A 56646-nucleotide genomic window follows, 5' to 3' on the forward strand; every position below is an offset into this window, starting at 1 on the left:
GGTGCCGCTACGCGGCACTTCCCCGAATTGCTTCGCAATTCGGTTGCTGGGCCACTCCGTGGCCCAGGGTCAGGGTCGGCGCTCCGCGCTGACCCTGACGATCCGCCAAGGCGGATCACTACCAGCCGCTCCGCGCCTGGTAGTTGGGCCCGCTACGCGGGCAGCGGGCTACGGGAGGTTGGCCGAGGGTTGGGTGAGGTGACGAGCCATCAAGCTGCGGGGGCGGATTCTGTCGAGGTTCGCACCTGATCGTATCGAGTGCGAACACTTCCGGTCATCCTCCCACGAACTGCATGCGTCATAGTTCTGAGTCAGCTACCTTGTTCCTAGAGGACAGACACCCACCAGCACTGGAGAGTCCGAGGAAATGACACTCTGGCTGCGTCCATAAATCCTGTTGAGGATGCGTCAAATTCACGGCCTGGATGGTTTGTCCGCCCGGGGGCGGATGCCTCCGCGGCACTGGAAGCTGAGAAATAGTGTCGCTCTTTCTTTCGTGTCCGTTTCTGATTGAGGAGAAGAGAATGTCTCGGGTGAGTTTCTACGGAAGCGGATACTGCGAAGAGTGTGACTCGACGTGGGAATTCGGTCCGGTAGAGGACGGAACGCTCCTGGAGTCTGACCACGAGTGCGAATCCGAGCGGGACGGCGAGTAACGGGGAATGGTGACAGACCAGGGCCTGAGGGCGCACCAGATCGAGGCGGTCGACGCCGTGCTCCGTCATCTCCAGTTCCCGGCCGGCGTCGCGGTGCCGGAGGAGGGGCTGCGGTGCCAGGTGATCGCGGCGACCGCGTCAGGGAAGACGAGGATCGCGGCGGTGGCCGCTCAACGACTGCGTGCCCGGCGGGTGTTGGTGCTGGTACCGACGGTGGATCTGCTGGCGCAGATGGCCGCGGAGTGGCGTCGGGCAGGGCGTGCGGGGGCGATGGTCGGTGCGTGCGAGTCACGGGTTTCGGCGTCCAGCGGGATGCCCTGCACCACGGACGCGGCGGAGCTCCTGTCCTGGGTGGGGGACGAGGATGTGGTGACGGTGTTCTCGACGTACGCCACTGCCTCCACGGCGGTGCAGGGGGCGCACCGGCTCGGGCTGGACGCCTTCGACCTGATGGTCGTGGATGAGGCGCACCGCACCTCGGGGGATGCGGCGAAGGCGTGGGCGGCCGTGCACGACCAGGTGAAGATGCCGGCCGTCCGGCGGCTGTACATGACGGCGACGGCGAGGATCTGGGAGTCCGCCGAGGATGCCCGCCGGGGCGGCCGGGAGGCTCCGCGGCTGATCGCGAGCATGGACCCCGAGTCGCCCGTGTTCGGGCCTGTGGCCTGGAAGCTGACGCTCTCCCAGGCTATTTCCCGGGGGCTGGTTGCCCCCTATCAGGTTATTTGCGTTGATATTTCCGATCCGGACTTGTATGCCGCGCAGGCGGGTGGCGACCGGGGCTCGGACCTGGTGCGCGGGGCGCGGCTCGCGGCGCTCCAGGCGGGGCTGCTGACGGCGGCTGCGGACGAGAACCTGCGGAAGTGCCTCACCTTCCACTCCCGGATCGCGGAGGCCGAAGCGATGGCCGAAGGCCTGCCCGCCGTCGCGAAGCGGCTGTATGCCGAGGATCCGAAGCACTACCACCCGGCGGAGCGGGTGGGGGCGTCCTGGCTTCATGGAGACCACAGGGCCGGCTACCGAAAGGCAATGCTGGAGGAGTTCGCGTCGAACGTGGTCAAGGTGCCCGACGGGAAGGGTGGCACGGTCTCCTGTCCGGCCATGTTCAAAATGATCGCGTCGGTTCGCGTCCTGGGGGAAGGAGTCGACACGAAGAACTGTGACTCTGTTGCCTTTTGTGACGCGCGCGGGTCAATGGTCGATATTGTGCAAATGGTCGGGCGGGCTCTCCGAATGCAGCCTGGCGAGGGAAAAATCGCCAGCCTGGTCGTCCCTGTTTTCCTTGCTCCTGGTGAAAGTCCGGACGAAATGATGACCTCCAGGGGGTACGAAACCCTCGCGAAGGTCCTCGGGGCGCTGCGTGCTCACGACACGGACGTGATCGAGGCGCTCGCCGACTCCCGTCCCCGTACAGGGCGTTGGAAGCCCGACGGGGCCGAGGGCGTCGACGGGGCGGAGGGCCGGGAGCGGACGGGCGAGGCGAAGGGTCCGAGCGCGCCCGCGCAGGGGCTGCTGAGGTTCTCCACTCCGCGGGATCCGGCGGAGGTGGCGCGGTTCGTCGCGCTGCGCGTGCTGCACCCCGAGACGGACTACTGGCGCAGCGGGATCGCGGCTGCGGCGCGGTACGTGCGCGAGGTGGCGAAGGACGGGGTGCTGAAGGTTGCGTACGACTACGTGACGCCGGTGGATGAGGGTGGGAGTCTGCGGGGTTCCCGCTGGGGACATGGCTGCGGAACCAGCGCATGGACTACCGGGCCGGAACACTTGCCCCGGAGCGCGTGAAGGCGTTGGAGGAGCTCGGGGTGGTCTGGTCCCACCGCGATCACGCCTTCGAGGAGGGGCTTGCCGCTGCCCGGCGCTGGGCCTCCGAGCACGGCCATTTCCTGCCGCCGGCCCATGCTGTGTGGGACGGGTATCCGGTCGGGACCTGGGCGAAGAATCTCCGCACGGCCGCGAGGCTCGCGGATGCGCGCGCGGAGCAGTTGGAGGCCGGACTGCCCGACGATGCTTTCGCGGGTGGCCTGTCGCAGGAGCGGCGGGAAGCACTGGACGAGATTGACCCGGGGTGGTCACCGGTCTGGGACGCGGGGTGGCAGCGCTGCCTGCGGCTCGTGCAGAACCATCTCGCCCAGGGCGGCAGCGTGCCTTGGGAGGCTGGGGAGGTCGTGGTCCAGGGCGAGGACTTGGGGCGGTGGGTTAAGGGATGCCGGTTGGGATGGGACGCCCTGCAACCGGCACAGCAATGGCTTCTGGAGAACGCCCTCGGGCTCGGACCCGCCGGTGAGGACGAGCGCCCGGTGCAACGCACCCAGGACGACAAGTGGATGCTCAACCTGGCGGCCGCGCGGCAGTTCCACGCCCGCGAGGGGCACCTGCGCGTACCCCGCAAGCACGAGGAGCAGCTGGTTTCCGATGGCGGCGGGTTCGGTGCGCAGGTGGGCGCTGGCGGGGTCGTGGTGGTCAAGCTCGGCACGTGGATTGACAACGTCCGCAAACGCGCTGGGAAGCTTCCCGAGCAGCGGCGGGCGGAACTCGACCAGCTCGGCATGCAGTGGGCGGCGGGCACGGCGGGGCGGTCGCGGTGAACGCCGGGGTGTTACGGCTGCCTCCTCTCGCCGGGGAGACGACGTTCTCCTTTCTGTGCCGTATCGCTGCTTGCTACGGAATGGAGGAGCAGACGTTCATGGCGCGCTGGCAGGCGGTGAACCACCGGCCCCGTCATGAGGGTGGGGCCGTGCGTGCGGATGGGGAAGTGCTGCTGGACGCGGCAGCCCGAAGGACGCTGGGCGCTGTGTGCGGGGTCGGGGAGCTGTCGCTGGGGCGGGCGTTGCCGTCGTGGGGGCGGGAGGATCCCAAGCTCGACGGACCGGAGGGCGGCCGGGGGCGGGTGGTGTGGAGGGTCGGGGGCGTGGTGGCGGGGCCGGTGGCGTTCGGGTGCCGGCTGTGCACGGCACGGCGTACGGGCGAACCGGCCCGGGTGATGCGGTACGCGCCACGGTGGGAGCGGGTGTGCGTGCGCCATGGTCGGTGGGCTCTGGACGCGGACGCCGACCAGCCCCGCGAGTACCTCGATCTGCGGGGTCTTCCGGAGGTGGTCGCGGCGCAGCGGCGGTGGGCTGGTGTGGTGCGTCGTGCGGTGCGGGCCGGTGTGGACCCGGGTGAGGTGTTCGGGCTGGCTTATGCGGTGGTGGCGCGGTGGTGGGAGGGGGCGTACGGGTGGGAGCGGGAGGAGATCTGGCCGCGGCGTCTGCACCTGGTCGCCGGGGGTGATGCGGGGGTTGATCTGGAGTGGTGGCGGGTGGTGGGGCGCGATGCGGTGATCTTCCCGGAGGTGGTGGCGGTCGCGGATGCGCTGCTGGATCCGGTCATGGCGCAGCTTGTGTGGGTGGACAGCGGGGGTGAACGGCCGCGGCCGTTGGGGGCGGACGGGAAGTTCTGCCGCCGTCTCGGTGAGCGGGTGGGGCGGTCTTGGTTGGGGCCGTTGATCGCGGTCGACTACGGGGGTCCGCTGATCGCGTGGATGGGGACGGTTGTCCGCCTGCGTCGTCATCCCGAAGGGCGGCCGGGTCTGTATGCGCGGTTCGGGGAGAACGTGTGGTGGGTGCGGCAGGAGCATCAGCCGTCGACGGTGGCTGCAGGGCTGCGGGTCTTGGCCGGGGAGAAGAAGTTGCCCGGCTCGGGGACGAACTGGCGGGCCGTGGTGCCTGCCGAGCAGCGCTTTTTGATCACCAATCTCCTCGGTGAGGTAGAAGAGCAGCTGCAGCAGTTGCGTGGTGCGCAGGTCGGTACTACCGCCGAGGTGGCCCGGTCCATGCTGGAGGGTTTGAGCCGGGGCACGGATCTGCTCGACCAGGTGCTGGGGCGGGTCATGGTGGCCGCGGTGAACGCTGGGATGAGGGTGGACGAGGTGGCCCGGTGGGCGCGGCTGTCCGAGGAGGAGGCGGTAGAAGTCCTCGGGACGTACCGGGGTGCGGACGGCGAGTAGAGCCGGGGCTGGCCGGGGTGGTCCGGTCGCTGCTTTTAGCGCATGAGGCGGCGGCTTGTGATCAGAACCCGTGAAACGTGTCCGGTGCGGTGGGGGCACCGGTGGGGTGGGGGGGATGAGCGGCAGGAGCGTGGTGGGCGGCCCTGAAAGGGCGGCCGGGCAGCGGGACGTGGTGGTCGGGGCGGGGTTCGAAGCCGTCTTCCTCGATCCGGTGGGGCGGATGGTGCAGCAGCGGTGGGCGGACGCGGCGGTGGCGGTGGCTTTCGAGGAGCTGGATCCGGTGTCGGCGTTCCCTGTCGTGCCGGGCCGCCGGTGGGGGCCGGGCCTGTGGTGGTCGGCCACCACCGGACGGCACGTGGCGTCGGGATCGAACGCGATGCGGGCGCAGCTGATGGTGCTCGACCGCGACCCCATGGTGGTGGGCCTGGCCGGGCGGCCGGTACGGGCGCTGTGGCGTGATGGCCGGGGGCGGGTGCGCTCGTGGGTGCCGCAGCTCTTCGCCCGCTACAAGGACGGCACCGGGATGCTGGCCGACTGCCCCAGCCACACCGAGGCCGGCGGCGAGCGGGCGTTGGAGGCCGCGGAGACGGTCGCGGAGGCGTGTGCGCAGGTAGGGCTCGTCTACCGGCGCCTTGAGCCGCTGGAGAAGACTCTGGTGGCGAACCTGAAGTGGCTGGCCGGCTACCGGCACCCACGCAACCAGGGCCGCCCGGGACTTGCGGCCGACGTGCTGGAGGCGTTCGCGCGGCCGCGGCCGCTGATCGACGGCGTGGAGGCGGTCGGCGACCCGATCGAAGTCCTGCCCGTCGCCTTCCACGCCTTGTGGCACGGGCAGCTGACCGTGGCGCTGGACGTGCCGCTGCACGAACGGGTCCTGGTCCACTCCCCCATGGTCCCTGCGGGTACGGGCGGCCCGGTTGATCAACGGGCCGCCGCCGTGCAAGGTTGCGACGTCGTCCGTGGTCGCGGCGGACATGAGGTGGGTGGCGGAGCAGGGGGCAGGCCGTCAGCGGCGGCACGAACCAATGCGAAGGCGGCGCGGCTGGCGGCAGTGGCCGGGGCGGGGAGGCGGTGTGAGCGGGGTACGGCGTGGTGGGCGGCCGGTCGTGGCCGTCGGTGCCCACGTGCGGTTCCGGGGGGTGCGGTGGCAGGTCGTCGCCCTGGCCGGGCAGGGCTTCCATCTGGTCGGCCAGGACGGGATGGATGAGGTGGTGCTGTCCGGGCATCTGTTCGCCGACCCAGGCTTCGCGGTCCTGGGCGCGGAGGCGGATCAGGCGCAGGCGGTGCCGCGGTGGGGGCTGTTCGAAACGGCGCCGGCCGCGGCGCGGGAGAAGGCGCTGGCCTGGGAGCGGCACATCCGGGAAGTCGAGTGCGGCCTTCCCGGCGGGGTCGGCAGTGGCGGGACGGTACGGGAGCAGTACGACCCGGATCGGTTCACACTGGCCCAGCGGGAGCAGGCCAAAGCGCAGGAGCTGACCGCGCTGAGGTTCGGGCGGGTGTCGCGGGCGACGGTGCAGCGCATGCGGCTCGCCTACCGTAAACAGGGGCTATGGGGGTTGGTCGACCACCGCGCCACCCGCGGCCCGAAGGGCCGTGGCGGTCGGCAGGACGAGCGGGTCGTCACCGCGATCAAGGACGTGCTGCGCGGGCAGCGGGGGCGTTCCAAAGGCACCGTCAAGGCGCTGATGCCGCTGGTCGCACGACTCCTCAAGGACCGGCATGGAGACGCGGTGCCCATGCCCGCGCAGGCCACTTTTTACCGGCTCGTCCATCAGCTCGCCCACCCGGCCGACCACCCCGCGCGGCCGGTCCGAAATCCGCCGATCACGGAAGACGGGCGCGCCATGACCCCGACCGTGGCTCTGCGGCCCGGGGAGCAGGTCCAGATCGACACCACCCGTCTGGATGTCCTCGCGCTGTTCAACGACGGGACGCTGGGGCGGCCCGAGCTCACGATCGCCGTCGATGTGGCCACGCGGGCGATCCTGGCGGCGGTGCTGTGTCCGGGCGGGACGCAGGCCGTGGACGCGGCGCTGCTGCTCGCGGAGATGGCTGTACCGCGCCCGGCGAGGCCCGCGTGGCCCGACGCCCTGCGCTTCACCCACGCCAGGCTGCTTGCGGGCGATCGGCTGCTGTCGCTGGACGAGCGGCTTCAAGGGGCGGCCGCCCGGCCGGTCGTGATGCCGGAGACGATCGTTGTGGACCGCGGGAAAGTGTTCCTGTCGCAGGTGTTCACCGCCGCCTGTGAGACGCTCGGGATCAGCGTGCAGGTGGCGCCGCCGTTCGCGCCGACCGCCAAGAGCATCGTGGAGCGCACCTTCGGGTCGATCAACTCCCTGTTCTGCCAGCATCTGCCCGGCTACACCGGTTCCGACGTCACCCGCCGCGGCAGAGACATCGAACGCGAGGCGTGCTACACCGTCGCCCAGTTGCAGGACCTCCTCGACGAATGGCTCGTGCACTGGCACCACCGCCCGCACGAAGGACTGCGCCACCCCGTACTGCCCCGGGCGGCGCTGACGCCGAACCAGATGTGGGCGGCGCTCGTCGCGGTCGCCGGGTACGTGCCGGTCCCTTTGAGCGGCAGTGATTATCTGGAGTTGCTGCCGGTGCGGTGGCAGGCCATCACCGAGCGCGGCATCCGTATCCATCACCGCACCTACGACTGTGATCTGCTGGGCCCCTACCGGGGCCAGGAGTCCGAAGTAGCGGCCCGCGGCGGGAAATGGGAAGTCCGCATCAACCCGCACGATGTCCGCCAGATCTGGGTACGGCTCCCCGACGGGCAACTCGCCGAGATCCCGTGGATTCACCGCGACCACGCCCACCACCCGTTCAACGACCGCACCTGGCGGTACGTCCGCACCACCGTCACCCGCCACCTGGACCCTGACCGGTACGAGGCCGGCCTCGCCGACGCCCTCGACCAGCTCCTGCGCCGTGCCCGTACCGGGCATGCCACCCCCGCCGAACAGCACCTGATCACCCGCACCGCCCCTGTGCGGATGCCTATGCCCGCACAGCGGGCCTCAGACGGCCCGCAGCACCCGGACCAGGCTGCCGATGAGACGGTTTCCGGAACAGACGACGACAGCCTCGACGCTCTCGACGACACGCCGGATGAGCCGTCGCCCCCGGACCAGGACACCGGTGAGGACGACGGCTCACCGGACGTGCCGTATACCGGGTACGGGCTGTACGACGCCCGCGCGGAGGCCCTGAAATGGTGAACACCAAGGCATCCACGGCCAGGGGCAGTCGCCCTGTCGGCACCCGCGACGAACACGTGGGCAGCGGGCCCGGGCAGGGGGCTGCGGGTGCTGTCCCCGAAACGGGTAGCGCCGGCAGGCCGGTGACCACGTGGCAGGGCTGGCAGCACTTCGCCACCACACCACCGCCCGTGCCTCCCGGGCCCGGTGCCCCGCCACGCAGCACGGAAGAACGCCTGGCCTACCACTCCGCGTTCGTCACCCTCCGCACCCCGGTCATCGACACCCTCGCCACCAGCGTCCGCACCCTGATGATCCTCGGCCGCCACCAGACCGTGACTGCTCGTCCTTCTCTGATCGTCACCGGGCCCGCGGCGGCCGGGAAAACCACCGCGCTCCTCCACGTCGGACGCACCTGCCACCTCGCCCACACCCACCGCAACCCGCCATCACCCGGCCTCCAGCATCCGCACGTACCGGTCGCGTACGTCCTCGTCCCGCCCGGTGCCACCGCGAAAACCCTCGCCACCGAATTCGCCCGCTACCTCGGCATCCCCGTCACCACCCGCATGACCCAGGCCCAGATCACCGACGCGGTCTGCCACACCTACCAGCAGGCCGGTGTCCGTCTCGTCCTGATCGACGAGATCCACCGCCTCAACCCCCGCACCACCACCGGCGCCCAGAGTGCCGACCTCCTCAAAGACCTCACCGAACGCATCGGTGCGACGTTCGTGTACGCGGGCATCGACGTCACCACGACCGCGTTGTTCAGCGGTGTGCGTGGCGCGCAGCTCGCCGGGAGGGCCTCACTCATCGAGTGCGGGCCGCTGCCCGCCCGGCACGGGACACACGAGCCGTTCAAAGAACTCATCACCGGCCTCGAGAAGGCTCTGAACCTCCAGCAGCATCGGCCCGGAACCCTCCCCCGTCATGCCGCATATCTCCACCAGCGGACCGCGGGCCGGATCGGGAGCCTGACCCGGCTGATCCGCCAAGCCGCGATCACCGCGATCTGTGACGGCACCGAAAAAATCACCAAAACCTTGCTCGACGGGATCCAGCTCGACCACCTCGCCGAAACCCACCACCGCCCCACCCCGACACCAACCCGGCCCCGTACACGACGGTCCTGACCCCCCGCCACCCCACTGACCAGCAAGAACACAGTCAATGCCTTTAGACCCAGGAACATATCCGCGACATCCCGCGCTCTGTCTCAACGAAACTGCAACAGCCCCAGGTCAGACCCCCATCCCACACCCTCAAAACCACCCCGAAACCGTTCTCAATCAATCATCAACACCCCAGCTCACAAACCACACACCACCGCAACTAACCACCCCCAGCGTTAGCACGCCAGCGACAACGCCGAGGACGTCCTCCAGGACGGGGACGGGGACGGGGCGGGGGTGCGGGTGAGTGGGGCGGCGGCCGGGGTGCTGCGGTTCAGCGAGGACCGCGACCCGGCCGTGCTGGCCCAGTTCGTGCGGCTGCGGGTCATCGACCCGGAGGGCGCGTACTGGCGGCGCGGGATCGAGGCGGCCGGCCGGTGGCTGCGCGAGACCGGAAACGGGGTGCTGCGGGTGCCGTACACGGTCGTCACGCCGGAGGACTGGGGCGGGGTGGGTGGGTATCCGCTCGGGCAGTGGATCGCCGACCAGCGCCGCTCCTACACGGCCGGGACACTGGAGGCCGGGCGGGTAGCCGAGCTGGAGAAGCTCGGGATGGTGTGGTCCGAGCAGGACGCGGCCTGGGCGGACGGGATCGCCGTCGCCAAGGAATACGCCGCGGTGCACGGCCACTTCCTCCCGCCGACCACCGCCGTCTGGGACGGGCACCCCATCGGGGTGTGGGCGAAAAACGCGAGGGCCGCGGCGCGCAGGGCGCGGGAGAACGAGGAGCTGCGCGCGGCCGGCCTTCCCGTTCCGTCGGCGGCCGGGGCGATGGCCGAAACGCGGCGGGACGAGCTGGACGCGATCGATCCGGGATGGTGCCCGGTCTGGGACACCGCGTGGCAGCGCTGCTACCGCCTCACCCAGAACCACATCCAGGCTGGCGGAACCCTCCCGGAGACCGTGGGCGACGTCGTCGTCCAGGGCGAGGACCTCGGACGCTGGGTCACCGCGCAGCGGTTCGGATGGGAACAGCTCCTGCCCGCACAGCAATGGATCCTGGAGAACACCCTCAAAATCGCACCGGCCGGGGAAGACGAGCGGCCGGTGAAGCAGACGCAGGACACCAAGTGGGCCGCGAACCTCGCGGCGGCACGGCAGTTCCACGCCCGGGAAGGACACCTACGGGTGCCCCGGAAGCATGCTGAGCACCTGGAGTCGGCAGAGGCGGTGTCGGGCCGTCAGAACGGCGCTGACGGGCCCGTGGTGGTCAAGCTCGGCACCTGGCTCGACAACGTCCGCAAACGCGCCGCCAAACTCCCCGAGCAGCGCCGCACCGACCTCGATCAGCTCGGGATGCGCTGGTAGACGGACACAGAGCGCGGGAAGGGCCCGGATCCCAGTCGTCGGCCCTTCGCTGCCAGTCACCCGGAACTGATTCCTGCCCTCGGTGTGGCGCTCGCCGCTTTCATGGCGCTCGCCGCCCTCCTGTTCCTTGTGACCTTCCAATGGGAAACGGGGGCGGAAACGACCCTTTCCGCCTCCCCGGTTGATCGGATCTCGGGAGAGTGGGCAATTTCCGCCCCCGTCCCCACCGGAGACAGTCGGCTGCAATGCTCGGCACACGATCCCGCCTTCCCCTTGGAGAGCAGCATGGAGCTGAGTGCCACCGGCGAACCCGTCGTGACGCAGGAGGACACCCAAGTGGAAGTCGGCCTCGACCTCCAGGTGGGCACGCTCGTCCTCACCCAGAGCGGCGCAGGCTTCGCCGCCTACCACGCCCTGGTCGAGTTCGCCTCGCCCCGAGAGCAGCCCTGGACGGCGCAGCAGGTCAAGTTCTCGGCTCACGGGCCGGACGGCGCATCCGTGGCGCTGGTCGTAGACCTCCTCAACGACGCCTGCGACGGGCCCCGGGACGGCATCCCCGAAGCGATCTGGCAGGTGGTGGCTCTCGCCGCGACGTCCGCCGGCGACGTCGGCATCACCTACGCGCCTCCCGCACTCTGACATCCAGGTAGCCGGGGCTTTCGCAGGCCGGACCCCGTCCCGGCCGCAGCCGCCCTGTACGTCTGAGGCCCCGCCGGTACATCACTGTGTTGACGTACCGGCGACGAGCACCAGGCGGCACAGAATCCGGGACGGAGCGGCCGGGCGTCCGGCGCGCGATCCCGACCCGACCTCGCATGTCCTGCCCCCACGGGCCCGTCGGGTTCGGGATCCTTGATGGATGAGCTGCCGCACGGTGACGCGTTTTTCCTCACGAGCCCGATGTCGGTCCTCGGCAGCCGCGATACATACGTGATGTTCAGTCAGGAAGGGCTAACCGTGTCTGGTGGGACAGTTCAAATACGCAGAGTCCGTACGGGAAGCCTCGCGGACCTAGGAGAGAAGTCCCACACCTTCAGGGTGCGGATCGACGGCGTTCAGGTGGCTCTCCTGCGTATCGACGAAGAAGTCGTCATCCCTGTGTCTTCGGGCCGCCATCGTGTGCAACTGCGCAATGACCTGCTGTCGTTCATCCTCAACCTGAATCACAGCGAGACGTTCGACATCGAGGTACAGCCGGGCGAGGCCATCCGCTTCGAGTGCAGGTGCACTAAGGATCACTCGAAGATCCTGCTGCGCCGCCTGGAAGACTCTTCAACGTCCGCGCCTTCTGATTCCGGGGTTGTGGACGCCCGGGTTCTGGGGGTGACGCAGATGACGCGTACCGAAGAATGGCTCGGTGAGGACGTGCGGCTGATCGATAACAGTGCCAGCCCCGCCCCCGTTACGCGCAGCCTGAAGGCCAGCCGTGAGTGGACCCGGACCCTGACGCTGGGCGAGACCCGCACCCAGTCCTCGGGCGGTCACGTGGGCGTGAACCTTCTCTGGCTCTCGGCGAAGGGAAGCATTGAAGCCGAACTGCAGCGCACGCTCTCCCTGGCAATCGGCAGCACACATCTGTTCGAAGAGGAGATCGGTGTCACGGTTCCAGAACGGACCGCGGTGCGGATCGTTCTGGGCTGGAAGCGTATCTGGCAGTGCGGCGAGGCCCGCGTGTTACTTCCGGATAGATCGGTGCACATCGTGCCGTATCGGGTTGTGGTGAGTGTGACCTTCGATCAGAAGATCCAGGACGTCACCAGCCTCCCGGACGGATAGACCGTCCGCTTGCCCCGTCGGCGCCGACGGGGCAAGCGGATATCTAGACCGCCTAGAGGAAGCTGGGCACGGCGCAGCAGCCGGACGTCGTCCAGGGCGTAAGCCTTCAGCAGCCGCCGCCCGAGAAACCCGATCCGCTCGGTGGTCCTCCTCCACGACCAGGTCCGTCTCCACCCGCATGTACGGCTCACTCCCGGCCCGCCGCTCCCCCACCACCGCCGCGCTGTTCAATGCCTCACCGACACGAGCCGCAAGCACGGGCTCAAGGCGCGCGGAAACCCTGGCCGGCCCGCCCTCGTCCCCCACCGCCAGGACCAGATGGTGCGGTCTAAGCCGGGGGCCGGTGAACCCCAGCACCAAGGCATCCACGGCGCCGGCGTCACAACCGCGATCACGCCAAGATCCGCAGCGTCGGCGAACGCGCCATGGCCACCCTCAAATGCTGGCGGCTCCTGCGGAAGCTCCGCTGCAGCACCACCCGGATCACCGGCGTCGTCCGTGCTGTCGTCGCCCTCGAACTCGCCACCTGATCAAGATGAAAAGGCTCCATGACAGCCATACCCGGAACCCCTGGGCCTAGCCGATCTTACGAATGACCAGTTCAGTCCCACATCAAGAAGGTAGGACTCCATGATCCACAAAAGCCGTGCTCGTCTCATGTCCGGGTATCGACGATCAACCGGTCAAACCGGGAGCGACGGGATTCTCCCCGGGGCCCTGGGGCGCCGCTCGCCGTTTGAACGCTGATCTATTTGACCAGCCACTCCGATCCCGTCCACGACGTGCGAAGGTATTGCTGCCCCGAGAAGACAACATATTCCTTCGGGATGTCCGGCATCTGCATCACGGCGTCGATTCCTGCCGCAAAGCTCGGGTAATGGCCGAGCCCTCCCCATTCGCTCAACGGCTTTGGTTTCTGGACCACGATATCGTTATGGTGTCCGTCGTTCACTTTGAGGCGAAGGTAATGTGAACCCGAGAAGACCCAATATTCGTTGTCGTCATCTGGCGTCCTCGTTACGGCATCAATCTTCTTGAATGATGGAGAAGTGTTGTCGAGGGAACTCCAGCCACTCAGCGGGCTTGTCTTCGAATCTTCCGGAATCCTGGTATCCATATGGGGCCATTTGTTGGCCACGTTGATGCGAAGAAAACGTGAACCCGAGAATATCCAGTACTTGTTGCGGTCGTCCGGCCACTGCATCACGGCATCGATCTTCTTGAACGGTGGAGAACTTTCGCCCTCGACTGCCTGGAGGGAACTCCAGTCGGTCAAGGGTCCTGGATTCTGCACCACTTCAGCGAGATTTCTCTCCTTGCGGGTCACCTGGATGAGGGTGAAATTTTTCCCGGAGAAGAGCCAATACCTGCCTTTTTTATCCGGCGTCTGCATTACGGCATCGATTTGTTTTGTGAACCCTGCTTTATCGAAAGGGGGAAAATCTCGATTATTGAAAGCGAACAAATCGCTCAACGGTCTCGGGCCCTGCGCCTTCTTGCCGTCCGTGCCGGTGAGGCGTACGGCGACGAGTGCGCCGGCCGTCGCGGCAAGTGTGGCGCCGCCGAGTAGGACCGTGCGGCGACTCGGTGTACGCGAGGTGCCCAGTACCTTCTTGGCGTCGGCCGCGGTACCGACGTTAATGGTGAATTCCTGCCGAAGGTCCCCGCCGACGTAGTTGCCGTCCGCGCCCTGCGTGGTCTCGGGTTGACGGGCTGTGCGCCGACGGAACGTCCCTCGGGGTTCCCTCTGCGGCTCACCCATTTTGGTCCTGCCGGAAATCTCCCTTGACGTTGTTCCGGTGCGCTTCCTGCGCTGTGGGCCCGGTGGCCGCCTGGGTCAAATTGCCGTCGATCTCGTTGTCATCGGCCCGCTGGCTTCTGCCCTGCTCCGGTGCCACAGGGAGCCACCACTGCACCACGGTCCCCACTACGAGTAACACCGCCGCAGAAGTCCACCACGCCGTTGATCGGTGATCAGTGAGGAATCCGGTGGCCACGTTTACCGCTGCGGCGACTACCACCGCCCCCACCGCTCCCACGAAACGCTGTACGACTGGAATCATTCATGCCCCCCGAGCAGGACCGAACACCCCGACACGACGGTCGTGCAGGGAACCGGTCGGCCCACGGGTGCGGGCCGACAGTGCTGGACCCGGACACCCACCAGCTGTCGGCACGACTCACGTAGGGGGGCTTCCGCCCATCCGGATCCCTATCTGCCGACTATAGGGCCACAGCAGGGGGGACGTCCGGCTGATGGAACATCTGGCCTTCGGTCATCGACTTGGCCGCCTGCGTCTACTCCCGCGCAATCGGCGAATGACGGGTCGAATCAATTCATGCCCCACTCCGAACCGAACCGTCCTCGCGTCGGTACAGCGCCACGGATTCGGCCGCTGATGGTCGGCCCAGCCGGCGCCGCTTGGGCAAGACTTTGCCACAGAGCCACGAATGATTCTCTTCACTCCCCTGGTGGGGTGACCTCACGCCCCGCGAAGTGCGTCGCGTTACTGCGAGTGATCCATGGTTCGAGTCGGGCGTCGGGGATATTTGATTCCTTGGCGCCTTTCGTGCTTGGCAATTGTCCCCAGGAGTAGGTGCGAAAGTGATCATTGGTAAGTCGGTGTCACGAATAGCATGTCAACGGAGTTCAGGTCCGATACCAACGTCACTGTCAGCGCGGAAACCGGAGTGAAGGAGCCTTTTCATCTTGATCAGGTGGCGAGTTCGAGGGCGACGACAGCACGGACGTCGCCGGTGATCCGGGTGGTGCTGCAGCGGAGCTTCCGCAGGAGCCGCCAGCATTTGAGGGTGGCCATGGCGCGTTCGCCGACGCTGCGGATCTTGGCGTGATCGCGGTTGTGACGCCGGCGCCAGCCGCGCAGAATCCTGCCCCGGAACGGGACACGGACAGCAGGGCCTGCGCCCTGATACGCCTTGTCCGCCCAGCACTTGATGTCTTCGGCGGTCAGGGCGGCGGGAATGCCGTGGGTCCGGGCCGCGGTCAGATCGTGCACGGCTCCAGGTAGCGCGTCCGAGGCCCAGATCAGCCGGCCGGCTGGATCCGCGAGGACCTGCACGTTCATCCCATGGTGCTTCTTCTTCCCCGAGTAGTAGGGCTGGTCGGCAGCAATGCGGTCGATCGGCAGCACGGTGCCGTCGAGGATCACGTACGCCTTCTTCCGCACGGCCGTCATGGCCTGTTCCAGCGTGGGCGCGAGAGCGGCCAGGAGGTCAACAGCCTCGCGTATGTACCGATAGACCGTCGCAATCCCGACGTGGAAACCTGCTGCGAGGCGGGCGTAGGTGTCGCCGCAGCGCAGGTGTGCCAGGACGAGCAGGGCCTGCCGGCCACAGGTGAGGCGACGCCACCGGGAGCCGATCCGGCGGCGGTGACCTGCGAGGAGACCGGAGAGGTGTTGCAGGGCGCGGCTGGACAGATCAATGCCGGACGGGTAGACAAGCACGCGGAAGCTCCTGGCGGACTGGTGATCTTGGTCGTGAACCCGTCTACCAGGAGCTTTCTTCACGCCCGCCGCCGGGGTCACCCATCCGACCACCCGTCAGGCTGGAAACGGCTCACTGAACAACCCACGACGCCCATAATCTGTCTACCGGACAAGGGAAAGTGCGGGCCGGATGGGAGCTGTCTTTTGCTCTCCGCCCCTGTATCCGATGGGTGCAAGGCCGAACAGGTAGTGGTTGAGTTCTTCAGGGAAGATGTGCAATGCGTTCGCCAGATCAGTCAGGGGGATTCCGTCTGCGCGCAGCACTTCGAGTACTTTCGAGATGATTCTGCTGCTCTCGCGGACCATGGATGATCCGGGTTCGCCTTTCCTATATCCAAGTTGGGCGAGCTGTTTCGCGGTCTGCTGAAAGCGCCATTCAGAGAGGAGCTGCAGGCTTCTCAGGCGGTAGGTAAATGCCATTGCAGATACGTTCCACCGTCTTTTGGCGCTGAGGATCCGCTCGACAGAGGCGTTGCTGACCTGTTGGGCAAGGATGCCGGCTTTCGGCATGAGGAAGGCAGAGGCGAAGGCATCGGCAGCGGCTTCGGCGGCAGGACCGCGGGGCGACTCGTAGCCGCTGTGCAGGACAAGGTGGCCAAGCTCGTGCGCGGCGTCGAAGCGGCCTCGCTCGCCGGTCTTGCGGGTATTGAGCAGGATGTAAGGGGTGCCGTGCCGGATGGTGGAGAAGGCGTCGGCGTCCAGGCAGTCCGGTGCGAGGGAGAAGACCCGCACGCCGTGGGCCTCAAGGAGATGAACCATGTTGGGCGCTGGTGCTTCTCCTATCCCCCAGTCGGCACGTACCTGCTCGGCGGCCATCTCGGGGGACAGCTCGCCGTAGGTGGGCACACCGGGCTTGGGGAGGGTGAAGTTGTCCTCAAGCCAGTGGTTCAAGGTGGCGGCGATGGAGCCGCAGCTGAGGGCGCCGTCACGCTCGGCGGCGCTCATCTTCGAGGGGGCGCGGAAACTGACGGCGCCGGGAACCATGTCGGGTGCCGGCGGCGCGTGGAAGAACGACAGGGGAAAGTGAAGGGCTTCAGCGAGTGAGGAAAGTGTTTCGTCGGACGGAACCTTGCGCGCATTCTCGAACGCGGTGATGCTCTGGGCAGAGAAGCCCGATTCGCGGGACAGTGCCGCGAGCGTCATTCGCCTTCGTTTACGTGCGAGTACCAGTCTTTCGGGGGTAAACACTTTCCCCAACTCCTGTCGTGCTTAGTTATTTACTTGCCGACTGACCTCGAAGTCCAGGGCGTCACCGCTGGCAGGCGGCGCGTCCAGGAGTGCGATGTCGAGGCCCGGATCAGCTCGGGTGAAGAGCGGCAGGCGCTCGCTCCACTCATTCTCATTCACGTACTGGCCCTCCATTTTCACCGGGAGGGAGAGCTCGGCCGAGAGCATACCTTCGTCGTTTCGCTCATAGAGCAGGAACCACAGGGGCATGGAGCCAAGTTCCCCGCCGAACTCGACTTCGTCCCGGGAGCTGAAGACGCCTTGGCCGCCGCGTTCGTATTTCATGTTGTTCTCGACCAGCTGCGCCATGACACGGCCCTTGGGGTTCTTGGACCGGACCGTGCAGTCCAGATCACCGACACCACCCGACCCGCTGATAGCGGTGATGGCATGATTCCCGGAAGGATGCACGACACGCAGAATGCTGTCGCGCCGTGTGTACTTCCACACCGGGTTCTGCTTCTTCTGATCAGTCAGGCACTCCGCGAGATAGCGGTTGCTCCTGCTCCAGAACGTGATCCCCGGCATCGCGGGCGCGTCGAAATCCGTGCACATATTCGCCTGGGTCGATGCCCAGTCCAGCGCTTCCTCGAATAACTCCTTGCTCACGCCCAGCTGCTTGAGCCTCGCGTCGACCTGATGCGCCTGACGTCCGATCACAGCGCTCCTCCCAGTGTTGGTTTCAAAGACCGTACCTGAAACGAGGGCCGTTTTTTGAAACCTTGGCGATCATTGCACAACTGCTCGCTTCTGTCATGACGGAAGCGAGCACATGTTCGAATGAACCGGAAGGGCAGACCATCGCCCGGACCGTCCCGGGCACGCAGATCCGGCATGAGGGCCCGGCGCACAGCCGACCGACGGCCTGAGCTGAACAAGAGGAAAACGACGGGGCCGGCAGGTCGAGAACCTTCCCGGCCCCATCCGTACAGTTCGTGAGGAAGGGTCAGTGAACGGCACCGGACGCGTGCTGCCGGCACCCGTCAACCCGTGGGGCCGAGACCCGGGAGGGGCCGTTGCGGCGGCACTGCTCGCCCCGATCGAAGGGACCGAGGTGCAAAAGGACGGATGGATCAAGTGCCCGTAGGGCACCTGGCGCACGCGCGCAAGATTCACAAGGATGCTTGGAACCTTTGGATACTGACGAGTTGAACCTACCCGTGAGGAGACCAAAGCGATGACCACGGCAGAAACCACGGCAGAGACCACGGCGACCCTTTTAAAGGGCGCCTACGAGGGATTCAGACTGCGGCTCGGGGGCGTCCTAATCGACGTGCAGCCCGTTGCCGGGCAGAGCCTCGCCGCGCCCGACCCGGAGATTCAGATAGACGTCTACATGGCGGACGGGGACGGGATTGGGCGGTGCGCGCTGACCGAACGGGTCAGTGGCGCACGGCAGTTGAGGGCTGCCCTTGCCGAGTGGAAAGCGATTCTGTCCTGACAGAAGCAGCAGCCGCGGGCGCGGTATCGGCTCCGTGCTCCTGCTCGTGCTCGTCGTCGGTCCGCGCCGCGTCATCGGGCCGGGCCGACCGGCGGGGCCACTCCCCCGCCTCGGGGGTGCTTTTTGCCGTACGGAGCACTGCATGCCTTTCTGGGCCGCGAACGCGGGCCGCCCCGGGCTGGGAGGCCCGGGGCGGCTGACAGGCGCTCAGGATGCTCTAGGCCCGGACTTCGCGGGTCGTTGATTCGGATCTGCTGCTGGGTCCCAGCGGTACTCACTGGTGCCGTACCAGTGAACGCACCAGGCTCGAGTCTGAGTTACTCGGCGATGGAGGCCGTCACGACGGCAGGAACCTTACCTGGCGGGTCATCGCCCCGGGTGGCTCCGCATGCCATGATCGGCGGCGTACGGAACCCGACCGACTGGAAGGACATCATGCCCGCCTATGCCATAGCGCACCTGCAAGAGGCCGCCCCGGTCCCGGAGATCGTTGAGTACATCGAGCGCATCACCGCCACCTTCGAGCCGCACGGCGGCCGATTCCTCGTGCACGCCGCGCAGCACGAGGTGAAGGAGGGCAGTTGGCCCGGGCACGTCGTGGTGATCGGCTTCCCGGGGATTGCAGAGGCACGGGCCTGGTGGGACTCACCCGCATACCAGGAGATCGCACCACTGCGCTCGCGGCATATCGAGGGCGACATCATTCTGGTCGAAGGCGTCCCCGAGAGCTACGACCCAACTGCCACCGCCAAGGCGATGCGGGAGACCCTGCCTACCGAGTAGCCCTCTGGTTCGGGCCCGGCTCAGCAGCGCCGGGCCCTTGGCGGAATTTGCTCCCGCGGTAGCCGGATGTAGCAGCGCTTCAGCAGGTCGAGCGCATCGTGAATGCCGCCGCTGAACGCGTCACGGATCATCTGTTGGGCAGCACGGCATTACCCGCCATAGGTCGAAGGCACTGCAGGGGTCTGGTGGCTGTCTAGGCCCGGACTTCGAGGGTCACAGTTTCCGGTTTGTGGCCAGTGGGTTTGTCCGATGTCGGTGTCGAGGAGATCGAGGAGGTGGAGTTGAACGCCTCGGGTGATCTGGACGGTGGGTGGGTCGGTGATGTTGCCGATGCGCAGGGTGAGTTCGCCGAGGTGGTAGAAGATTATGCGGCCGGTCGGGCGGACCCGACGGTTATCGGGGTAGAGGCCGGTCATGGTCTGCTCGGGGCCCAGGGCCCGTCTGACCTGCCGCTCGATCAGGCAGAACACCAGTAGGGCCAGGCAGATGACCTGGATGAGGGCAGCGACGCGCCGGTTGTGTTGCACGAAGACCGGGGCGACGGCGAGCGGTCCCTTGAAGTCGTGGTAGCGGCGCTCGACCGCTCCCTGCCCTTTGTAGTGGATCAGGACCTGGCCCGGATCGGCTTCCTCGGCGGGCAGCGAGGTCAGCAGCGCGTACCAGCCGTCGACCGCGGCCTCGGCATTGAGGACCTCCTCATCGAAGTGCCAGTCCATAGCGGGGACGCCGTGCTCGTCCTCGGTGATGTGAAAGCGCAGGCAGGAAGCGACACGGCGCTTCGCCGCGATCACACCGAGGCGGGCGACGATCTTCTCGGCACTCCTGTAATGCCGTCCGCCGGCCGCACCGGCGAGCTTGCCGAGATCGTCAGCCGCTTTGGTCAGGCGCTTGTCCCGGGCGGCCTGCTGGCCGGCGGCGTTCGCGGTGGAGTGGACCAGGATCCGCCGCACGGTGAGCTCGGGATCGCTCTTCCTCGCTCCCTTCAGTGTGTGGGTGTCCTCCAGCACCCGGTAGCTCTCACGCTGAGCGGCTGTCTTGCCCGCGTCTCTGTCCGGCACCCAGTCCACGGTCGTGGCCAGGGTGAGGTCGAGGGCGGCATAGACCTCGCCCTTGACCTGAGCGGCGGGGGCTGGAGCGATGAACTGAACCCCGGCCGTCAGCAGGGCGGCGACGTTGGAGTAGGACACCAGCTTGGAGTCGGCGACCATCAGGAAATCGCGGGTACCGGCCATCGTGCGCAGGTCCTTCATCGTCCCGACGACCTGGCTGACCTCGGCCGCCGATCCGTCGAAGACCCGGGCGTGGACCGGGATACCGCCGTCGGCGCTCACCGCGAGCCCAGCCTGGACCTGTTTCAGATCCACCCGCCGGTCCTTGGGATGCCCGTAGCCGATGACTGGGAAGTCCTCGTCCTGGCCCTCGGCCGGATAGGCGCCGTGGACAGACATACTGGTCATGTCCCAGTGCAGACGGGACACATCAATACCGAACTCGGCGATCGCCCGGGCCCCGACCGTCCCGGCAACGTGCTCCAGATGCGGAGCAATCGCATCCAGAGCCCGGGCTAGCCGGTCGTCGTTGAGCAGGCCCGGCTCGATACCGAAGACTTCCTCCACCGCCCACGTGCGAGCCCAGTCCCCGACCCGCACCAATGGTGCCGGTGCGGTCAGCCGGTTGGCCACCAGCGCCTCGATGACCTGCCCGTGCGTCGCCAGCGCGCTGATGCCACCAGGGCATACCTCATCGATGATCCCGGCCAGATCCAGCCGACGAGTGAACTCGGAAACGACAGGCAGAGCGCCCAGACGTTTCTCCACCACGGACGTCACCGCTACTTCAAAACGCTGACGCTGAGACCGTGACCGCGGGGACCGGGAAGTCTTCGACACACCCCACCCAACGCCACACCCCGGCCCGAGGACACCCCGGGACCGGTCACACCATACGAATCAACGACCCGCGAAGTCCGGGTCTAGGCGGCGAACCCGATGTTGGTGACGTACTCGTACTGGCCCCACTGGGATCCCAGGTCGACGATGACGTCCTCCCAGGCGTCGTCGAGGGCCTGGTGGTCGCCGGCTGCCCAGGTCTCGACTATGCGGTCCCAGCGGCGGACGTTCATCGTGCGGTACTCCACCAGCCGTTGGAGCGGGCGCGGTACCTGTGACTGGTTGAGCGGGTGGATCTCCACCCGGGTCCCGCCGCGGGCGTTCAGGCGTCGGAGCAAGTGCCGTGCGACGTTCTGGCGGCGGACCTGGCGGTAGGCGGCCTCGATGCGTTCCAGGTTGGCGTTCGACGGCCGGCGCTTCTCGTCCAACCATGCCTTCAGCGTGCGGTCGGTCACCGTGAGCCCGGCGTCCCGGGCCGCCCTGCGGCTGTGGTCCGTCCGGGTGAGGTAGTGCAGGCGGGCCATGAGGCCGCGCTTCACGGTGACCGGGGTGACGATGCCGTCCGCGAGCTCGTCAAGCTTGCGTGCGACGGCGTCGCTGCCTTTGGTGCCCCGGGCGCCGAACTTCCCGAAGTCGATGGTCCTCTCCGGCATGAGTCCCTTCCTCGCTTCCTCGTTGTCGGTCCCCGGCTACCAGCTGGCGGTGAAGCGGCGTGGCGCCGGGCCGGAGCGGTCTTTGGCTACCAGGACGTCGACCGTTGCTGGGGCGGTGCGGTCGACGAGTGTGACGAGGTCGGCGTGGTATTTGAGTTCGGCGGCCGTGCCGAGGTCGTCGAGGTCCAGGGGCCGGCCCTCACGGCGCGGGCGTTCCAGTCGGGCGATGAGCAGGATCGAGGGTGTGCCCAGGGATTCGGTCATGGCGATGGACTTGAGATCTCTGGACACCATGTCGATGTCGTCCGGGGAAGCGATTCGGGAGGGGCCGTTCTCGTCGTGCCGGCTCATCAGCTGGAGGCGGTCGATGACTACGAGGGGGGCGCGTTCGCCGCGTTCGGTCATGTCGCGCAGGACGTGTTCGATGCGCTCGGTGGTCAGCGTCCTGACGCGGTCGATCGTCAGGTTGGGGATGGGGTTGCGGGGGGTGAGGTCGGGGGCGAACATCGCTACCCGCCTGCCCTGGGCGGCGTTGTGGACGGCAATGTCGTACCCGGCCTGGGCTTCCCTGCTGCGTGAGCGGGTGCCGAGGCAGCTGAAGTGCGCGCTGGCCAGGTTGAGGGCTTCATCCATCTCGGGCCAGGGCGTCATCTCCTTGCCGTGAGGATTGTCGGTGCCTGAGATCGTGTCCGACCAGAACTTCACGGATTCACGGGCGATGTAGGGCGAGATCATGATCTGTGCCCAGTGATCGAGTAATTGCCGTGTCTCCGGCGCCTGCGCGGTCAGTCGGATCGTCGTCTTCTCGTATCCGTCGGTGCCGACTCGGTTGGAGAAGGCGGGGTCGGCAATCCGTGTCCGGCAGGGTTCGTCGTGGACGGGATAGGGGCCCCAAACCCAGTTCTCCGGGCGGTCCTTGGTGAAGCCGACGGCGGCAATCGCCCCGTTGGCGTCCGGTTCGAGGGGTTCGAGGCAGACAGGGCAGTCGTACATGGGGCCCTTTCGTGTGGTGGTCATCGACATTGATCGTCCAAATTGGCGTCTGCGGGGCGATCCCGGGCAGCCCGGGGAAGATGCGCCCGCGGCAAGAAATAGGCGGCGAGAGGAGCAATCAAGCGCCTTGGATGGGCTCTTGATCGCGTCAGGACAGGCTCACCCGCTCGGCGCATTGTAGGTTCGCGCCGCTGCTGTCATCTCGGACCGCGGTGACCTGCTGCTTGTGCTGCGGTCTCACCGGATGTCCCGCGGCTTCCGTCTCACTTCGGTGGCATTTCTTCATGCGGCATCGCCCTGCTGGTCCTCGTCGGGCTTCCAGGTCTGGTCGAACCAGGCGATGAAGTCCATCACGGTTCCGACGCGGGCGATCCTCTCGTGGATGGCTCGCTGGTCGTGGCCGGGGAGGAAATCGCCCCGGCCGATGGGCTTGCCGCATCCGCAGTTGCACTCGCGGTTGCCCAGGGGGGAGTCGAAGTAGGTGATGGGGTTCTGCTGGGCGCCGTTCGGCGCCGGCTTGCCGACGTAGTGGTCGTGGATCGGATGCCCGGGGCCAAGAATGCGACCTTCGAAGGCCCGTCGCCCACCGGGGACGTCGACAACCCGGTCGATCTCCATAGCCTGGCGGATGATTCCGCCTCCGTTGACGACCGCGAACCGCTCTCTTTCGACGCGCGCCCCGGGCATCACCCAGACTCCGCGGGCGATCTCGTAAAGCTGCCGGTCGGACAGCCCGTCGCGCCAGCCGATCTGTGAGCGCCGAAGAGGATCGCTGTTCGGGTCGACGTCCTTCTTCTTGCCGAGAGTGATCTGAATCATCGCGCCTCCCTGAGAGGCCGCCTCGTGACCGGAAGGGCCGAGGCGGCCTGTTCAGAATAGACCATGCATCCCCGTTATAACGGGGTATCGCGAGTTTCCCTCCACAAGACAATCGGCACCCCGGAGCGGAGCGGACGAGCCCGGGGCACCCGTACAGGGAACATCTACTGAGGGACTGGGTGGCCTGCGCTCACGGACCCGAATGGGTGTGCGCTGCCCACAGCGTGGGGGGCACCGGGGTACCGATCATGCGGGCGCCGCGTGGCGTAGTTCAGGGCGTGGGCGCTCCGCTTGCCCCGGGGCCGGGGTGATCATTCGCGAGAAGGACGCGGTTGATGCCCTCGGGACCCGCGCGCTGCGCCGCCCACCAACCACCCTGATTGAGGCTTTCGCGTCATACTCCGGCCACCTGCCTCGTAGTATGGGATGCAAGGCGTTGGGAGGTAGTCGGTGGCCTGGGAGCACGACCGACAGTTGGTTACCGCATTGGCACAGGCCGCAGTGACGCGAGCCGCGCCGGAGGAGCTGTCGCAGTTCGAGGTTACGGCTGACGCGTTCTTCGCGTCATCGTCACGTACCAGGCGCACCAGGCAGCGCGACGACCCGCTGGCGTTGGGGCTGGACAGCATTGTGGTGCTGACGAGTACGGTCGCACTCAGTGTGGCCGTGGAAGTACTCAAGCACCTTGCCACCGACTACTCGGAGAAGGCGCTTGGCGGCTTATGGCGGAGAGTGCGTTCGATCACCGGGCGACGGGCGGAATCCGACCCCCTAGCGGCGCCTCCTCTACCACAACTGACTGGGCAGCAGTTAGCCGAACTGCATGCTCTGGCGCAGCAGAAGGCCCTAGCCGCACAGCTGCCGTCCGATCTGGCCGTACTCCTCGCCGACGGAATCGTCGCCGAACTGTGCAGGAGCAGCACCGAAACCAACGCCACACCCGGTACCGCGCCCGACACTACATCGGGCACCGCATCAGGTCCTGCTCCCCTTCCTGACTCCGATCCCACGGCGTAGGAGTGGCAACAGTCGCGGCACCACCGCTGAACCCCTTCGCCACCCCCTCCGGTACCGCCGTCCGTTTCGCCCTGCGCCGCCGCCACCGCTACGCCACGATCATCACGGATGCCGAAACCAGCAGACGCGTCGAAGTCCTGCCCGACCGCGAGATGGCCACCCTCGAGTCCTGGCTGCGCGAACATCCTGGTGTCGAGGTCGTGTGCCGGGACGGCTCGGCCACCTACGCCGAGGCCGTCCGCCGCGCCTTGCCCGACGCGGTGCAGGTCAGCGACCGATGGCACCTATGGCAAAATCTCTGCGACAAAACCCTGCTCGAGGTCCGCGCGCACGCCGGCTGCTGGGCCACCATCAACCCGCCCCGCCCCGGCGGAGTACGCGAACAGAGCACCCGCGAACGCTGGAACAAGATCCACGAGCTCCTCGGTCAAGGCGTCGGCCTCCTCGACTGCTCCCGCCGCCTCAACCTGGCCCTGAACACCGTCAAACGCTACGCCCTCATGCCCGAACCCCAGGCCCTGCGCATCGCTCCGGCCTACCGGCCCACCCTCGTCGGCCCCTACCGCGAGCACCTGCGCCGGCGCCGTGCCGAGGAAACGGCTGTCCCGGTCACCCACCTCCTCGAAGAGATCCGGGAGTTGGGCTACACCGGCAGCGCGAACCTCCTGGTCCGCTACCTCAACCAGGGCCGCGCCGAAGGTGACCGCCCCGTCACCACCGCGCGCCACGCCGGCCGCCTCCTGCTCACCGACCCCGAAAACCTGCGCCCGAAGGAAACGACCCTGCTGGAGAAGATCGCCGCGGCCTGCCCGGAGATGACCGCACTCGCCGATCTCATACGCGGCTTCGCCGCCCTGCTGAAACCAGGCGAGGGCAACGACGTGAAACTCACCGAGTGGGTCACGGCCGCCCGCGCCGTCGATCTGCCCTACCTGCGCAGCTTCACCAATGGCCTCGAAATCGACCGGCTTGCCGTGGACGCCGGCCTCACGTTGCCCTACCACAACGGCCGCACCGAGGGCGTCAACACCCGCACCAAAAGGATCATGCGGCAGATGCACGGACGGGCCGGATTCGATCTCCTCCGCCACCGCATCCTCCTGCCCTGACGGACACCCAGCGTCACCACCGACTACGGGCCAGACCCGAACGTTCTACAGTCCCCGGCACCCCTATGCGGGTGCCGCCCACCGGGCGTTTCACGGGTACGGCACCCGAGCGGTGCCGCACCATCGCGGGAGTGTCAGGCGGGATGGTGGGGCAGTTCCTCGGCGGCGCGGCCACCGATCCCGAGGGTCCGCCGCGGAGACGGAGGTGCCGCGGGGCGCGTGCCGAGTACGCCTCGGGCTCGTAGTTCGTCGAGGTCGGAAAGGCGCTCTCCGGGGAGAGTGTCGAGCAGGTCGGCCTGGGCGGCGCGGATGCTGGGCGCGGGAGCCTGGGGGTCTGCGCCAAGGGCACGGCGGACGGTCACTGGTAGTCAGGGGCGCGGTGCCCAACGGGCCCGTTTCCCCATCCCCCTTTTACCGGTGTCGAAGGCGCCATCTCCCAGGCCGTGAACCGCTGCGGCCTGCGCAGATCCCGCTACCGCGGGCTCGCCAAAACCAGCCTCCAGCACCAGCTCACCGGGGCAGCGATCAACCTCGCCCGCATCGATGCCCACCTCACCGGCGCCCCACGAGCCCACACCCGAACCAGCCACTTCGCAGCACTTCGCCCCGCCGATCAGACGACCAGCGGGGCGAAGCAGACGGCCCCGAATTAACCAACAGCATCCGGATACTCCGGGAGCCGGGGCCTGTCGCGCGATGCAGCCTTCTCCTGCACGTGTCGTGCCGCTGCGTCGATCCCCCGCAGGTGGGACCGCGCATCCGGCCAATGTGTCCGTGGCCAACTGGCCCGTTCGCCAGGCAGGCGGGAAAGGATCGGCTTCAAACAGCCATTTCCGGATCATTTTTTTGATCAATCACAATATTGGGCCATTCAGCCGATCTAAGTGGGCGGTTCGTGACTCTATGAGTGGTTCTGCTGTCGCCCGATGGTGTGGGCGAAGCCGGAACGTTCCGGTCCGGTGCCGGTGGCCTGCTGGGATCGGTGGGATGAGTGAACGCAAGCCGTACCAGAGTGACTTGTCCGACGAGCAGTGGGCGTTGATCGAGCCGGTGCTCACGGCCTGGAAGAACCGGCACCGTTCCGTGAGCGGCCACCAGGGCCGCTATCCGATGCGGGAGATCGTGAACTCGATCCTCTACCAGTCCCGGACCGGCTGTCAGTGGGCCCTGTTGCCGAACGACCTGCCGCCGAAGAGCGCGACGTACTACTACTTCGCCGCCTGGCGGGACGACGGCACCGACCAGCAGATCCATGAACTCCTGCGCTGCCAGGTGCGGGAGAGAAACCGGCGATTAGAGGACCCGACCCTGGTGATCCTGGACACCCAGAGTGTCCGGGCGGCCACCGGGGTCCCCGCGGTCACGACAGGCAAAGACGCCGCGAAACGGGTGCCTGGCCGCAAACGGGGACTGGCCGTGGACGTCCTCGGCCTGGTCATCGCCGTCACCGTGGTGGCCGCCAGTGTCCACGACAACGCCGCCGGCATCGCTCTGCTCGACCAGGTCGCCGTCGCGGCCGGCGGCTCGGTCAGCAAGGCCCTGGTCGACCAGGGCTTCAAGAACCAGGTCGTCATGCATGGGACCGCCCTCGGCATCGACGTCGAGATCGTCCGGCGCAACCCTGAGGAGCGGGGATTCGTTCCGCAGCCGAAACGGTGGCGGGTGGAGCAGACGTTCGGGACCCTGATACTGCACCGGCGCCTGGTCCGCGACTACGAACACCGCCCAGCCTCCTCCACCTCACGCGTCTACTGGGCCATGACCCACGTCATGGCCCGTCGGCTCACCGACGCGAGCACGCCCACCTGGCGCGATCCGCAGGTGATCGGCGCGTGAACCTCAACCCCCTCCTCCAGGCGCTCGACCTTCAGGAAGACGCAGTCCGGGCCCTGACCAACGATCTCCGCACCCAGATCGACACCCTTCAGACCCAGCTCTGCGAGGCCGAACTGCGTCTGGAACACCTCGCCATCACCCGCACGACCATCACCGGCCTCGCCGACCGAATCCCGGTCCAGAGTGCCGACCCATCAGGGAGTCTGGAGCTGCCCGAGCACCCGGACTACCCGCGCATCCTCACCGTCTTCAACGACACCACCGGCCCACTGAGGGCCCGCGACATCTGCCAGGCCCTCGACTTCGAACTCCTGCCGAAACACATAGAACGCACCCGCGCCAAAATGAAACGCCTGGTCACACTAGGAATCCTCACCGAGGTCGAGCCAGGAACCTTCAGCAAGAAGCAGTAACCAAGTCCGGAACGGACATCAACTCACGAACCGCCCACTCAGAGGCCCTCTCTCTTTACATCACCTTGTACCGAGCATTTGACACAAGATCCCGACCAGGGCATCTTGTACTCACCGCTTAATACAAGATGATCTGGGGGGATCTCCATATGCTCGACACCGCCCCGCTCCAGTCCCGGTTCCTCGACCACGCCGACTACTGCGCCCGCTGGTCCGGTCTGGCCATCGGCATCGTGGCCGCACAGCAGTTGGCCACCATGGAGAGCGGCGACATCACGATGCCCCTCGTGTTCGCCATCACCGCTTTCGGCCTGTGCGGGGTGGGCGGCGTCCTGCTCGGCGACGCCCTGACCCTGCGTCCCCAGGAAGCAGTACGCACCGCGACTGTCGCCCCACGCCTGGTCAGAGACCAAGTGCCGCCCCTCATGGCGCCCCTGCTCCTTCTGCAGGCGGCGTCCCTCGGCAGCCTGCTGGTGATCGGTGCGGTCACGGCCTCCCCCGACCCTTACCAGATAGGCAGAGCAGGGCATGTCATCACCGTCACCTGCGAAGGGATGCGCACAACCCTCGGCCCCTGGCCCGGCCTGTACTACAGTGGCCCGATGTTCGCCGCCCTCGCGGTTGGAACCCCCGTCTGCGTCTGGGCCCTGCGCCGCATCACCCACAGCCCGGGCGGCGACCAGCAGCGCCGCGACCGCGCATGGGCGATCACCGGAGCCTGGGGGCTGCTGGTGTCGAGTCAGGTGCTGCTCGTCGTGCTGATGATCTTCGTCGCACTCACGGAGAAGGGCTGCGCCGGCCAGTTGGGAGCCGCCACCATCATGGTGATCTGCCCCCTGGGCCTGCTGAGCCTGTTCACCTTCGGATGGTCCCTGGTCACCGTGGTGGCACCCCGGGCGGTCGACGACGAGGCAGCCGACAATGGCCCTTTCGACGATGAATGACCCCGCCATCCGTGTCGACACCACCAGCCAGGCACCGCCGTACGAGCAGATCCGCGCCCAGCTGGCCGCGCTGATCCGCACCGGCCGGCTGACCGAGGGCGAGCGCCTGCCGACCGTGCGCCAGCTCGCCGCCGACCTCGGTCTGGCGCCGGGCACTGTGGCTCGCGCCTACCGCGAGCTGGAGGCCGCCGAGCTGATCCGCACCCGCCGTGGCGCGGGCACCCGGGTCGCGGCGCTCCCGTCCGAGCCGCACCTGCACGATGCCGAGCAACTCATCACTCTGGCCCGGGACTTCACCTCCGCCGCTCGTGCGCTCGGCGCCGACACCGAAGACATCCTGACCGCCGTCCGCGACGCCCTGAGCCCGGGGCCCACCTCCTCTTCTGCCACCTCCGAAGCGGAGCGGGTGGCCCCAAAACGGCCGAGCCGCCCGCGCAAGTCACAAACTTGAGCAGCAGGCGTAAGCAACAGACGGCTCCGAGGACTACCCGTCGTGGCTGACGATCCAGGCGTGGTACCAGTTCGAAGCAGCAGAGCCGGACCAGATCAGCTGAGACGGCATCCGGCGTCCACCCGCCCAGGACCACATAACCCAAGATTCCCGGCACCCCCACGTCTCAACTGAACTGGTCGCCGCAGGCCAGGGGTCCGACTCGAAACCAGATCATTTAAGACGGGACACCCGCCAACTACGATCCTCGGTCACAGGATGAACATCCGTACATGGAGGGCAAGTTGGCGGAGGGGGTCGCCTCGGCGGTGCTGAGCGAGGGGGAGCACCGCGAGTGAAGTTCCCCCACGATCACGGACAGCGAATGTTTACGCTGCGTGGGTGAGATCTTGGGCCGCCAGGGCCCTGGTCTCGATCGGGGTGACGTAGCCGTAGATTGGATGCTTGCGCAGACGGGTTCGGTTGTACTCGGCCTCGATAAAGCGGAAGACGTCCGCGCGAGCAGCCTCGTGGGACTCCCAGACGGTGGTCCCGATCTCCGCTTTCAGTAAACCGAAAAAGCTTTCGGCTGCGGCGTTATCGTAACATGACCCGGTTCGTCCCATGCTCTGGCTCAGCTTCAACTCCCTTATCAGCTTGCGGTATTCACTCGACGTGTACTCCGATCCGCGATCCGAGTGTGCGATGCAGTCCTTCCTCAGGGCGCTGCGGCCGGCGGCCATCTTCAGGGCGTCGACAACAAGTTCGGCGCGATGGTGGTCGGCCATCGCGTACCCGATGACTTCGCGGGTCGCCAGGTCGATGACCGTCGCCAGATACCACCAGCCGGCGAGTGTGGGCAGATATGTGATGTCCGAGACCAGCTTCGTGCCGGGCTCGGCGGCGGTGAAGTCCCTCCCGACCAGGTCCGGCGACGGGGCCGCCTCGGTGTCGGCCTTGGTCAGGCTGCGGCGCTTGCGGCGGGTGATCCCGCGGATGTCGCGCTCCCGCATGATCCGCTCGACCTTCTTCCGATTGATCCGCCTGCCCCCGCGTCGCAGTTTCGCGGTCACCCGCGGGGCCCCGTAAGCCCCACGGGAATCGGCGTGGATCTGCCGGATCTCCCCGGCGAGCTCGTCCTCGGCCGCCTGGCGCACCTCGGCGGCGGGCCGCGCGGCAAGCCAGACGTAATACGCCGATCGCGCCACCTTCAACGCCCGGCACAGCAGACTCACGCCGTAGCCGCCGGGATTGTCCTCGGATGCCTTCTCCGCGTCGATGAACCGGTAGCGCGCGGCTACTTCGTCTTCTGCTGCGCGAAGAAGGCGGTCGCTTTTCCCAGCACCTCGATCGTCTGTTCCTGCTCGCGGACCTTGCGTCGCAGCCGGACCAGCTCCTCCCGCTCAGCGGTGGTCAACACCCCGGCCGGCCCCTCGCCCCGATCGATCCCGGCCTGCCTGACCCAGCCCCGCAGGCCCTCGGAACTCACCCCGAGCTCTCGCGCGACCTCCGTCACCGTCCGCCCGGAGGAACGGACGAGATCGACGGCGTCCTTCTTGAACTCCGCCGTGTACCGCTTGCTCGTGTTGCTCTTCTTACTCACTACCTGGACTGCTTCCTCCGGGACCCATACGTCCCAGTATCAAGCTGTCCTGACATCGGGGGGAACTTCACGGATGTTCCTCACCCTCCTGAAGGACCATGAGTTCGCGCGAACTGACGGGGCTTTGGAGCGAACTCATTGGTCTTCAGTCTTGTCCGGCGGCTCTGGCCCTTGGGTTCACGGGAACCGACGGCCGGTCTTGCTCTGCGGCTGTGTCCGGGATCTCCCGGCAGCGGGATGCCTCGGTGCAGCGGATGCGGTCGACGATCAACTCGCTGCTCGGGGAGAATCGGCCGCCATGTGGAAGAAGAGAGCCATGATGCTCACCCTGTTGATGTCAAATGTCGTGCTGCTGACGCTCCTGGTCGCTACGTACATGCCGTCCGAGGGTGATGTTGCGATAGGCAAGGCCGCCCCCCGAGATGCGACTGTCAACCTTCCTGAACTCAAGGGTGGGGCAATCCTGGCCGCGAATCAGTGGCCGGACGCGTGCTCGTTCGTGGACCAGGAGGAGATCAAGGCGATCTTCCCTGGTGCCAAGGACATCGAACAGGAGAGCCGTCCGATCAGCGCTTTGTCGATCAAGGACTTCGCTGCCGACTCCTCGTGGAAGGAGAGTGACAGGTCCAAGTCCGGCCAGTGCCTCTACAGCATGCGCCTTCCGGGCGAGACCTACGCCGCTACCCAGTTCTGGTTCCGCATCGAGGCCGTGGCCGACCCCAAGCTGATTGTCGGCTACGAAGATCGCCTCGTGTCAGGATCCAGTACCAACCAGGGTGCACAGGGCGCGGATCACTGCGTCATCACCGGTACCTACGAGGGAAGTTGGAACTGCCGCAAAGGTCCGCTGCTGTTCACCGTGGGCGGGCAGAGCAGCGTGACCTTCAAGGGCGAGTTGGCCCCAGCACCTTTCGTCTGGCGGGACGATGTGCTCCCTGAGTTCGTCCGGACCATCGCCGCGAAAATCAAATAGCTTCCCCAGAAGCGGCAGGAACTACGTCATCTGCGCGGGCCCGGTGTCGCCGAGCACAAGACCAGTCACCTCTGTGCGGCGATCAGCGGTCGGTCCCCGGACGAGGTCGACGGCTGCCGGTCACACCCCGTCATCGCCGCCGGGCCAGGTCGCGGGCGGCCTGCCGACGCCTGACGCTTGCGAGGGCCCCCTGCGACTGCCAGTGCCGCCGGCGCGCCGGAGCCCTTCGGTCAGCAGAGCGGAGTGCTTACTGACGCTGCGGAGAGGAAAGCTCCGCCCAGGTTGTGGAGCCCCTGGTTGCTTGGCGGAAGGACCTTCTTGGTGCCCTTGTAGTTCGGCTGGCTCCACAGGCACCAGGCATGCTTGGACGCGTTCAGGTCTGCCCTGGCCGCAGTCAGGCCCTGCCGCCGCACGTCGGCCGTGGCTGAGGTGTAGCTCGCCCAGTGGCCGCGACCATTGGAGTTCTCGAAAAGGCAGAACTTACCCGGGGGGCAAAGCTCTTGCGCTGCGGTGGTTTGCGGTGCGGCAACGGGCAGGGAGGCGGCGGCCATGCCAACGGCGACCATCGGCCAGAACTTGCGCATTACGTCCCCTTTGGTTGGATGCGGAGATCATCGCGAGCAAAGGGCGGGCGTCGCCATTCCCCGGACGAGTGGTTTCCAGGGGTGAGGAAAACTGAAGACGAGACCAGCTCTCTCCCGCGACTGCTCATCCATCCCAGCTGGGCTTGCCAAAGTCGGCCTGCGGGGTGGTGGGACGGCCCGGAGAAGTTCTCACAAGGGGCGTGAGCCGGCAGCCACGTCTACGACGCGGGGCGCGGGTGGTCGACGACGTGGATGCGCTGCTGCTTGACGAAGATGACGGCCGGTGCTGCGACGCGGCTACTGGTGACGATCGCTGGCCAGTCGTCCGAGGTACCGACGACCTCGGTCATGAGCTTCATGCCGGGGCTGGAGGTGAGGAGCTCATCGCAGGTCCCTCAGGACACGGACTGCGGCCGCCGCATCGGCATGGCCCGATCGGCAGCGTCGGAGCCAGCGACGGTGGTGACGGGATGGCGCATTGCGTCGATGGTGGCGGCGATGTTGTCGAGGACTTCGGCTGGGGCGGTGGTCTCGGTGATGTCGTCGAGAAACACGAGGCGTGAGGCGGCTGCCCGCAGGGCGGCAGAGTGGGCCGCGGCGGCATCGGGCGGGAGAGTCGTCATGCCGCGACCCTACTGAAGGGAAAGAAGGTCCGGCGGCGGGAACGCTTCCTCCCGGCCGGGGCTCTTTCGGTACCGCAGCTGGCGACGAGCGGCCAGAGAGTTCAGACGGAGGGGAACCGGCGCCGGAACTGTCCAAATCGGGTCTGATGCAGACTGGGATATCCCCTCAATTCTCCTCGGAGGTGCCTGCCCGGTTTCGGACGGCTTCGTCGGGACCGGTACCGGTGTAGTAGCCGAGCGGGCCGTCGGCGGGGTCGTCGATGTAGACGTGCCAGTCGGTGTCGTACTGCGCCCGCGCGTCCATGCGGGCGCAGAGGTTCGGTGTCGCCGCCGAGGTCGAGTGCCGCGCGTATCGCGTCTTCGAAGCTGGTGGTGGTGCGCAGGGCCCAGACGGCGGAGCCCAGACAGGGCCGGACGGCACCGTTGAACTCGGTCGGGGGTGCCAGTCGGACGCGAGGACCGTGGCGTAGTGGTCGCGGTGCTCGGGGAGAGCCAGGATGTCTCGTCCTGGGCAGGAACGGCTGCCCAACCCCATCTGACGGTGCATCGGCACCCGCACGATACTCACCAGGTCCTGAGTAAGGCGGACTTGCAGGCATAGGTGTAATGCGCTTTCGAGCAGTACTCAAGCGCACTAGGTTGTGAATGGTTACCGCCGCACCCGGAGCCACGGGGGTCTTCCGGGGGAAATGCGGTGGTCAGGAAGGACCGGAATGACTGAACGGTCCATTGCGGGCGGTCACGCCTGCGCCTACCGCCGGATGGGCGCCGATCCGGTACGGGGTTTATGGAAGCTCAGAAGGCTGACGGACCGCGAACGGGAAGTGTTCCTTCTGGTGGGCACGGGGGCAGGAAACCGGCATCTTGCGCGGGAGCTGGGGATTACGGAGCGCACGGTGAAGGCGCACATTGCGCGGATCGTGGAGAAGCTGGAACAGCAGACGCGGCTTCAGGTCGCGGTGCTGGCTGTGCTCGCCCACGAGCAGCTGTGCTCCGATCCGCGGTGCGAGTGCCATGAGGCCGGTGTCCCACCGGGGTTCTCGGTGACGGCGGCTGCCTGATGGGGGTGTCCGTGCTCGTGCGGAACGGGTACGGACACCCTCGTGTCAGCCCTGTCAGTAGTGCTCTTCCCGGTAGACGCCGTCGGTGTCTACACCACGGCCCCACTCGCCAAAGCTCGTGTTCGCCAGCTCCAGGTTGACGACGAAGGATCCGGCCGCTGCGAGGGTGATCCTGAACGGATCGTCGTCTTCGTCGGGCAGGTTGTTCACGGCCAGCAACGGAAAGTCCGCGGAGGCCAGCGTCTGCTCGTCGGCGATGAGAACGAGCGTGCTGTTGGGCCAGTCCTCGTCGTCTCGCCCGATCCGCGCCAGGATCTGATTTGCCGTGATGCCCGCGTGGGCGCGGTTGTCGATGACAGTGATCGACTTGTAGTGCTCCGATCCTCCTTCGAGGACCTGGAGCAAGCGTGCCCACTCGTCTGGCTGCTCGAAGGATGTCCGCACCAGGAGCGGACCGGCGGACTCCTCGATCGTGGAGGAGGCCGACTCGGTCTCGACTCCCGTAGGCTCGCCGGGGATGACCTGGATGAGGAAGCGGGGCTTCTTGCCGTCCGACGACCGGTCACTGGCATGGACACGGATCAGGTAGGGGCCGGGTCCCGCAGTGGCGAGATTCTCTTTGCGCAGCGGCTCGTATCCGCTGTCGCACAGGGTGAGGAAGCCGGTCGTGGAGATCACGGTGATCTCTTCGACCTCGTCCCAGCCGCTGTCCGCTCCCGGGTCATCTCCGGAGTAGAGGGTGACGATGGGGTTCTCCAGGGCGCTTCCGGCGTCGATGTGTAGCCAGTCCTTCTCGGCCGCCAGGAACCCGCGTCCGCGCGGCTGCTTGCCGGCGTCGGGGTCCATGACGGCCAGGTCGCCCCACTCCTTCATCTTGAGCGGCCGGGTGCGGCCGTCAAGGAGCGGCCAGTTGGAACGCTGCATGGAGAACCCCCATCGTGCTTACCTTGCGCCTGCCGGTTACGTCCTGGAAGGGTAGACGGGGCCTGTGGCAGGCGCGTTGCGCGCCTTACTTGATGCGGACGTAGTAGCCGTCGCCGTTGAGGACGCGCTGGGCCTTGTAGAAGCCGCCGAGGCGGGCTCCGGCGCTGCGGTTGTCACCGGCGGAGATGATGCGGGTGCTGCCGCGGGCCGGGTTGCCTCCCTCCTTGCTCGCGGCGAACGGGTACTCGTCGCAGTCGTACTTCTTGGGGTCGGGGTTGTGCACCTTCGCGCACATGGCCTTGCGGTGGGCGTTGATGGTCTTCTCGTTGGTGATGCGGTGCAGCGGGGTGGAGGCCCCCGGGTGACCGGCGATCTTGTGCTGGGCGTCGAAGATGTGGTTGGCGGACTGCTTCACCTTCGCGTCGCTGCGGGAGAGGGTGAAGACTGGGGAGTAGGACGGGAAGACGCAGCCGGGGTTCTTGGTGCGCTGCTTGGGGCCCCAGAACGTATCGTCGCAGCGGTACTTGGCTGAGCTGTAGGTGAAGCCGCCTATCGTGTAACCGGGCTTGGTGAAGGTGAACCGGTAGGAGGCGGGGCTGGCGAGCTGCTTCTTCTTCCCTACGCTGGCGGCGTAGCCGACGGTTCCCTTGTGGGCGGGGCCGAGGGTGGACCCTTGCGGGAACTTGACGGCCGTCTTGACGCCCTTGCCGCCACCGACGGACACGTTGACGTGGATGCCGCCGGCGTTGACGAGCTTGGCCTTGCCGACGGTGAAGCTCTCTGTCCACTTCAGCTTGTTGGTCTTCAGCGTCATGGCGTGCTTGATGTCGAAGGTGGCGGAGCCGAACGGCTTGCCGTTCTTGAGCAGGTCGACGCGGGCGCCGACATCCATGCACATGCTGGTGCGGGTGATGGTGATGGTGTTGAGCTTGCAGCTCGCGGCGGCGCTTGTGCTGGCGTAGACAGTCTTGGCAGCCGGGGCCTGGGTGACGGCGATGCTGTACTTCTCCGGTGCGGCTTGTGCGGTTGCGGCGCTCATGCCGGTGAGGAGGAGGGTGCCGAGAGCGGCACCGCTGACGGCTTTTCTGGACGCGCTGATGCGCATAGGTGTGTGTCCCCTCGTTGGTCGAGGGACGGCACCGCGTCGGGCTGCCGTCCGTCAGGCGAGCACGTTATGCGCTTCAGCGGTCATGGATCTATTGGCTGCTGGGGCACTGTCTGATAGGACAAGTCGGGTTTCGGTCAGCAGCAGTGACAGTGGGAACCGCGACGGCAGAGCGCGCTCGGTGACGCGGTGCTGCGTCACCGGTGACTGTGGCGCTATGGGACCAGCTGCCAGCGCTGGTAGGCGCGTGGTCGGTTCGCTCGGCTCATATGCCGTGCAGAGCTTGACCGAGCGTCAGCAGTGGGAGGAGCGGTGGATGAGAAGCGCTTCGAAACATACGGCCGGTACGTCAATGCCCTCAAGGCCACCAGCCGACCCCGGTCGCCCCTTCAAGCCGGTCGCCAGCGATCTGACCCGGCGGCTGCCGTCGGCCCCAGCGGAGCGCACGGTGCATCAGGATCCCAGCGGCGCGACTGCCGGCCCCTTGCCGCGGCTTCCCTAGCCGCGCGCCCAGCAACGGGCCATCCTCACCCCAGACCCGCACCCCGTCGCGGAGAGGTGTCACATCTCGTCCGGGCGCAGGTCGCGGACCCACCGCCAGGTTCCGCCGGTGTCCAGGCTGTAGAGGGACCGCCCGGCGGGGTACTGGCCGTAGTCGCTGGTCTGGATATCGAGCCCCAGCTCCGCCATCGCGTCTATGACGGCCAAGTCGGAATTCTGGTCGCGGCCGCGTCCTCGATCAGCGTCGGGGACAAACCCCGCCATCGTGAAGGAGGCGGGACCCACATCAGGGGCAGAAGCACCAACGACGACTCCGGCGAACATCAACGGACAGACGAAGGAGCAGAAAGCACCGTACGAGGCGGTAGATGACGCCCCAGCAGGAGCCCGGTTCAGCGCGCAAGGCGAGTTAATTCCCTGGACGGCGCGCCCGCCCGAGCGCAGCTTCGCGAGTCGCATGGCCGGTTCCAACGGCGGGACGACCCTGGCGGTACTGGTGCACTCGGGCCCGGCGCAGCGCGGCGGCCTCGGTTGCCGCGGCCTGGTGGCGCCGCTGTGCACGGGTCGCCTCGATCGGGGCCGGCGCATCGTCCGCGACGGCGTCGGGCTCGGGGAACGCGCGGCGACAGCTCCCGCAGCGCGGCGTTCTGCCGCTCCACCGCTGCTGCGATATCCGGATCCATCCGAGACGGCCGTGCGGCGGCACCGTGCGCGGCGCTGAAGCGGGCGGCGGCCGCGTACCGCGGCGCGGCACCTGCCGCGCGGTCCGGTCCGGTGATCCCTCAGCGGGTCCGCCGCCAGGAGCAGCCCGCGGGCACCGCCCCTAGTTGGTCGTGTGCGTGGGGTAGACCTCGACGTCGGTGTAGGCGCCCTTGATGTCCCCCGCGCCCGCGGGCCACTTCAGGGTCACGGTGTGGGTCTCGTTCGGGGGCGTCACCAGGATGTTGGTCGGGGACGCGAGGCTGTCGCCGGTGTTGTCGATGTCGTAGGCGAGGTCGAAGACAGCGGCGTCACCGGGCTTCAGGGTGGTGATACGCGGCTGGGCGTGGCCGCGCTCGATGGGGTTCGAGGTGTTGTCGGCGTCCTTGATGTCGACGCCTGCGAAGCCCGTTGCCGAGCAGGTGGTCGAACCCCGGTTGATCATGGTGATGTCGATCCTGCCGGAGTTCTCGTCGGGTGCGGCGTCCGTGGCGTCGATGGCCAGGTCCTCCGTCTTGCAGAATGTGACCTTGGCGCCGGTCTTCGTCGCGCTGTTCGTGGCTGCCTTTGCCTCGGTGTCCTCACCTGAGCTCGACTTCGCGTTGCCGGCCTCCGAGCCGCCCTCCGACTTCGAGCCACTGTCCGAGGACGAAGAAGACGAGGACGAGGAGCTCTTGGAGGACGAGGCCTTCCCGGAGCTGTCGCTGCCACAGGCGGTGAGCGAGAGGGTGGCGGCGACGCCGATGGCGGCGAGAGCAGTGATGCGGGTGTACTTCACGGTGTTCCCCCCTGGAGTAACGCGGTGCATGTGGTCGGAAGTATTTGTATCCCGCACCGAGTCACAGCCGGTCCTCCACGACGTCTTCGTTCCGTCACAGGCGTATCGACCTCACGGTCCGCCAAGGCACCGCCGTACGTTCACCAGTGGAAACTCTCACTCCCCCGACCAGGTAATCCTCACCCAGTGACCACCGTGCTGCGAGTACCGCCCGACGCCCCGATCGGTGTCGGCGGGGTGGGCTTCGAGGCCGTCGAGCTGGACGCGCCCGTGGGCGCCACGCTGCTGCTGTACACCGACGGCCTGGTGGAGTCCCGGCTGCGGGACGTGTGGACCAGGGTCGAGCAGTTGCGCGAACGGCTCGCAACCGCTGCCCATCGAGTTGGCCCAAACCACTCGCCGCCGCTGAAGGCGCTCTGCGACGACGTCCTGGACATGCCCGGCCCGGGTGACCGGGATGACGACATCGCGCTGCTCGCCGCCCGGTTCGACGGGATCGCGCCGAAACTATGTCGTGTACTGGCACCTAGAACCGGAGGAGACCGCACCGGGCCGGCCCGCAGAGCCCTGAGCCGCTGGGGTCTCGATGATCTCTCCGACACGGCGGAATTGCTCGTCAGTGAACTCGTGACCAACGCCCTGCGCCATGCGGAGCGACCGGTGACGCTGCGGCTGCTGCGCACCGACATCCTGCGCTGCGAAGTCGGCGACGACTCGCCACAGATGCCCCGGCAGCGCCGGGGAAGGGACACGTACGAGCGCGGCTACGGTCTGTTACTCGTGAACCGACTGGCCAGACGGTGGGGAGCGACACGTCTCTCGACCGGCAAGGTGGTCTGGTTCGAACTGGGCCTGCGTCCGACTCTGACAACCCCTTCTGGTTGACGAACCGGGGGATGCTGGGATGGACGGACCGCTCGTGCGGCTACAGGACGTTGAGGAATGTTCTTGGGGAGTCTCCGTTACAAACGGGCCTGTTCGGTTCGTGCAGGCTGGTGGCGCCAGGCGGGAGGGCTGGCGCTGCCCACAGGCGGACGTGGCCTACTTGTACCAGTAGCGGACGCCGTCATGGTGGCTGCAGGTGCCGCGGAACTTCGCCGCGTAGCTGGTGGTCCCGTCCTTGCATTCGGCGGTCGCACCTGCCGGGTGCGGACTTGCAGCCCTGCACACGCCGGTGGTGTGCGGTGCGCACGTGGTGGTCGCCTCGGCCTGGACGGCCGGGGCGAGGAGCGCGGCGGCGACGGCGAGCGCGGTGAGGGTGGCGTGGGCGATGCCGCGGCGGTCCGATGCCGGGAGAGTGCGGATCATGATGTGGGGCCTTCCTGGTTCAACCCCCGTGTCGTTGTCGTGGGGTTGGGGGTCGGGGTGGTGGGGTCGCCGCGGAGGAAGAGTGCCTGGGCGGAGGGGGCCTGCTCCTCCCCCGCGGCGAGTCGGGGTGCGGACGGGATCGTCCGGTCCTCCGGCGGTCTACCGGGCGGGGTTCCCGGGGCCGGTGATGCCGCCGGGTGGGGTCAGGCGTCGCAGGTGTCGAGCATCCCGGACAGGGCTTCGGCTTCGGCGGGGTTGGCGGTGAGCTGGTAGGTGGCCTTCACGCTGATCCAGGCGCGGCTGTAGGTGCACCAGTACGACTGCAGCGGCGGGCGCCAGTTACCCGGGTCCTTGTCACCCTTCCCCCGGTTGCTGCCGGCCGACACCGCGATCAGCTGCGAGTCGACCAGGTCGTTGGCGAAGGCGCGCCGCTCGGGGGTCGTCCACTGCGATGCGCCGGAACGCCAGGCTTCCTTGAGGGGGACGACGTGGTCGATGTCGATGCCGGAGGCGGAAGTGATTGTTTTGCCGTCGTACTCGGAGTACCAGGTGCCGGACACGGCGCGACACTGGTCGTCCTGGACCACGTCCTGGCCGTCGCGCTGGAGCACGACCTCGCGGGTGTCACAGGTGCCGTGCTGGGTGATCCAGTGCGGGAACTTCGCCCTGGAGTAGCCGGGGATGTCGTCCTCGTCGGCCACCACAAGGTTCGCGAGCAGCTCTCGGGCCTTCACCGCGTCCGGCGGTTCGGGAAGCTCACGCGGGGGCGGGGTCTGGGCGGTGGAGGCTTGGGGGCCGGCGTCCGGGGTGGCGGTGGCGGGTGCGGCGGTCAGCGCGAGCCCGGCGAGAGCCGAGAGGGCCGTGAGGAGCGCGGTACGGCGCAGATGACGAGTCACGCCGATCATGCTCCGGCCCCTGATCAGCGCAGAATCGTTGCTTCCTGGCGGGTGTCACCCGCGTGGGTGGGAAGTCGTACCGGGCGCCTCAGCCAGGCTCGTGACAGCGCGTCGGGCCGGGGAGGCTCGCAGGGCGGCGAGGCCGGGGCCCTGGCCGGGGCTGCGGCCGTCGGCCGACACGCGGCGGTCTGGGTTCGGACCCTGCCCGGCCTTGAATCCGGTCGGTGGGTCACCAGTCCGCTCGCCGAAGCCGTCGAGGTGGCACACGCCCGACCTCGCCTACGCCCTCCGAGCTGCTGCTCAAAGCCGTGAATATTGGACGCGGGCCAGCCACCGCAGCGCCTCCCACCCTGCTGTCAAAACGCTGCTCACCGCCGTGTACGAAGCCACCCTGAGCACCGCCTCACTCCCACCCTGCGCTGGAAGACCGCGCTGAACGCCTTCGACATCACCTTCGACGGCCGCCTCTCCGCACCCCGTCAGTAACCCCAAACACCCCTGATACACCGTTCGAATTGACAGACCCCACCTGTGCCCCTTGTTCGCGCGGGAGCCAAATTCGAGAGCGGCGTGCTGGTCGAACGTGACACGGTGGCGGCATGAACCCGCCGGCCTTCGAGCAGACCTCACCCATCTCCGGTCAGGTGATCGTCGTGACGGGGCCGCCCGGAGCCGGCAAGAGCACCGTGGCGGCGCTCCTCGCCGATCGCCTGGCCCCAAGCGTCCACCTGCACAGCGACGACTTCTGGCGCTACATCAAGCAGGGCTGGATCCCGCCCTACCTACCCGAAGCCCATCGGCAGAACCAGGTAGTCCTGCAAGTACTGGTCTCGGCGGCGTTTGGCTACGCCGGCGGCGGCTACCACGTGGTTTACGACGGCGTCGTCGGCCCCTGGTTCATCGACCCCTTCCGCGCCGCGGCCAAGGAACGGGCCGTGCCGCTGAGCTACGTCATCCTTCGCCCGAACCAGCACACCACGCTGGAACGGGCAACCGGCCGCACCGGCGACGCTCTGACCGACCCCGAACCGATCCGATCGATGCACGACCAGTTCAGCGATCTGGGCGTCTACGAGACGAACGTCCTGGATTCCAGCAACCTGACCGCCATGGCGACCACCGACAGCATCCTGGAACGCCTCGCGAGGGGCGCCTACCTCCTCGACCCCGAAGACAGTGCCACCGACGCAGACGACCCGATCCACAACTCTTGACAATTGCTCAGCCCGATATCGGTATCAACGATGCCGGACGGAAGAGAGACGATGCGCAGGCGAGTCGTCGGTTTGGCCACCAGACTCCCGTACGGCAGCCAAGCGTTGGAAATTCGGCGCATCGCATCTGGTGCCGGGTCAGACCCCCGCGGACGTCCGGGCGTCCTTGGAGGGTGTCACGGGCGCCGCCTCGGGGTCGCTGTCGTGCCCTTTCGGGGATCCGAACCAGGCCACTGCCACCGCGCCCGATGCGGCGAGCACGAACCCGGTGATCGCCGCCCAGGCGAAGCCGGGACGGGAGGCATCGCCGAGCCACAGCACGCCGATGATGCCCGGCAGGACGGTCTCGCCGACGACCAGCGCGGCGGTGGCGCCGTTGACCGAGCCGATCTGCAGGGCGACCGTGTGCAGATACATGCCGCCGATGCCTGCCACCAGGATCGTGTAGAGCGCCGGGTCGCAGAGCAGCGCTCCCGGGTCGAAAGGGTCGATGCCGTTCAGCACACGGACCCCGACACCGAGGGCGCCGAAGCCCAGTCCGGACAGCAGGCCGGCCAGGATCGCGGCGCGCGCCCCCAGTAGGCGTACGACCACGGTGCCGCCCACGATCAGGAGCAGCGAGATCCCCAGCAGCCACCAGTGCGTGGAGATCGGGGTGTCGCCGCTGCCTTCCGGGCCCGCCGCCGTCGCCAGAAGCACCAGCGCGGAGCAGACCACGGCAATCGAGGTCCGCTCGGCGCGGTTGAGCCGGATGCCGAGGAGCTTGATGCTCAGCACCGCCGTGATCACCAAGTTGGCGCTGATCACGGTCTGCGACAGGAACAGCGGCAGGAGGCGCGCCGCCAGTGCGCCGAGCCCGAAGCCGACGAAGTCCAGGATGGTCCCGACGATGAACTCCCAGGTCATCGCCGCCTTCGCGGTGGATGACAGGCTCGGGCCACCGTGCTGGGTCACGCTGCCCGCGGCAGCCTCCCGGCGGGCTGACTTCTGTGATCCGACGGCCTGAAGGACGGAGCCCGTGCCGTAACAGATCGATGCTGCCACAGCGGTGAGCAGTCCTATGAGCACCGAAAGCTCCGTTCATGTATGGGTCGGTGGGGTTCCGTCCTGTTCCCCCTGGCAGACGCGGGTTTCGGCGCAAAAGTTGCTTCCGGCGAGTCAGTTGCCGGCGTATCTCCCTCCACAGGCCAACTGCGGTCAGCCACACTGCCCGTAGCACACTGCAACAGGCCTTAGCGCAGCGTCACGGAGTTTCTTGGTGCTTCGTGGATCTCCCGGCGTGCGGCGCCGCGCTTCCGTCCGGTGTTCTCCCGGTGACGGTGAAAAATGCCGTGTGAACGGCATTCCCGGCTCGCGGAGGAGTACCGGGAATGCGGCCCGGCCGGCCACCCGCCGGTGTGGTGATGCCTTGGCCGTGATCGATGTCCTGCCTGCTGGGGCGGGTGCAGCACAGTGGCCCGCCGGCTGAGGATGGGAGCGTCAGGGCGCCGAGTCATGCGGTGGTCCGCCATAGATACTCGGGCCGGGCCGCGCCGCAGCTGCTGCCGGCGGATCGAGGTCAGTGGGGTGACGGCCTGGTCGTCGCCGGCGGCGGCGGCAGTGAGGTCGCGGCGGAGCCGGGCCAGGCCCCAGCAGCGGGCAGCATCGGCCGGACGCGGGCACACACTGCCGGGGCGCCGGACAGTCTTCCCTACGCCGGGGCGTTGCCCACGCCGACGGGCAGCGGTTGCTCGTCGAGGTCGCGGTCTACGACCCGGACCCGGAGTTCGTCGAGGACCGGTCAGCACTGCGGAGCGACGGCCCAAGACGATCCGCCCCGCACTACGTCACCGAATCCCTTCAGCCCGAAGGGCCCTCGCCCCGGCAACGACGGGGGCTTCGTGCTTCCTGGACTGGGGTGGGCTTGTATTCGTGTTCTATCCGCGGAGGTTTGCTGGAGCTACGTATGTGGTGTAGACGCGTGGGCGTCAAGGTGGCCATTTGATGCGGTCCGCGCTCAGCCGTGCGGGCCCCGGGACATGGCCAACAGGGCGGGCGTGGAGGCGGCTTGACTGCCCGAACGGGCTTGCGGCTGTAGTGAACACGTCGCTGTGTGTGCACGGACTGAGCTAGGGTCCTGTGCTACCGGAGAGGTCCCGAGCCAACGGCGTAGGAACCTGCCTCAGGACCTCTCCGTCTACATGCAGTTGCGAAACGAAAGGAGACTTACGTGGCCTCTGTTCCACATTCGCACGGTCAGGAAACTCATTCCTTGACCAGCGGTGTCGAAACTAGCACGGGCCCTGTTTGGGCTGTAGGGCGCAGTGTGTGTCGACTGGTGAGGCAACACTTCGCGGCGAGGGGGCTGGTGGGCCCGGAGAGAGGCTTCTGCGGTGCGTCGGGCGCCGGGTGGCCTGCCGTTCATCGTTCTGACCTGTGAGGTCCTTCTTCGCCGTGCGGGAGCGCGGCGTGGCTGGTCCGGCGTGCGCCGTTGGTACTGCGCGCGCCGGGCGGGCCTGGACTGTTGTTTCGTTTCGCGCAATCGCGTGACCCGAGAGAACGAAATCGCCTGTTAAGGGCTGCTGAGCGGTCAGACGTTCGCTTCTTTCCCAAATCACCTAGTACGACGGAATCTCATGCCCGATAGCCGATCTGCTGATCAGGTCGAATGCCAGAACTGCCGTATCCGCTTCGTGCGGAAGAGCCCGACCGGTCGTCGTCCCAAGTACTGCTCTGCGCAGTGCCGTTCAGCCGCCTTCCGTGTCCGGAGCGCGGATTCGGAAGAAGCCGACTTCTCCCGGGAGGCCGAGCGCATCGGCCAGGCCGTCGCCACCCGGGCCCGGATGGTCGCGCAGTCCTCCTCCTTGCCTGTTCCGTCCTGGCCGCTGGAGCCCCTGCGGCACTCCGTGGCGCTCAAGAGGGAGCTGGACGACTTCATCGCCGTGTCCGTACGCGAAGCACTTGACCGCGGGGCGCGGTGGGAGGACATCGCCGCGGTGACGTCGATGACGGTCAGCCAGCTGCAGGGCCAGTACTCGACGGTCCAGGTCTCCAAGGCCGTCGAGGCCCGGCGCGGCCGGCGCCCCCGGCAGCCCGTAGTACCGGCCGCCGAGGTCGCCCCGAAGCCTGCGGCGGCCGGGGACGGACCGGACGGGCAGAGCCCGCCCGGGTGGGGGGGCCGGGACGCACTGGCCCGCGCCCTGTCACACCTTCAGCGCTTCAGCGGTCAGCCCGTCCGCGCGGTAGCCATCCAGGCCGGCCTCTCTCCCTCCTACATCTACCGGTTCACAGCGGGCGAGCGGCACCCGTCCTGGACAACAGTGCGCGACTTCGTGCTCGCCTGCGACGGCGATCCCGACGACCTGGTCGACCTGTGGAACGCCGCCAACGGGCAGGAGCAGCAGACACCGCCCGACGCGGGCTTCGACGCGGTACTCGCCCGTTTCCAGGGCGCCATACGCGGTCTGCACCTGGCCGAGGCGCGCCCGGACCCCGACATCCTCATCAACGCACTGCCCAACGGTCACCGGCATGAGGGCGCGGTCATCAAGTCCGTCCTCGCCCCGTCCCCGGCCCGCCAGGCCGGTCAGCTGAGCTGGGAGGCCACCGAGGCGCTGACCGAGGCCCTCCACGGAGACAGCGACCGGATCCACCGCCACTGGACGGCACTTCGGGCAGTCGCCCCCCGGCCGAGCATTCTCACCCAGGCCTTCGGCTAACCGGGCACCGGCCCGGCCCCATCAACCACAGCCCGCCACCACGGAGCAACCGCTCCCATCGCGGCACTCACGCCCCTGCGCAGGAGAACTGTTGTCCACGACCAACCCGCCCGACCCCGCTCCGCCGTCCCCGGAGCCCCGGCCGGCCCCCTCCCCCGAGCCCCGGCCGCCGACCTCCCCGTGGATCATCATCACGCTGATCACCATTGCTCTGGTCCTCGTGATGCTGATCGCCGCCGGAACGCTGTACCTGTCCTATGAGCACCCCGCCATCGCGACACCCATCGCTGTCTCGGTAGGCGCCGTCGGCGGGATCGGCGCGATCGTCAGCGCCGCCGCAGCCATCGCCGCCATCACCAGACGATAACCACAAAGCCAACAGAAGCCCGGCCGGGCGAACAAGAACCCGACCCGGCTCCCACGGACCGCCACGCACAGCCGCCGTCGTCACCAGCACTGTCAGGAGACCCGGGTGCAGGCAGCCTGACGCGCAGCAGCGCCACGAAGAGGCCCCGCCGGATGATCCGGCGGGGCTCTCGCGCACGGTCAAAGGACGGTCCCGTCGCTGAATGCCGTACTGCCGCAGCGAGGCTTACTACCTGCACATTTGACCGTCTGTCACCAGACCATCCGTTCCTGCCATCATGGGGGCGCACCAGCCCCTGACCTGCCGGAGTACCGCTGTGACAGCACGTCGCCTCGCCCCGATCGCCACCGCCCTCCTCATCGCATCCCTCGCCGGGTGCAATCCCAGCGCGGCCAAGTCCGAGTCCGACTCCAAACCCTCGGCCCCCGCCGCCTCCCAGCCGGGCAAGGAGTCCGCCGCACCCGGCGCACCTGCAGGCGGCAACGACCTGTCCCTGGCCGAGGCCATCGCCAAGATCCCCGCCGGTACCGAGGACCGCACCGGGTACGAGCGCGATTCCTTCCACCTGTGGGTCGACGCGGACAAGGACGGCTGCGACACCCGAAAGGAAGTCCTGATCGCCGAGGCGGTCAAGGCTCCCGAGCAGGGGGCCCGTTGCGCACTGAGCGGGGGCGAGTGGCTGAGCTACTACGACGAGGTCACCGTGAACGCGGCCACCAAGCTCGACATCGACCACGTCGTACCGCTCGCCGAAGCCTGGGACTCTGGAGCCTCGAAGTGGGACGCGGACCGGCGCGAGCAGTACGCGAACGACCTCGATGCCGACAGGTCGCTGGTCGCCGTCACCGCGAAGACCAACCGGTCCAAGGCCGACCGGGACCCGGCTGAATGGCTCCCGCCGGCCGCGTCCGCACAGTGCACGTACGGTGCCGACTGGGTAGGCACCAAGCTGCGGTGGAAGCTCACCGCGGACGACAAGGAGCGCGCAGCCCTGGAGAAGCTGGCCAAGGGCTGCACGGACACCGTCGTGAAGTACGAAACCGCCCCCTGACCAGCAGCCAGGCACGGCGTCCTCACCGCATCCGGACCACGGTGAGGGTGCCGTGCCGGCCGGACCCGGCCAGCACCTCCACGACCAGATCTGTCTCCACCCGTGTGTAAGGCTCGCCCTCCGCACGCCGCTCCCCCACCACCACCGCCCCGCCCAGGGCCTCACCGACACGAGCCGCGAGGACAGGCTCCAGGCGGGCGGACATCCGGGAGCGCCCTCGTCCCCCACCGCCAGGACCAGATGGTGCGGTCTGAGCCGGGGACCAGTGAACCCCAACACGTAAGGGGGCGTGCGCCCCGCGTGAATCAGAGAGTGCGCAAAAGACTGCCGCTTCGGTCGGTGGCGTGTTTTGCTGCCCGTGTTACCAGGCCGAGCAGCCCGCACGATGGGCCTCCCTTTGCGCGAGCGGCAATCCAGGGTCTTCTCGCGCAGCACGAAGGGGCGCCCCTGGGCGGGAGCGCGTCTGTGCACAGGTCACCCAGTGCATGGTCAATTGGATGAATACCGAGGAGTATTGATATGGCGTTGACATCGGCAACGGTTGCGGCTGAGTTGGAGGCTGCGAGCAAGGTCGGGGATCCCGCGGCTGACACGCTGGTGACCGACCTCCTCGAGAACAGGGAGGTCGACGGAATCAACGCCCTGTTCCGGACGATCGGAACGCTCAAGCCCGACACGGATATGTCACGGCTTCCCGATCGGCTGGCCCAGTTCCTGCGGGAGGCAGCTACCCCGCCGCCGGACTGGAGCGAGGTAGACGTCAAGGCCGCCGAGGGCACTGTCACGTTGACTGACCGGGTGGGATGATCTTCTGGTTGGTCATGCTGGGAGGGGTCGTCCGTGGACAGCGCATCGCCGTCGTACAAGGGGCACCGGTACCCGGTCGAGGTCATTGCCCACTGTGTGTGGCTGTACCACCGCTTCCCGCTGTCGTTCCGCGAGGTCGAGGAGCTGATGCTCGAGCGCGGCGTGGTCGTCTCCCACGAGACGGTCCGCCACTGGTGTGCGAAGTTCGGGCAGGCCTACGCCAACGGCCTGCGCCGGAGGCGGCCCCGGCCCGGCGACAAGTGGCACCTGGACGAGGTCTTCGTGAAGATCAACGGAGAGCAGAAGTACCTGTGGCGGGCCGTTGACGCCGACGGCAACGTGCTCGACATCCTGGTCCAGTCCCGCCGGGACAAGGCCGCGGCCCGCGCTTCTTCCGCAAACTGCTCAAGAGAACCTGCTCGGTGCCGAGGGTGATCGTCACCGACAAGCTCCGCTCCTACGGCGCGGCCCACCGCGAGGTCATGCCCTCCGTAGAACACCGCGCCCACAAGGGCCTCAACAACCGGGCCGAGAACAGCCACCAGCCCACCCGCCAGCGCGAACGCGCCATGAAAGGCTTCCGTAGCGTCGGCGGAGCCCAGCAGTTCCTGTCCGCGTTCAGCGGCATCTCACCCCACTTCCGACCACGCCGCCACCTGATGACCGCCCCCGAATACCGCACCGAGATGACCACCCGCTTCGCCATCTGGGACCAGATCACCGGCGCTGCAAGCCGGCCCACCACGGCCTGAGCACGGAGCCGGAACCCGACCCCACCACACCCGACACACCATCAGGCACTCACACACCCAACAACGTGACAGCGCCGCGCAGGGCGTCGGTGCTGTCGTGGCTGGGCTGGTGTGCCGAGCGCGGGTACGACGGCCCGAAGGTGCCGGCCTGGGTGAAGCGGATGCCCCCGCCGGACTCGGAGACCCCGGCCCGCTCGAAGATGGCGGTCGACCGGCTGATCGACCGCCGCGAGGTCCACCTGAGGGAGAAGACGCTGTGGCGGATGCTCTACGAGACCGTCGCGCGGTCGGAGGAGATCCTCGGCGTCAACATCGAGGAGCTGGACCTCGCCGCCCGCAGGGCCCCGGTGAAGGCCAAGGGCGCGAAGCCGCGTACCCGCCGCCGCGGCGCCCCGCGCGAGGACTACGTCATGGAGCCCGTGTACTGGGACGCCGGCACCGCCCGTCTGCTGCCCCGGCTGATCAAGGGCCGTACGCGGGGGCCGGTGTTCGTCACCCACCGCAAGCCGGGCCCCGGCAAGGTCCTCGCGCCGCGTGACGTGTGCCCGGACACCGGGCTGGTCCGGCTGTCGTACGGCCAGGCCCGCGCCCTGCTGGATGCGCACACGGCCGTCGGCGGAGTGCCGGGCACCGGGTGGGACCTGCACGAATACCGGCATTCCGGGCTCACGCACCTCGGCGAGGCCGGGGCCAGCCTGCCGATGCTCATGGCGAAGTCGCGGCACAAGAAGCCGGAGAACGTTCGGCGCTATTTCCACCCTCGGCGGAGGCGATCGCCGAAGTCACCAGTCTGCTCGCGCCCGGCGACAGCAGACGGTGAACCCAACACCGCTGGCCGATGGGATCGTTGGTCGGGCCGGGATGGAGGACAGATCGATCCGTGACGGCGGCACCCCTCCCCACCTGCTCACTCATCCCGGCCGACTATCGGCGCCGCTCCCTGCTCCCGTGTCCCCTGACCCTCACAGGGGATTGCAGGTGGAGGACTCGCGGGCGGGACGCTTGTCGGGTGCAGGTTGGAGAGGAGTCCGACTGCCGCCGCGTCGTCCTGCGCGTTTGGGCCGTCCCAGGACGACTCCGGTCAGGACGAGCGCCAGCCCGCACAGCTGCTGGGCTGTCAGCACCTCTCCGGCGACCGCCGTGCCGAGCAGGACACCTGTGACGGGGTTGAGGAGCCCGACAAGGCCCACGGTCCCCGCGGGCAGGTGCCGTAGCCCGGTGAACCAGGCGGCGAAGGCCAGCGCGGTGGCGACGAGGGTGACGTAGCCGAACGCGAGGAGCGCCGGTGTGGAGAGTGCGGGCGGAGGGCCCTCCACGGCTGCGGCGACCGGCAGCAGGAACAGTCCTCCGGCGGTGAGCTGCCAGGCGGTCGAGGCGAGCACATCGGTACCGGCGTTCCACCGCTTGGTCAGGATGTGGCCAAAGGACGACACGAGCATGGCCGCGGCCGAGGCGAGGACTCCCGGCACGCTCACTCCTCCCGTTCCCGTGAGCAGCATGAGGCAGACCCCGCCGAGCCCGATCGCGGCGCCGGCCAGGTGTGCGATGCCGGGCCGCTCGGAGACGAGTGCCCAGGCGATGAGCATCATCGCCAGCGGGGACACCGCCATGACGGTTGAGGCGATGCTCGTCGGCAGTAGCTGGGAGGCGGCGTAGACGAGCACGAAGAACACGCTTACGTTGAGCAGCCCGAGCACCGCGGACCGCCACCACCACGCACCGCGCGGTCGCTGCCTGCACAGCCCCAGCAGGACGAGACCGGCGGGCAGCGCTCGCAGAGCCGCCCCGTAGAGGGGGCTGTCGGGCGGCAGGAATTCATGGGTGACGTAATAGTTGGCGCCCCAGGCCACCGGTGCGACAGCGGTCAGGGCCACCCACCGTAGATTAGCTTCCATGGAAGACAATATAGCTTCCCGGGAAGGTATCATGGTGTGCATGGACGACCCGCAACCGCTGGACCGCGTGGCCCGCATCCAGACCGACTGGCGCCGCGAGCGGCCCGACCTCGACATCTCCCCGCAGGGCGTGATCGGCCGGCTGCACCGCCTGGCCGACCATCTCACCGAGGAACTCTGCCTCGTCTACGGGCGCTACGGACTCAGCGAGGGAGAGTTCGACGTCCTGTGCGCACTGCGCCGCGCCGGTGAGCCCTATGAGCGCGCGCCCGGCGAACTCGCCGCACACACCATGGTCACCACCGGCGCGATGACGAAGAGAATCGACCGCCTGGAGCGGGCAGGACTCGTCACCCGCCGCCGTTCCGACGACGACCAGCGTGGCCGGATCGTGGCCCTCACCCAGCCCGGTCGCGAACTGATCGACCAGGCATTCACCGACCACATGCGCAACGAACGCCGCCTGCTGAGCCTGCTGACGCCCGCCGAGACCAAGGCACTCGAAGGACTGCTCACCACCTGGATCTCACACGTGGAAAATCCGCGTCCGTCCGACAGCAAGTGACCCGCCCGGCGCCGGGAGGCCGAGCGGGTACGGGGGCGCTGTCACGTTGTTGGGTGTGTGAGTGCCTGATGGTGTGTCGGGTGTGGTGGGGTCGGGTTCCGGCTCCGTGCTCAGGCCGTGGTGGGCCGGCTTGCAGCGCCGGTGATCTGGTCCCAGATGGCGAAGCGGGTGGTCATCTCGGTGCGGTATTCGGGGGCGGTCATCAGGTGGCGGCGTGGTCGGAAGTGGGGTGAGATGCCGCTGAACGCGGACAGGAACTGCTGGGCTCCGCCGACGCTACGGAAGCCTTTCATGGCGCGTTCGCGCTGGCGGGTGGGCTGGTGGCTGTTCTCGGCCCGGTTGTTGAGGCCCTTGTGGGCGCGGTGTTCTACGGAGGGCATGACCTCGCGGTGGGCCGCGCCGTAGGAGCGGAGCTTGTCGGTGACGATCACCCTCGGCACCGAGCAGGTTCTCTTGAGCAGTTTGCGGAAGAAGCGCGGGCCGCGGCCTTGTCCCGGCGGGACTGGACCAGGATGTCGAGCACGTTGCCGTCGGCGTCAACGGCCCGCCACAGGTACTTCTGCTCTCCGTTGATCTTCACGAAGACCTCGTCCAGGTGCCACTTGTCGCCGGGCCGGGGCCGGCGGCGGAGCAGGCCGTTGGCGTAGGCCTGCCCGAACTTCGCACACCAGTGGCGGACCGTCTCGTGGGAGACGACCACGCCGCGCTCGAGCATCAGCTCCTCGACCTCGCGGAACGACAGCGGGAAGCGGTGGTACAGCCACACACAGTGGGCAATGACCTCGACCGGGTACCGGTGCCCCTTGTACGACGGCGATGCGCTGTCCACGGACGACCCCTCCCAGCATGACCAACCAGAAGATCATCCCACCCGGTCAGTCAACGTGACAGTGCCCCTGCACGCACTCCTGCTGCCGGGCGAGCAGGTGTTCCAGACGCTCCGGGTCGGGGTGGGAGGCACGGCGCTCCGCCAGGAGTTCACGCGTGTACCAGGCCATCACCTCGCTCACCGCGTCAGCGGAGCCCTGCGGGCCGACCGCATCGGCCGGCTCGGAGGAACTGGAGGGGTCTGCCGGATCGTGCACGAGAACCAACTTCTTCCACGGGAAGACGGCAAAGGGATCATTGTCGAGCGCCGCCGGTATTCCGTCCATTACCCGGTGCGGACCGGACGTGCCGACCACAGAAGCTCCGCCATCTTGATTCTGGCTGGTCCGGGCCTCTGGTGTGATGGCGGGTGAGGCTACTCGGGCTGGTGGTGGGGCAGTGTCCAGCATGTAGATCGTTGGGCAGGGCGGTTCGCCTGTTCCGGTCCGCCGCCTCGTTCTCCTCCCTCCGATCCGGCGCATGGTGGATCCCGAGGTGCAGGAGCGGATCGCGGTACGCCGCACGGAGTTGGACGATCTGGAAGAACAACTGGTCAAGCAGTTGGCCGAGGTACGGGCCGAACGCGAGGACCTGGCGGCGGAGCGGGTCCTGGCCCGGATGGGCGAGCAGGTCGCCGCCGAACGGGCCGCGACGGCGCCGGCTGTCGCGCAGGTGGGCGGGAAAGAGGTGCTGCACTCGCCGCGGCGAGGCCGCCGTAGTCCGCGCACGTCCACGCCTCGGCCGCACGAGCGGCATGGAAATCAAGGCTCCTGGGCCCAAGCAACTGGCACGGAGAACTAAGGCTTCGAGGTTCTGCCCCTGGCATCGTCCGTACTTGAGCAGTACCGACTGGCGACAAATCAGCCCGCGCCCTCCGTGTTCTCCGACTGGTACACGGGGACGCGCACAAGCAACAGGAGGAAGTCATCATCACTACGAACAGGCGTGTCGCAGCGACGCTGATCAGCGCCGCTGCGGTCCTCACGGCCCTCACCGTCCCTGCCCAGGCCGCCGGAACCTCCAGTAGCGGCGTAAAAGCGGTGTCCTGCTACGGCAGTGCCCGCTCGTACTCGGCCGAGGCGGGCTCCAGTGCCAGCGACAACGCGCACTGGCCCAAGCGCGGCCAGTGGACCAGCGTCAAGGGCAACTGCAGCGACATCAACATCAAGACCAACTCCACCCGCTCTGTGAGGGTCTGCACACACAACAAGTGCCACGGCTGGCACAAGGCCAAGGCGGGGGTGTGGACGGTCATCTTCCCGAAGTCGACGAAGAATGCCGAGTACTACGTGCAGTTCGACGGCATGAGCACCAACAGCGGGACGATCGCGGACTGAGCAGTCCGGGCATCGGTATCTTCTGCTGCGTTATGACGCTGCGGTGTTCACCGGACCCGTCAGCATGGCAGCGGTGATACGGAAATCGCAGGTGGTCCCTCATCTGGCACGAGGTGAGAGACCACCTGCGTATGCGCAGGTCAGGCATGGGTCCTTGCCTATGAACGCGTCTCGTCTGTCCCTGGCGTGCCCATATGACGGTATTCGCTGGGTGGCATGCCGTACGTGGCGCGGAAGACGTGGGTGAAGTCGGCGGCGCGAGTGAAGCCCCACGCGGCAGCGATGGCGTAGATGGGGCGTGCGGCCAGTGCGGGGTTGGTGAGGTCGCGGCGGGCACCGTCGAGTCGTTGTTGGCGGATCCAGGCGGTGACCGTGGCGCCCTCGCGCTGGAAGACACGGTGCAGGGTTCGTAGGGAGATGTGGTGGGCGGAGGCGATCTGGCGCGGAGTCAGCTCGGGATCGCTCAGGTTGTGACGGACGAAGGTGTGGATGCGTGTAGCGAGCGCCTCGGGGTGAGCCTCGGGTGGGGTCGTGTCGTCGAGGTGGTGGGCGAGCAGTGCCGCTGCCAGATCGAGGGTCACCGCCCCGAGGCGCTCGGCGTCGGCCGGCCTGTAGGTGGCGGATTCGGCGGTCAGGCGATTGAGGAACTGGGCGAGGAGAACGCCGAGACCTGCCCGTCCTGAGAAGGGCAGCGTGAGCAGCCGGTCCGCGGCCCCTTTGGGTAGGGGTAACAGCGCCTGGGGGAAGAGCACATCGATCATGGCGACCGACTCGTGGTCGGTGGCCATCCTGGTACGCAGGGGCAGCGAGGTGGTGGACAGCATCAGATCACCCTCGCCCAGCTGGATCTCCCGGCCGGCGTGGACGGCGCCGGCGCTCCCGCGCTGAGTGAAGGTGAGGTTGTACAGCTCCGGATCGGACTGCCGGATCAGTCTTGGGGTGCGGTCCGAGCGAAGCGGCGGGCAGTCGAGGGCGGACACGCTCACCGGTCCCAGGCCCAGTACCCGTAACGTTGCCCGGAAGTCGTCGGCCTGCTCGGAATCGACCTCGTTGGGCGCGTGGCTGTCACATGCCATGTCTCGCCAGCACTCGAACCGATCGGCCTCAGGCAGCTCCTCCCAACGGAATACTGTCTCGACCATCTATCCCCCTTCGTCATGGAGTGCACCCTCGCAGTGCGGGACAAAACCCAGCACACCCTCGAAAGGTCGTGACCACAAGAGGGCGTAGGCGCGCCAGCCGTCGACGGACCGCCGCCTCACCCGCCATCACACCAGAGGCCCGGACCAGCCAGAATCAAGATGGCGGAGCTTCACAGTGCCCGCCCGCGGCTGCCGGGCGGCATAGGTTGGGGCCGAGACGATCACCTGTGGGGGGGACCATGGCCGACAACTTGCGTGCGCTGTTCAGCTCCAACGACCCGTCGGCGTTCGACGTCGCGGAGGCGTTCACCGACCGGCACAGCCAGTGGGCCCTGGTGGCCACCGCGCTCGAGGAACACCTGCGCCACATCGCCGACCGGTCCTTCGACGTGGAGGACCTCGAAGCCCCCCGTCGCAATCTGATCGTCTTCCACGGGGTGGGCGGCGTCGGGAAGTCGACCCTGCTCCGCAAGATCGAGGCAGCGCTCACCGCTGCCGAGCACCGCCCCGAGCAGTGGGGCGCACCCACCTGGACGGACCGGGTGCTGCCCATCCGGATCGACCTTTCCCGGGCGGCGTCGGCCGGCTCGGACTTCGAGCGCGTGATCCTGACGATCCGCCTCGCGCTCGCCGAGGCTCTTGGTCGGCCGATGCCGTCCTTCGACGTGGCTCTGCGGCACTACTGGGAGCACATGCACCCCGGTGAGCCGCTGGACGAGTACGTCCGGCGCACCGGGCTGGCCGGGAAGTTCACGAACATGCTGCCCGGACAGCTGCAGGCCGGGGTGGGGGAAGTGGCCGCTGCCCTGGCGCTGCCGGGGCTGATCGGCTCGGCGGCCGGACAGCTCACCTCGGCGCTCATCCAGGCGCTGCGCGAACGTCAGGAACGTGCCCAGGCCCTGGCCGGCGCCACCAGGACGGCGGCCCTGCTGGAGGCCACCCCCGGCCTGGAGGCGTTGTCCTACTACCCGCACCTGCTTGCCTGGGACCTGAACCAGCTGCCCGCGAAGAAGCGACTCACGCCGGTGGTCCTGCTGGACACCTTCGAGGACACTGCGGACCGCCACCGGGACTTCGAGCGGCTGCTGCAGCGCCTGGTCTGGCTCATGCCGAACGTCTTCTTCGTCGTCGGCGGCCGCAGCCGTCTGCCGTGGGCGGACTCCGCGTTGCACGGCCAGCTCGACTGGACAGGTCCTGCCGCCTGGCCGGGCCTGGCCGCCTCCTCTTCCCTGACGGTTCCGCAGCCACGGACAGCCGGCTCCGGCGCCCGGCAGTATCTGATCGGCGACCTCTCCCCCGAGGACTGCGAGACCCACCTCGCCAGCCGCCTGGTCCAGAACGGCCAGCCCCTCATCGGCGCCGACATCCGGGCCGCGATCACCGCCCGCTCCCACGGCCTGCCCCTCCACCTCGACCTCGCCGTCTCCCGCTTCCTGGAGATCCGGCGCACCGGCCACACCCCCACCGCCGCCGACTTCGACTGCAGCTTCCCCGCGCTCCTCGCCCGGACCCTCTCCGACCTCACCCCAGAGGAACGTCACTTGCTGCGCAGCGTTTCTCTGCTGGACGCCTTCGACCTCGACCTGGCCACGCGTACTGCGGGCCTTGCCCAGCAGGCGCCGGCCCGGCGCCTGGTCGAGCGGCCCCTGGTCAACGAGAACCCGTACGCTCTGTGGCCCTTCCACCTGCACCGTGCGATCCGCAGCGCCGTCCGCGACGACGACCACAGCGACGACCGCTGGACACCGGCCGACTGGGACCAGGCCGCCACCCGGGCCCTGGCCGCCCTCGGCGACCAGTGGACCAGCGCCACCGCACTCGGCCCCAGCCGCATGCTTCTGGTCGCCTGCCTGCGCCAGGGCCTGCGCCTGGCCCGCGAACACCGTCTGAACGACCTGGGCTGGCTCACCGTCGCCGCCCACACCTACACCGACGACTCCGTGTGGGAACCCCTTGCCCTGCCCACCGACACCACCACCGATCCGGTACCGGACACCCCTGCCGACGCCCTCAGCCCTGGCCGCCGTCCCCGCCCTGGGCTGGAAAGGCCGTCACCACCGCGTCCTCGGCGACATCCACTGGTCCCACGCCGACACCGCCCAAGCGGTCGCCGCCTTCGAAGCCGGCCGCGCCGAAGCCGAGCAGCACAGTGCCGTCGGCGAGCGCGCCATGACACAGGTCCGCCTCGCCCTCGCCCTCTCCTTCGCCGACCCCGCCCGGGCCGGCGACGAGCTCGCTCTCGCCCACCAGCTCCTGAACGGCCTCGACCAGCGCTCCAACACCCTCCTCGCCCAGGTCGTCGCCCTGATCAAGGACGCCGGAACCGACAGCGTCCCAGGCCGCGCCCAGAGCCTGCATGCCGACATCGAGGCTGCGGGGCTCCCCTTCCTCCACCGCTTCGTGGAGCTCGCCCTCGCCTTCCACCACGCCGTCCGCGGCGAGGAGCAGGACCTGGCCGCCACCATCAGCCGCCTGCGCGAGCTCACCGCCACCGGCGACTTCGCCTACTTCACCGACATCGCCCACTTCATGGGCGCCCTGCCCCTGCCGGAGCCCTCGACCACCCGTTGGACCAAGAGCGAAGATGACGTCCGCTCCGCATGGCGCGGCCTGGTCCAGGCCCGCCAGGAACACCTGCGCACCGGAATCTGACCCCGGCACACGCGACGGCCCCGACCAGATGTGTCTGGTCGGGGCCGTCGCGCGTGTACAGGCAACCGGGCA

The 56646-nt window shown here is 67.8% G+C and carries 52 protein-coding genes and 9 pseudogenes; 33 read left to right on the top strand and 28 right to left on the bottom strand.

Translation table 11 applies throughout. The features are described 5' to 3' along the window. The first annotated feature begins 662 nt into the window (after positions 1-662). The 10 genes and pseudogenes from OG520_RS44050 to OG520_RS44095 form a co-directional block, all read left to right on the top strand. Entirely contained in the window at positions 663-2438 is a 1776-nt protein-coding gene (locus OG520_RS44050) for a DEAD/DEAH box helicase family protein (RefSeq protein ID WP_331737064.1), read from the top strand. After that, a complete protein-coding gene (locus tag OG520_RS44055) occupies positions 2399-3241 on the top strand; it encodes a helicase associated domain-containing protein (RefSeq protein WP_331737066.1) in 843 nt (280 codons plus the stop codon). Before OG520_RS44050 ends, OG520_RS44055 begins: the two co-directional genes overlap by 40 nt. A 98-nt stretch (positions 3242-3339) precedes the next feature. Next, positions 3340-4641 (top strand): DNA-binding protein, encoded by a 1302-nt coding sequence (locus OG520_RS44060; RefSeq protein ID WP_331747553.1) that lies wholly within the window; start codon positions 3340-3342, stop codon positions 4639-4641. A 115-nt stretch (positions 4642-4756) separates the two neighbouring features. Then, positions 4757-5848 carry a TnsA-like heteromeric transposase endonuclease subunit gene (locus OG520_RS44065; protein WP_331737070.1) on the top strand — a complete coding sequence of 364 codons (1092 nt, stop codon included), beginning with the start codon at positions 4757-4759 and terminating at the stop codon, positions 5846-5848. Further along, positions 5748-7871, top strand: coding sequence for a Mu transposase C-terminal domain-containing protein (locus OG520_RS44070; RefSeq protein WP_331747554.1), 2124 nt, complete (start codon positions 5748-5750; stop codon positions 7869-7871). Before OG520_RS44065 ends, OG520_RS44070 begins: the two co-directional genes overlap by 101 nt. A gap of 122 nt (positions 7872-7993) precedes the next feature. Further along, complete coding sequence (locus tag OG520_RS44075) at positions 7994-8986, top strand: TniB family NTP-binding protein (RefSeq protein WP_317862449.1); 993 nt, start codon at positions 7994-7996, stop codon at positions 8984-8986. 282 nt (positions 8987-9268) lie between these two features. Continuing rightward, positions 9269-10333, top strand: coding sequence for a helicase associated domain-containing protein (locus OG520_RS44080; RefSeq protein WP_331737073.1), 1065 nt, complete (start codon positions 9269-9271; stop codon positions 10331-10333). A gap of 285 nt (positions 10334-10618) precedes the next feature. Beyond that, positions 10619-10972 (top strand): hypothetical protein, encoded by a 354-nt coding sequence (locus OG520_RS44085; protein ID WP_406016790.1) that lies wholly within the window; start codon positions 10619-10621, stop codon positions 10970-10972. Positions 10973-11188: 216 nt separating this feature from the next. Beyond that, positions 11189-12109: a hypothetical protein gene (locus OG520_RS44090; protein ID WP_331737077.1), complete on the top strand. Its 921-nt coding sequence runs from the start codon at positions 11189-11191 to the stop codon at positions 12107-12109. A gap of 371 nt (positions 12110-12480) precedes the next feature. Beyond that, a pseudogene (locus OG520_RS44095) lies at positions 12481-12639 on the top strand (transposase family protein); the annotation flags it as partial. Positions 12640-12857: 218 nt separating this feature from the next. Here the strand turns inward: OG520_RS44095 and OG520_RS44100 are convergent. The 4 genes from OG520_RS44100 to OG520_RS44115 all read right to left on the bottom strand — a co-directional run bounded on the left by OG520_RS44100 (position 12858) and on the right by OG520_RS44115 (position 17505). Next, entirely contained in the window at positions 12858-13871 is a 1014-nt protein-coding gene (locus tag OG520_RS44100; protein WP_331737079.1) for a hypothetical protein, read from the bottom strand. A 952-nt stretch (positions 13872-14823) separates the two neighbouring features. Then, a complete protein-coding gene (locus OG520_RS44105) occupies positions 14824-15576 on the bottom strand; it encodes a transposase family protein (RefSeq protein WP_331737082.1) in 753 nt (250 codons plus the stop codon). Between the two features lie 144 nt (positions 15577-15720). After that, positions 15721-16806 (bottom strand): XRE family transcriptional regulator, encoded by a 1086-nt coding sequence (locus tag OG520_RS44110; protein WP_331737084.1) that lies wholly within the window; start codon positions 16804-16806, stop codon positions 15721-15723. A gap of 21 nt (positions 16807-16827) precedes the next feature. Beyond that, positions 16828-17505, bottom strand: a complete 678-nt coding sequence (locus OG520_RS44115) for a hypothetical protein (RefSeq protein WP_331737086.1) — start codon at positions 17503-17505, stop codon at positions 16828-16830. Positions 17506-18022: 517 nt separating this feature from the next. Here OG520_RS44115 and OG520_RS44120 point away from each other — a divergent pair. Further along, the gene (locus OG520_RS44120; protein ID WP_331737088.1) at positions 18023-18286 is read left to right on the top strand and encodes a hypothetical protein; all 264 of its coding nucleotides are present in this window, start codon (positions 18023-18025) and stop codon (positions 18284-18286) included. A gap of 435 nt (positions 18287-18721) precedes the next feature. Next, positions 18722-19069, top strand: coding sequence for a DUF1330 domain-containing protein (locus OG520_RS44125; RefSeq protein WP_266752700.1), 348 nt, complete (start codon positions 18722-18724; stop codon positions 19067-19069). A gap of 149 nt (positions 19070-19218) precedes the next feature. On the opposite strand, the gene OG520_RS44130 is transcribed toward OG520_RS44125, so the two are convergent. The 4 genes from OG520_RS44130 to OG520_RS44145 all read right to left on the bottom strand — a co-directional run bounded on the left by OG520_RS44130 (position 19219) and on the right by OG520_RS44145 (position 23423). Next, a complete protein-coding gene (locus OG520_RS44130; RefSeq protein ID WP_331737090.1) occupies positions 19219-20889 on the bottom strand; it encodes an IS1634 family transposase in 1671 nt (556 codons plus the stop codon). Positions 20890-21041: 152 nt separating this feature from the next. Next, positions 21042-21611, bottom strand: a complete 570-nt coding sequence (locus tag OG520_RS44135) for a transcriptional regulator (RefSeq protein WP_331737092.1) — start codon at positions 21609-21611, stop codon at positions 21042-21044. Between the two features lie 36 nt (positions 21612-21647). Further along, complete coding sequence (locus OG520_RS44140; RefSeq protein ID WP_331737094.1) at positions 21648-22628, bottom strand: DnaB-like helicase C-terminal domain-containing protein; 981 nt, start codon at positions 22626-22628, stop codon at positions 21648-21650. A gap of 258 nt (positions 22629-22886) precedes the next feature. After that, positions 22887-23423 carry a hypothetical protein gene (locus OG520_RS44145; protein ID WP_331737097.1) on the bottom strand — a complete coding sequence of 179 codons (537 nt, stop codon included), beginning with the start codon at positions 23421-23423 and terminating at the stop codon, positions 22887-22889. A gap of 450 nt (positions 23424-23873) precedes the next feature. On the opposite strand from OG520_RS44145, the gene OG520_RS44150 reads away from it, so the two are divergent. From OG520_RS44150 to OG520_RS44180, 7 genes and pseudogenes are all read left to right on the top strand, one after another. Beyond that, positions 23874-24440: a hypothetical protein gene (locus OG520_RS44150; protein WP_331737099.1), complete on the top strand. Its 567-nt coding sequence runs from the start codon at positions 23874-23876 to the stop codon at positions 24438-24440. A 59-nt stretch (positions 24441-24499) separates the two neighbouring features. Beyond that, a pseudogene (locus OG520_RS44155) lies at positions 24500-25549 on the top strand (ISL3 family transposase); the annotation flags it as partial. A 416-nt stretch (positions 25550-25965) separates the two neighbouring features. Next, positions 25966-26202, top strand: a pseudogene (locus OG520_RS44160) (transposase); the annotation flags it as partial. A gap of 334 nt (positions 26203-26536) precedes the next feature. Then, positions 26537-27385, top strand: a complete 849-nt coding sequence (locus OG520_RS44165) for an IS5 family transposase (RefSeq protein WP_331737100.1) — start codon at positions 26537-26539, stop codon at positions 27383-27385. Continuing rightward, a complete protein-coding gene (locus OG520_RS44170; protein WP_331737104.1) occupies positions 27382-27798 on the top strand; it encodes a hypothetical protein in 417 nt (138 codons plus the stop codon). Before OG520_RS44165 ends, OG520_RS44170 begins: the two co-directional genes overlap by 4 nt. Before the next feature lie 149 nt (positions 27799-27947). After that, positions 27948-28742: a hypothetical protein gene (locus OG520_RS44175; protein ID WP_331737107.1), complete on the top strand. Its 795-nt coding sequence runs from the start codon at positions 27948-27950 to the stop codon at positions 28740-28742. Then, positions 28735-29109, top strand: a pseudogene (locus OG520_RS44180) (GntR family transcriptional regulator); the annotation flags it as partial. The gene OG520_RS44175 and the pseudogene OG520_RS44180, both read left to right, overlap by 8 nt. A 452-nt stretch (positions 29110-29561) precedes the next feature. On the opposite strand, the gene OG520_RS44185 reads toward OG520_RS44180, so the two are convergent. Both OG520_RS44185 and OG520_RS44190 read right to left on the bottom strand, forming a co-directional pair. After that, positions 29562-30452 (bottom strand): IS3 family transposase, encoded by an 891-nt coding sequence (locus OG520_RS44185; protein WP_331737516.1) that lies wholly within the window; start codon positions 30450-30452, stop codon positions 29562-29564. A gap of 17 nt (positions 30453-30469) precedes the next feature. Then, entirely contained in the window at positions 30470-30775 is a 306-nt protein-coding gene (locus OG520_RS44190; RefSeq protein WP_331737113.1) for a transposase, read from the bottom strand. A 316-nt stretch (positions 30776-31091) separates the two neighbouring features. Here OG520_RS44190 and OG520_RS44195 point away from each other — a divergent pair, with 316 nt between their 5' ends. Then, positions 31092-31748 carry a hypothetical protein gene (locus tag OG520_RS44195; protein WP_406016791.1) on the top strand — a complete coding sequence of 219 codons (657 nt, stop codon included), beginning with the start codon at positions 31092-31094 and terminating at the stop codon, positions 31746-31748. A gap of 230 nt (positions 31749-31978) precedes the next feature. Here OG520_RS44195 and OG520_RS44200 read toward each other — a convergent pair whose 3' ends face one another. The 5 genes and pseudogenes from OG520_RS44200 to OG520_RS44220 all read right to left on the bottom strand — a co-directional run. Beyond that, positions 31979-32332: a peptidase inhibitor family I36 protein gene (locus OG520_RS44200; RefSeq protein ID WP_331737120.1), complete on the bottom strand. Its 354-nt coding sequence runs from the start codon at positions 32330-32332 to the stop codon at positions 31979-31981. Between the two features lie 218 nt (positions 32333-32550). Then, positions 32551-32691: a hypothetical protein gene (locus tag OG520_RS44205; RefSeq protein ID WP_406016792.1), complete on the bottom strand. Its 141-nt coding sequence runs from the start codon at positions 32689-32691 to the stop codon at positions 32551-32553. A gap of 36 nt (positions 32692-32727) precedes the next feature. Next, positions 32728-32955, bottom strand: coding sequence for a hypothetical protein (locus tag OG520_RS44210; protein WP_331737126.1), 228 nt, complete (start codon positions 32953-32955; stop codon positions 32728-32730). Positions 32956-33121: 166 nt separating this feature from the next. After that, positions 33122-33259 (bottom strand): hypothetical protein, encoded by a 138-nt coding sequence (locus tag OG520_RS44215; RefSeq protein WP_331737547.1) that lies wholly within the window; start codon positions 33257-33259, stop codon positions 33122-33124. Next, positions 33243-33457: pseudogene (locus tag OG520_RS44220) on the bottom strand (ADP-ribosylglycohydrolase family protein); the annotation flags it as partial. The gene OG520_RS44215 and the pseudogene OG520_RS44220, both read right to left, overlap by 17 nt. A 211-nt stretch (positions 33458-33668) precedes the next feature. Between OG520_RS44220 and OG520_RS44225 the strand changes: the two are divergent. After that, the gene (locus OG520_RS44225) at positions 33669-34016 is read left to right on the top strand and encodes a helix-turn-helix transcriptional regulator (protein WP_331737128.1); all 348 of its coding nucleotides are present in this window, start codon (positions 33669-33671) and stop codon (positions 34014-34016) included. Between the two features lie 54 nt (positions 34017-34070). On the opposite strand, the gene OG520_RS44230 is transcribed toward OG520_RS44225, so the two are convergent. From OG520_RS44230 to OG520_RS44245, 4 genes are all read right to left on the bottom strand, one after another. Then, positions 34071-34940: a DUF6924 domain-containing protein gene (locus OG520_RS44230; protein ID WP_331737130.1), complete on the bottom strand. Its 870-nt coding sequence runs from the start codon at positions 34938-34940 to the stop codon at positions 34071-34073. A gap of 85 nt (positions 34941-35025) precedes the next feature. Continuing rightward, positions 35026-36045: a NucA/NucB deoxyribonuclease domain-containing protein gene (locus tag OG520_RS44235; RefSeq protein ID WP_331737133.1), complete on the bottom strand. Its 1020-nt coding sequence runs from the start codon at positions 36043-36045 to the stop codon at positions 35026-35028. Between the two features lie 561 nt (positions 36046-36606). Then, positions 36607-36753, bottom strand: a complete 147-nt coding sequence (locus tag OG520_RS44240; protein ID WP_266695226.1) for a hypothetical protein — start codon at positions 36751-36753, stop codon at positions 36607-36609. A gap of 616 nt (positions 36754-37369) precedes the next feature. Then, a complete protein-coding gene (locus OG520_RS44245) occupies positions 37370-38023 on the bottom strand; it encodes a DUF4232 domain-containing protein (RefSeq protein ID WP_331737145.1) in 654 nt (217 codons plus the stop codon). A gap of 192 nt (positions 38024-38215) precedes the next feature. Between OG520_RS44245 and OG520_RS44250 the strand changes: the two are divergent. After that, positions 38216-38908, top strand: a pseudogene (locus OG520_RS44250) (SpoIIE family protein phosphatase); the annotation flags it as partial. Between the two features lie 156 nt (positions 38909-39064). Here OG520_RS44250 and OG520_RS44255 read toward each other — a convergent pair. Together OG520_RS44255 and OG520_RS44260 are read right to left on the bottom strand one after the other, a co-directional pair. After that, positions 39065-39331: a DUF3761 domain-containing protein gene (locus tag OG520_RS44255; RefSeq protein ID WP_331737147.1), complete on the bottom strand. Its 267-nt coding sequence runs from the start codon at positions 39329-39331 to the stop codon at positions 39065-39067. Positions 39332-39534: 203 nt separating this feature from the next. Beyond that, positions 39535-40236, bottom strand: coding sequence for an HNH endonuclease family protein (locus tag OG520_RS44260; RefSeq protein ID WP_331737149.1), 702 nt, complete (start codon positions 40234-40236; stop codon positions 39535-39537). 590 nt (positions 40237-40826) lie between these two features. On the opposite strand from OG520_RS44260, the gene OG520_RS44265 reads away from it, so the two are divergent. Then, positions 40827-41441 carry an AAA family ATPase gene (locus OG520_RS44265; RefSeq protein ID WP_331737155.1) on the top strand — a complete coding sequence of 205 codons (615 nt, stop codon included), beginning with the start codon at positions 40827-40829 and terminating at the stop codon, positions 41439-41441. 138 nt (positions 41442-41579) lie between these two features. On the opposite strand, the gene OG520_RS44270 is transcribed toward OG520_RS44265, so the two are convergent. Then, on the bottom strand, positions 41580-42509 hold the full coding sequence (locus OG520_RS44270; RefSeq protein ID WP_331737157.1) for a hypothetical protein: 930 nt from the start codon (positions 42507-42509) through the stop codon (positions 41580-41582). 1547 nt (positions 42510-44056) lie between these two features. Between OG520_RS44270 and OG520_RS44275 the strand changes: the two genes are divergently transcribed. From OG520_RS44275 to OG520_RS44285, 3 genes are all read left to right on the top strand, one after another. Beyond that, positions 44057-45139: a helix-turn-helix transcriptional regulator gene (locus tag OG520_RS44275; protein ID WP_331737159.1), complete on the top strand. Its 1083-nt coding sequence runs from the start codon at positions 44057-44059 to the stop codon at positions 45137-45139. Between the two features lie 91 nt (positions 45140-45230). Continuing rightward, the gene (locus tag OG520_RS44280; protein ID WP_331737161.1) at positions 45231-45506 is read left to right on the top strand and encodes a hypothetical protein; all 276 of its coding nucleotides are present in this window, start codon (positions 45231-45233) and stop codon (positions 45504-45506) included. A gap of 316 nt (positions 45507-45822) precedes the next feature. Beyond that, a complete protein-coding gene (locus OG520_RS44285) occupies positions 45823-46557 on the top strand; it encodes an HNH endonuclease family protein (RefSeq protein ID WP_331737163.1) in 735 nt (244 codons plus the stop codon). Between the two features lie 22 nt (positions 46558-46579). On the opposite strand, the gene OG520_RS44290 is transcribed toward OG520_RS44285, so the two are convergent. Continuing rightward, complete coding sequence (locus tag OG520_RS44290) at positions 46580-46762, bottom strand: hypothetical protein (protein WP_331737165.1); 183 nt, start codon at positions 46760-46762, stop codon at positions 46580-46582. Between the two features lie 314 nt (positions 46763-47076). On the opposite strand from OG520_RS44290, the gene OG520_RS44295 reads away from it, so the two are divergent. The 3 genes and pseudogenes from OG520_RS44295 to OG520_RS44305 all read left to right on the top strand — a co-directional run. Next, the gene (locus OG520_RS44295; protein ID WP_331737167.1) at positions 47077-47364 is read left to right on the top strand and encodes a hypothetical protein; all 288 of its coding nucleotides are present in this window, start codon (positions 47077-47079) and stop codon (positions 47362-47364) included. A 33-nt stretch (positions 47365-47397) separates the two neighbouring features. Next, positions 47398-48116, top strand: a pseudogene (locus tag OG520_RS44300) (IS6 family transposase). Between the two features lie 77 nt (positions 48117-48193). Beyond that, positions 48194-48936: pseudogene (locus OG520_RS44305) on the top strand (site-specific integrase); the annotation flags it as partial. 142 nt (positions 48937-49078) lie between these two features. Here OG520_RS44305 and OG520_RS44310 read toward each other — a convergent pair. Next, entirely contained in the window at positions 49079-50011 is a 933-nt protein-coding gene (locus OG520_RS44310) for a DMT family transporter (protein WP_266695157.1), read from the bottom strand. A 40-nt stretch (positions 50012-50051) separates the two neighbouring features. Here OG520_RS44310 and OG520_RS44315 point away from each other — a divergent pair, with 40 nt between their 5' ends. Continuing rightward, positions 50052-50576: a MarR family winged helix-turn-helix transcriptional regulator gene (locus OG520_RS44315; protein WP_266773049.1), complete on the top strand. Its 525-nt coding sequence runs from the start codon at positions 50052-50054 to the stop codon at positions 50574-50576. A gap of 110 nt (positions 50577-50686) precedes the next feature. On the opposite strand, the pseudogene OG520_RS44320 reads toward OG520_RS44315, so the two are convergent. Both OG520_RS44320 and OG520_RS44325 read right to left on the bottom strand, forming a co-directional pair. Further along, positions 50687-51405 (bottom strand): annotated as a pseudogene (locus OG520_RS44320) (IS6 family transposase). 46 nt (positions 51406-51451) lie between these two features. Continuing rightward, positions 51452-51730, bottom strand: coding sequence for a hypothetical protein (locus OG520_RS44325; protein WP_331737173.1), 279 nt, complete (start codon positions 51728-51730; stop codon positions 51452-51454). Between the two features lie 193 nt (positions 51731-51923). Between OG520_RS44325 and OG520_RS44330 the strand changes: the two genes are divergently transcribed. Together OG520_RS44330 and OG520_RS44335 are read left to right on the top strand one after the other, a co-directional pair. After that, positions 51924-52244: a hypothetical protein gene (locus tag OG520_RS44330; RefSeq protein WP_331737175.1), complete on the top strand. Its 321-nt coding sequence runs from the start codon at positions 51924-51926 to the stop codon at positions 52242-52244. Positions 52245-52483: 239 nt separating this feature from the next. Then, complete coding sequence (locus tag OG520_RS44335) at positions 52484-52780, top strand: hypothetical protein (protein ID WP_259933141.1); 297 nt, start codon at positions 52484-52486, stop codon at positions 52778-52780. 158 nt (positions 52781-52938) lie between these two features. On the opposite strand, the gene OG520_RS44340 is transcribed toward OG520_RS44335, so the two are convergent. Continuing rightward, on the bottom strand, positions 52939-53922 hold the full coding sequence (locus OG520_RS44340) for a helix-turn-helix domain-containing protein (protein ID WP_331737180.1): 984 nt from the start codon (positions 53920-53922) through the stop codon (positions 52939-52941). Positions 53923-54143: 221 nt separating this feature from the next. Further along, positions 54144-55649, bottom strand: coding sequence for a hypothetical protein (locus OG520_RS44345; RefSeq protein ID WP_406016793.1), 1506 nt, complete (start codon positions 55647-55649; stop codon positions 54144-54146). A gap of 226 nt (positions 55650-55875) precedes the next feature. Between OG520_RS44345 and OG520_RS44350 the strand changes: the two genes are divergently transcribed. Continuing rightward, complete coding sequence (locus OG520_RS44350) at positions 55876-56574, top strand: hypothetical protein (RefSeq protein WP_331737184.1); 699 nt, start codon at positions 55876-55878, stop codon at positions 56572-56574. The last annotated feature ends 72 nt before the right edge of the window (positions 56575-56646 follow it).

It is taken from the genome of Streptomyces sp. NBC_00984 (genome assembly GCF_045162475.1).
GTDB lineage: Bacteria > Actinomycetota > Actinomycetes > Streptomycetales > Streptomycetaceae > Streptomyces.

Coding starts and splice junctions, on each gene's coding strand:
- OG520_RS44050 (WP_331737064.1), top strand. CDS start 663: ATGGTGACAGACCAGGGCCTGAGGGCGCACCAGATCGAGGCGGTCGAC.
- OG520_RS44055 (WP_331737066.1), top strand. CDS start 2,399: ATGGACTACCGGGCCGGAACACTTGCCCCGGAGCGCGTGAAGGCGTTG.
- OG520_RS44060 (WP_331747553.1), top strand. CDS start 3,340: ATGGCGCGCTGGCAGGCGGTGAACCACCGGCCCCGTCATGAGGGTGGG.
- OG520_RS44065 (WP_331737070.1), top strand. CDS start 4,757: ATGAGCGGCAGGAGCGTGGTGGGCGGCCCTGAAAGGGCGGCCGGGCAG.
- OG520_RS44085 (WP_406016790.1), top strand. CDS start 10,619: ATGGAGCTGAGTGCCACCGGCGAACCCGTCGTGACGCAGGAGGACACC.
- OG520_RS44090 (WP_331737077.1), top strand. CDS start 11,189: ATGGATGAGCTGCCGCACGGTGACGCGTTTTTCCTCACGAGCCCGATG.
- OG520_RS44100 (WP_331737079.1), bottom strand. CDS start 13,871: ATGGGTGAGCCGCAGAGGGAACCCCGAGGGACGTTCCGTCGGCGCACA.
- OG520_RS44120 (WP_331737088.1), top strand. CDS start 18,023: ATGACCACGGCAGAAACCACGGCAGAGACCACGGCGACCCTTTTAAAG.
- OG520_RS44125 (WP_266752700.1), top strand. CDS start 18,722: ATGCCCGCCTATGCCATAGCGCACCTGCAAGAGGCCGCCCCGGTCCCG.
- OG520_RS44135 (WP_331737092.1), bottom strand. CDS start 21,611: ATGCCGGAGAGGACCATCGACTTCGGGAAGTTCGGCGCCCGGGGCACC.
- OG520_RS44140 (WP_331737094.1), bottom strand. CDS start 22,628: ATGACCACCACACGAAAGGGCCCCATGTACGACTGCCCTGTCTGCCTC.
- OG520_RS44145 (WP_331737097.1), bottom strand. CDS start 23,423: ATGATTCAGATCACTCTCGGCAAGAAGAAGGACGTCGACCCGAACAGC.
- OG520_RS44165 (WP_331737100.1), top strand. CDS start 26,537: ATGAGTGAACGCAAGCCGTACCAGAGTGACTTGTCCGACGAGCAGTGG.
- OG520_RS44175 (WP_331737107.1), top strand. CDS start 27,948: ATGCTCGACACCGCCCCGCTCCAGTCCCGGTTCCTCGACCACGCCGAC.
- OG520_RS44195 (WP_406016791.1), top strand. CDS start 31,092: ATGATGCTCACCCTGTTGATGTCAAATGTCGTGCTGCTGACGCTCCTG.
- OG520_RS44200 (WP_331737120.1), bottom strand. CDS start 32,332: ATGCGCAAGTTCTGGCCGATGGTCGCCGTTGGCATGGCCGCCGCCTCC.
- OG520_RS44205 (WP_406016792.1), bottom strand. CDS start 32,691: ATGAAGCTCATGACCGAGGTCGTCGGTACCTCGGACGACTGGCCAGCG.
- OG520_RS44210 (WP_331737126.1), bottom strand. CDS start 32,955: ATGACGACTCTCCCGCCCGATGCCGCCGCGGCCCACTCTGCCGCCCTG.
- OG520_RS44215 (WP_331737547.1), bottom strand. CDS start 33,259: ATGGACGCGCGGGCGCAGTACGACACCGACTGGCACGTCTACATCGAC.
- OG520_RS44225 (WP_331737128.1), top strand. CDS start 33,669: ATGACTGAACGGTCCATTGCGGGCGGTCACGCCTGCGCCTACCGCCGG.
- OG520_RS44230 (WP_331737130.1), bottom strand. CDS start 34,940: ATGCAGCGTTCCAACTGGCCGCTCCTTGACGGCCGCACCCGGCCGCTC.
- OG520_RS44235 (WP_331737133.1), bottom strand. CDS start 36,045: ATGCGCATCAGCGCGTCCAGAAAAGCCGTCAGCGGTGCCGCTCTCGGC.
- OG520_RS44255 (WP_331737147.1), bottom strand. CDS start 39,331: ATGATCCGCACTCTCCCGGCATCGGACCGCCGCGGCATCGCCCACGCC.
- OG520_RS44260 (WP_331737149.1), bottom strand. CDS start 40,236: ATGATCGGCGTGACTCGTCATCTGCGCCGTACCGCGCTCCTCACGGCC.
- OG520_RS44265 (WP_331737155.1), top strand. CDS start 40,827: ATGAACCCGCCGGCCTTCGAGCAGACCTCACCCATCTCCGGTCAGGTG.
- OG520_RS44275 (WP_331737159.1), top strand. CDS start 44,057: ATGCCCGATAGCCGATCTGCTGATCAGGTCGAATGCCAGAACTGCCGT.
- OG520_RS44290 (WP_331737165.1), bottom strand. CDS start 46,762: ATGTCCGCCCGCCTGGAGCCTGTCCTCGCGGCTCGTGTCGGTGAGGCC.
- OG520_RS44295 (WP_331737167.1), top strand. CDS start 47,077: ATGGCGTTGACATCGGCAACGGTTGCGGCTGAGTTGGAGGCTGCGAGC.
- OG520_RS44310 (WP_266695157.1), bottom strand. CDS start 50,011: ATGGAAGCTAATCTACGGTGGGTGGCCCTGACCGCTGTCGCACCGGTG.
- OG520_RS44315 (WP_266773049.1), top strand. CDS start 50,052: ATGGACGACCCGCAACCGCTGGACCGCGTGGCCCGCATCCAGACCGAC.
- OG520_RS44325 (WP_331737173.1), bottom strand. CDS start 51,730: ATGGACGGAATACCGGCGGCGCTCGACAATGATCCCTTTGCCGTCTTC.
- OG520_RS44330 (WP_331737175.1), top strand. CDS start 51,924: ATGGTGGATCCCGAGGTGCAGGAGCGGATCGCGGTACGCCGCACGGAG.
- OG520_RS44340 (WP_331737180.1), bottom strand. CDS start 53,922: ATGGTCGAGACAGTATTCCGTTGGGAGGAGCTGCCTGAGGCCGATCGG.